This is a genomic window from Acidovorax sp. IB03 (assembly GCF_016406015.1).
Lineage (GTDB): Bacteria > Pseudomonadota > Gammaproteobacteria > Burkholderiales > Burkholderiaceae_C > Acidovorax > Acidovorax temperans.
In genome coordinates, this window is sequence record NZ_JAEFCH010000012.1 from 57672 (window position 1) to 107591 (window position 49920).

Genomic DNA, 49920 nt, shown 5'->3' on the forward strand with positions numbered 1-49920 from the left:
TGGGCCTTGCCACGCACCGGGTAGCTTTCCTTGTCGGCCGCCACCTTCACGTTGATCTGGTGGGTCTGCGTGCCCACGCGGATTTCAGCCAGCCCCAGGCGGAAGGCGGGTTTGGACAAATCGACCAGCGCTGACGGTGCTTGGTATTCCTTGCCCTCGTACCAGAAGGCGTTCCACCACTCGCCCGGCGCCTTGAAGCCCCAGGTGAAGAAGCTGTACCAAGGCACCTCACGCAGCCGACCACGCAGGGCCAGCACACTCACATACACGTTGGGGCCCCAGTCGGACTGCACTTTCAGGCTCACTGTGGGATCTTGCCCATTGAGCTGCAGCATATGGGTTTCGATGATGCCTTCGCGCTCCACCGCCACCAGCGCAGTGGCAAAGCGAAACGGCATGCGCACCTGGAACTTGGCGGTCTCGCCTACCTGGTAGCTCTTCTTCTCGGGCAGCAGGTCGATGCGGTCGTGGTCTTCGCCGCCAAACCACAGTTCGCCCTGGCGGGTAACCCACACGGACGAAGCAGCTTCGCTGGTGTTGCCGTCGCGGTCGGTGGCGGTCACCACCAGTTCCACCTCACCGGCCTCGTCCAGCTTGGCGTCGCACAGCAGCAGGCCACGGCTATCGCTCTTGCCGGTGCACACCGTGCCCAGGTCTTTGGTGGATGTCTGGTTGTCGTAGCTGTAAAAGCCGCCCACCATGCGCTTGCGCGTGGTGGTGGTGATGCGCGCAATGGCCTGCACCTGCAGCGCCGTGTTGGGCGCTGCCTGGCCGTTGTGCTGCAGCGCCAGGGCCTGGAAGCGGATCTTCTGGCTGGCCGATGCCCAGCCCTCGGTCTTGATACCCGCCACCACGCCCGCTGGCCACAGCGTGTGGGTGCTGCGCAGGGTTTGCACTTCGCCATTGGGGTCGGCGTAGGTGGCTTCCAGCAGCAGCTCACGCGGCTGGCGGGCCTGGGGAAGGTTGTCGATGGTGACCTTGCCGGTGCCGTTGCGGTCCAGCGTCAGGGGCAGCTTGTCGGCCACCACGCGCGCGTCCTGGCCAGCGCTGGCTTCTTCATCGTCGCTGTGGGCGCTGACTGCACCCTTGTGGCGCGGCGGCGTGAAGCTGAACATGTCGTAGTCGGCAAACTGCAGGTACTTGCTGCGCACCAGGGCCGACACGCGCACCGGCAAGTTCGCCGCGCCACCGCCCGCCACGTAATTGACCTGCACATCGGTAGGCACCGAGCGCACGCGCACCAGGGGCTTGCTGTCGGCCGGGGCAATGCGCCCTTCCAGCACTGGCAGGCGGAACTCTTCCACCCGGAACTGGCCGGTGGTGATCGCGCCACGCTCTGCGCCAGCGCCTTGCAGCTCCACGCTGTATTCACCCAGCTTGGCAGCGGGCGGAATGGCAAAGCTGTTCACGGCGCTCAGCCCGCCCGTGGGGGTTTTGCGCCACTGCACCGGCTGTTCAAACTGCTGGCCGCTGCCCACATGGGTGATGAGCAAGGTGCCTGGGCCTGCGGCGGGGGCGTCAAAGCCCTTGCGGTTTTCCAGGCGGTAGTAGTGCTTCATCGACACCGTCTCGCCCGCGCGCAGCAGGGTGCGGTCGAACACCGTGTGGGCCCGTGCATCGGGCTGGACCTCGCTGCTGGTGGGCACGTTAAAGCGCCAGGGCTCAATGCCCCGCTGCCAGTCGCTCCAGGTGAAGGCCATGTCTTCCACCCCGCCCTGCGCATGACGGGCACTGACGAAATAGGCCGACGAACCCTGGCCGTAGTCGTCGTTGCTGTGGCAAGACGGCGCATCGGGCGACAGCCCCTCGATCATGGCCACGCCCTGCTCGTTGGTGATGGCCCGCGCCAGTTCGCGCCCTCGGCAGTCCGACACGCGCACTTTGGCGCCCGCCACCGGTTTGCCCTTGTCCAGCGAGGTCACCCACACCGCCGCGTTTTCACGCCCCAGCTTGAAGTGCACGCCCAGGTTGGTCACCAGCGCTGAGGTGCGCACGTACATGGTGCGGCCTTCGCCATGGCGTCCATCCAGCAGCGAAGCACCCAGCTTTTGCGATGCGATCTCGACCACATGGAAGCCCGGCGGCAGCGGAATGCCCACCACCTCGAACGGGCGCAGTTCCTTGCCGGTGACCTGGGGCAAGTCCAGCGTCTTGACACCGCCCTGCCCCGCCAGCAGCGAGAGCATGCGCGTCTGCACATGGTCGCGCTCGTCGTCGATCACCTTGGGCAGCGGGCCCTTCACATCGCGCGCGGCCACGCGGCGCGGCACGTGGTAGTCGTCGTAACGCGCCACCTTGCGGAACCAGGCAATGATGTCGGCATCGGTCGATGGCTTGAGCGTGCTCACCTTGCCTGTGGGCGCTGGCGCTGCGCCCGTCTGCAGGCCTTGCACCTTGAGGCCCGCTTCCACATTGCGCAGCGTTACCGGTAACAGCGCGGGGCCGTCAGGCCCTTCGGCAAAGCGCTCGACCACGCCAAATGGCGCGGCGGCAAATTTGGCCAACGGTGGCAGGCCCGCCGTAGCCACTTTCAACGGGAAGCTCGCGGCATTGCGCAGGGTGCGGCCCGAGGCGTCCTTGAAATCCTTGGGCAGCTCCAGCGTGAAGCTGGTCTGCTCTGGCAGGGGTGCATCAAACTGCACGCCGTTGATCACGGCGTCGGCATCGCCGCCGTCCTCGCCGCCATCCACCCTGGGCTTGAAGGTCTCGTTGGCCGACTTGAGCCGGATGGCCATGGCCAGCTTGCGCGGCACCGGGGCGTTGAACGACAGCGACAGCGGGCGCAATGGCATGCAGGCCGCCTGGGCGTTTTCACGCTCGCAGCTGAACTCGGCCGCAAACGCTTCGCGCACCCGGTAGGTGAAGCGCTTTTCCACGCTGTTGGCCACCCCGCTGGGCGTGGCCACACCCTTGCCAAACACCAGTTGCAGTTGCGAGCCGGAGGTAAGCCGGCGGTTGCAGGCAAAGCTGGGGAACTGCAGCGGCTCTTTCGCGGCCCGCTTTTCCAGGCCCAGGGCCTTGAGCAGATCGGTGCGCTGGGCACCTTCAATCATGCGCACCGGCACGCGCTCGCCCACGCCTTCCAGCGCGCACCACACGTTGGCCTGCACGCTCTCGGTGGTTGCCGGGCCGTTGAGCTGCAACACAAAGAACTGCTCTTCGTCGAGTTGCTGGTAGGTGTTGGGCCGCACGCCTTGCACAAAGGGTCCGCCGCTATTGAATTGATAGCTCTTGGCGCCCGTCAACAAAGCGCCAGAGGCTGATTTGAACTCAGGCTTGACGGTGGCCGTGCAGCGCATGCCCGGGGGCAGGTCGGCCTCGAAGTCGAACACCCATTCGCGCTCGCTGGCCCAGCGGCCCGTGCCCTTGGAGGCTGCCGCATCGTTGCAACTGATGACCAGCGGCGCCGGGGCCTTGGGGTCGCCAAAGGTCACTGCCGCCGCATCGAACTTGGCCACTGCCTGGCGCACCCGCGCCACCTCGCCCTGCGGGCTGAAGCTGACGATCTGCAACGCCTGCGCCTGTGCGGCCACCAGCAACCCGCCCACCAGCGCCGTGGTGGCCCGGGCATTCCTCCAAAGTGTTTTCATTGTGTTTATCACTCTTGCCTGCAAGGGGTATGAGAGCCTGTTTACGGTCTCCCAGGGGTCCCCTGCGAAACCGTAAGCAGGCTCTGAGCGTAGCCGATGCACCCGCTCAGGCGCTACCGCGCGCCGCCTGTCCAGACCGGGAATGTGTGAGAAAGTGCAGCCGCCAAGCGCCTGTGTGCCCCACCTATACTCCCGCGCAATCTATTGGCGCTGCCTCCCATCCAAGCGAAAAACGCCCGGGCAGCGCACCCCGCGCAGGGAGGCGGGAGCAACACCATGGCCACAAGACCCACGGGCTTCGACCAGACGGCCCAGCCCGCCAAACGGCCCGCCCCGTTCTGGCACCGGCTCAACACCTTCTTCACCTTCCCGCTGCAATCCAAGCCGCTGATGTACAGCCTGATCCTGGCGCTGTCCAGCATGCTGTTCAAGGTGATCTTCTTCCTGCCGGATGCCTTGGGCATCCTGATTGTGGAGATCGGCATCTTGCTGGCGGCCTCGCGCTACGGCTTCAAGATCACCGCCCTGGGCTCGCGCGGCATCTACAACGCCGATGACTACCCGGCCGAGCTGGACCCCGACTGGAAGAACCTGCCCTGGAAATTGTTCGCCATCGTCATTGCGCAATCCATGGTGGTGGGCTGGCTGCAGAGCGTGAGCCCCACTCTGGGCACGCTGGCCTGGCTGGTCATGTGCTTTTTGCTGCCCGCCACGCAGATCGTGCTGGTGCAGACATGCAGCTTTGTCGAAACCCTGAACCCCGCCAACGCCTGGAACGCCGTGCGCACCATTGGCTGGCCGTACCTGCTGCTGTGCGTCTTCCTGTTCCTGCTGAGCCAGGGCACCTTCATAGCCCTGGGCCTGCTGCTGCCGCTCTTCAAAGGCTGGATTCTGCTGCCCATCGTCAACTGGGTGCTCATCTATTTCAGCTGGGTCATGGCCAGCCTGCTGGGCTACGCCATGTACCAGAACCACCAAGCCTTCGGCATTGACCTGCTGCCCGGCGCAGGCCTGGACGATGACAAGGCCCCCGTGGACCGCCGCACGCCACGCCAGATTGAGCAAGACGCCATCGACGCACAGGTGGCACAGCTGGTCACCGCTGGCGACATGACCGCCGCCGTGGCCCTGGCCTATGAGGAGCAGCGCATGCGCGGCGAAGAAGTGGCCGCACAGCGCCGCTACCACCGCGTGCTGGCGCTGGCCGAGGGCAAGACTGCCACGTTGCTGGACCATGCGCAGCGCTACATCCCGTTGCTGCTGCGTTCGGGCCAGAGCGGCGAAGCCCTCAAGGCCTTCCAGACCTGCCGCGCCAAAGACGCGCAGTTTGCGCTGCAGGACGCCCCCACCACCCTGGCCCTGGCCAAGGCCGCGTGGAACACGGGCGACGCGAAAGACGCCCTGGCCCTGCTGCAAGGTTTTGACCGCCGCTTCAAGGGCCACGACGCTGTGCCCGCCGCTTACGAGCTGGTGGCCCGTGTGCTGCTGCAGGGCATGAACCGCGCAGACATGGCGCTGCGTGTGCTGGCGACACTGGAATCGCGCCACCCGGATACCGAGGCGGCACGGGAGACACGGTGGTTGCTGCGGAACCATGTGCCGCAGGGGGCGGCGGGGGGTTGCATTGGGTTCTAGCGCTTATGGGGTGAGCGCTGGTAGCTATTGAATTGATAGTGGGCTGGTTCGTCGTCAGCCGTTTGGGGCTTGGTGGGCCGATGGGGCCGTATGCCTTTGCTGAGGGCGGGAGCCGGGATGTGCGCCCGGCGGCGCAGTAACTTTCTTTCGCTTCGCCGAAAGAAAGTCACCAAAGAAAGGGCGACCCCACTGTCTGCGTCCCCTGCGCTTCGCTACGGGGCAACCTGCGGTGCTCGCGTCCAGCGGGGTCTCGCTCGAACTCGCTTCGCTCAGACAATCGCGAGCCCTGATCCGCTGGCCGCTGCGCTCCTCGGCGCATACAGAGGGGATGGGCAGCCAAACAGCCATTCGGGCCATTGCTTCGCTCGGCCCTTTGTTGTGGGCGCAAGCGCCTTGCGCAGGGCACAGCGCATGCTGGGTCGAGCGCAGCGACGACCCGAATGGCTGTTGGGGTGTTCACCCCCTGCTGGCTGCGCCTGCGGCGGGGCGGTTGCGGGGTGGCATGGGCGCCCGTGCGCCCATGCTTCGTGATCTGACTCGCCGTGGCTGTCCGAGCGGCGCTGCGCAGCAGCAAAGCGAGTTCCACGGCGCACCCCGCAACCGCCCCGCCGCAGGTTTGCCCCGTAGCGCAGCGCAGGGGTCGCAGACTGGGGGTCGCCTTTCTTTTGGGTACTTTTCTTTGGCGAAGCAAAGAAAAGTGCCTCGCCCGCCGGGGCGAAATCCCGGCTCCCGCCCTTGGCAAAGGCATGCAGCCAAAAGAATGGCGACGAATCGGAATACTATCAATTCAATAGCTACCAGCGCTTGCCCCACAAGCACCAGAGCCCAATTCAATCAAAACCTACACCCCACCCAACACCTGCAACGCCGCATTCCCCGGCGCCAACTGCTGCAACTGCGGCCGGAACACAGCCGCCTGCTCCCGCCGCCCCGCATGGCACAGAGCAGCCACCAACATCCCCAGCGTCTCCCCCAGCTCCGGGTGCGCAGGCGCTGTCTTGTGCAAGGCGTTGAACAGCTTTTCCGCATCGCCCCACTGCTGCGCCCGCGCAAAGCGCCGGGACAGGCGGGCCATGTCGTCCGGCAGCAAACGCACGCCGGGCTTGGCTTTATCGAAGTAGGTGCGGTAGCTGGCGTGCTGAAACTGCAGCGTCTGCTCGTCATGGGCGCGCAGCCGGAAGATGCGGCGCGCGGCGCGGTGAAAGTCTTCGCTGTCGGGCCACAGCGATGCGGTCTTGAACCAGGCGCTGAGCACCGTTTGGTCCTGCGGGCGCAGCTTGGCGGCGGCGCGCCACTGGGGCAGCGCCTGCTCAAACTTCATGGCCTGGGCCAGGCGCTGGGCGTTGGCCACATGGGCGTCAAAACCGTCGTCGGGCACGGCAACCTGCGCCGTGGGCACTTCCAGGGGGCTGCGGCGTACCAGCATCACCAGGGCCATCAGCGAAGCCCCTGCGAGCAAGCCGCCCAAGTGGGCCATGTAGGCCACGCCTCGGCCGCTGAGCCAGTGCTGAAGCAACTCGTTCGCAATCCACGTGGGCAATAGCAGCAACGCTGGCGCCGTGACGTAGTTGAAATAGAAAAACAGCTGGTAGAAAAACCGCACACGCCGCAACCGGTACAGCACGGCATACATGCCCATCAGCGCAGACACGGCCCCCGAAGCGCCCAGGCCATAGCTGCCAGTGCCGCCATACGCCCAGGCCGACAGGGCCGAGCCCCCCAGGCCGCCCAGCAGGTAGAACGCGAGGTAGGTGGTGCGCCCCAGTGCCAGCTCGACCGAGAAGCCGAACAGGAAGAGACCTCGGTGCGCTGCGGGCCCCAGAACACGAGCATGTTCACCAAGATCAGCAGCACGGTCATCCACGGCGGGTTGCGCCAGGTGGGCCGGCTTTCGAGGGGTATGGCGTAGAACATGGGTCAGCAGGGCAAGGGCAGAAATGTCGATGGCGCCAGCCGGAAGGGCCAAACGCAATCAACGCGGTGGGCGCCAAGCGTAGCAAACACCAGCCGGCGTGCGTTGCGGTGCCCACCGGCCATTGCCTGAGCACGACGACGCGCACATGGGGCTGTGTCCTACGCGTGGCAAAGCGCTGGGATCCAACGATGGGGGCTGTCCTTTTTTCTGATATCCCAACCTTCAGGAGCGCCCATGGCACGAACCCCCACTTCGCGCGGCGCGGCACCAAAATCGCCGTCTGCACTGCCCTCTTCCACCCAGTCTGAAACCTTTCGCGGCAACGCCGGTGAGCTGCAACAGCAAGCCGGTGGCAAACACCCGGTGCTGACCACGCAGCAGGGCATTGCGGTGGCAGACAACCAGAACTCTCTGCGCTCCTCGCCACGCGGGCCCGCGCTGCTGGAAGATTTCATCCTGCGCGAGAAGATCACGCACTTTGACCACGAACGCATTCCCGAGCGCATCGTGCACGCGCGTGGCTCGGGCGCACATGGCTTTTTCGAGCTGACGCATTCGCTCAAGAAATACACCACAGCCCAGGTGCTCACCGAAGTGGGCGTGCAGACGCCTGTATTCACGCGCTTTTCCACCGTGGCGGGCGGTGCAGGCTCGGTGGACACGCCGCGCGACGTGCGCGGCTTTGCCGTGAAGTTCTACACGCCCGAGGGCAACTGGGACCTGGTGGGCAACAACATTCCGGTGTTCTTCATCCAGGACGCGATGAAGTTCCCGGACCTGGTGCACGCCGTGAAGATGGAGCCGGACCGCGCCTTCCCCCAGGCCGCCAGCGCGCACGACACCTTCTGGGACTTTGTTTCGCTGATGCCTGAGTCGATGCACATGGTGATGTGGGCCATGAGCGACCGCACCCTGCCGCGCAGCCTGCGCACCATGGAAGGCTTTGGCGTGCACAGCTTCCGCCTCATCAATGCAGCGGGCGAAAGCACGTTCGTGAAGTTCCACTGGCGGCCCAAGCTGGGCATCCAGTCCACCGTGTGGGACGAAGCCATGAAGCTGCAGGCGGCCGACAACGACTTCCACCGCCGCGACCTGTTTGAAGCGATTGAGGCCGGCGACTTCCCCGAGTGGGAGCTGTCGGTGCAGCTCTTCACTGAGGAAGACGCCGAGCGCTTCCCCTTCGACCACCTGGACCCGACCAAGCTCATCCCCGAGGAGCTGGTGCCGCTGCAACCCATCGGCCGCATGGTGCTCAACCGCTGGCCCGACAACTTCTTTGCCGAGACCGAGCAGGTGGCCTTCTGCCCCGCCAACGTGCCGCCGGGCATCGACTTCAGCAACGACCCATTGCTGCAAGGCCGCCTGTTTTCGTACCTGGACACGCAGCTCTCGCGCCTGGGCGGGCCGAACTTTGCGCAGATCCCGATCAACGCACCCAAGTGCCCGTTCCACCACATGCAGCGCGATGGCCACATGCAGATGCAGGTGCCCAAGGGCCGCGTGAACTACGAGCCCAGCAGCCTGCAGGGCGACACGCCGCGCGCTTCGCTGGCGCGGGGCTTCCGCCACTTTGCGCAGGGTGACGATGGCAGCGGCCGAGGCAAGGGCCGCATCCGCCCCGAAAGCTTTGCCGACCACTACAGCCAGGCGCGCATGTTCTACCGCAGCCAAAGCCCGCTGGAGCAGGCGCACATGGCGTCGGCGCTGGTGTTTGAGCTGTCGAAGGTGGAGACACCGCATGTGCGCGAGGCGGTGGTGGGCCAGCTGCTGCATGTGGACCCTGAACTGGCCCAGCGCGTGGCAGCCGGCCTGGGCCTGCAGGCGCTGCCCCCTGCGCCACCCGCTGCCGAGCCGGTGCAAGACCTGCCACTGTCGCCCGCGCTGCGCATCATCGACCGCATGAAGCCCACGCTGCAGGGCCGCTGCATCGGCATCCTGGTGGCCGATGGCTCGAACGGCACCACCGTAGCCAACCTGCGCAAGGCGCTGGAGAAAGCAGGCGCCACGGTCAAGATCGTTGCGCCCAAGGTGGGCGGCGCGGTGCTGAAAGACGGCACGCTGCTGCCCGCTGATGGCCAGTTGCAGGGCACGCCGTCGGTGGTGTTTGACGCCGTGGCGTCCATCCTGTCGCCCGAGATGGGCGAGCAACTGGCCAAAGAAGCCGCAGCCGTGGACTGGTTCCGCGACGCCTTCGGCCACCTCAAGGCCATTGCCGCCTGCAAGGGCACGCAGGCCATCTTGCAGGCCGGTGGCATCGAGCCCGATGCGGGCGTCGTGGCCCCCGCCGACGCCGAGGGCTTCATCGCCGCGGCGCAAACCCGCCAATGGGCCCGCGAACCCAAAGTGCGCACCCTTGCGTAACCCACCAACAACCCGTTGAAGGAGAAACCATGTCCAAAGCCCGTTACGACAGCCAGCAGCTCAACGACATGGTGCTGCAAATGATGGAAACCGAACTCGGCGGCGAGCAGGTGTACCGCACCGCACTCACCTGCGCCGTGAACCCCGATCTGAAGGAAGAATGGGAAGGCTATCTGCAAGAGACCCTGACCCACCAGGACGTGGTGCGCAGCCTGTGCGACACCCTGGGGCTGGACCCCAACACCCAGTCGCCCACGCGCCGGGTGGTCAAGCACATTGGCGAGTCGCTGGTCAAAGCCATGCAGCTGGCCAAGCAAGGGGGCAACCCCGCCGCCGCCCAGCTGGTGGCTTGTGAATGTGTGGTGCACGCAGAAACCAAAGACCACGCCAACTGGGAACTGCTGGGCAAGGTGGCCGAAGTGGCCACGGGCGATCTGGGCCGGGCCCTGAAAGCAGCCCACGAAGCGGTGGAGAAAGACGAAGACCACCACCTGTACCACACCAAGGGCTGGTGCCGCGAACTGGCCATCGAGGCCCTGGGCCTGCCGGCGGTGCTGCCGCCACCCGAAGAGGTCAAGAACGTGGAAACCGCCATTGGCGCATCACGCGCCGAGCAGCAGCGCGAAAGCATGCTCTGACCAGCATGCAGCCAGCAGACGGATAGACGCCTGCGGCAATCGCTATCAATAAAATAGCTGCCAGCGCTTTATCCATAAGCGCTGGCAGCTATTTTTGCTTCAAACCCTGAGGCGGAGGCCTTGGCCTGCCCCACCCGCACCGTGCAGGTTACTGCGCAACGAAACCGCTGTTCTTGATGATGCGCGACCAGGCCTGGGTGTAGGCGTTCTGGCGGTTGGTGAGTTGCTGCGGGGTCATGTACCCCACGGTGAGCCCCATGGTGGTGAGCTGGCTGTGTACATCCGGCTGCGCGACCACCTTGGCCAGCGCGTTGGAGAAGTCCACCACGAACTTCTGCGGCGTGCCTGCGGGGGCGTAGATGCCGTAGTACGGCAGGTCTTCAAAGCCCTTGAGGCCCAGCTCATCAAACGTGGGCACATCGGGCATGGCGGCCTGGCGGCGGGTGCCCAGTACGGCCACCACATGCACCTTGCCTGCCTTGTGGTTCTCGATGAAATCCTGCACCGAGCCCACACCCGCCGCGATCTGGTTGCCCAGCATGTCAGCCATCATGGGCGCGCTGCCGCGGTAAGGGGCCGAGACCAGGTCGATTTGGTACTTTTCGCCCACCAGCTTGACCAGGAACTCGGGCGTGGAGGCCGGGGCCGGAATGCCCACCGCCCCTTTGCCCTTGCCCTGCGCCTTCACCCAGGCCACGTAGTCGGTGAACGACCTGGCCGGGGTGCCGCCCGAGACAGCGAACGCATTCACGAACGTGGCAAAACCGCCCACCGACACAAAGTCGTGCACCGGGTCGTAACCAGGGTTCTTCACCACCTGGGGCAGGATGGAGATGGTGTGGTCGTGCGACAGGAACAGCGTGTGCCCGTCGGCCGGTGCGGCCTTGAGGGCCTGCGCCGCAATCTGCCCGCCTGCGCCGGGGCGGTTTTCCACCACCACGGGCATGTGCAGTTCGTCCTTGAGCTTTTCGGCCAGCAGGCGGGCTATGGCATCACTGCCGCCGCCGGGCGGAAAGCCCACCAGAATGCGCACGGGCTTGGCGGACTGTGCACTGGCCAGCCCCACGGTAAGGGCCGCGCCCAGCACGGCCGTGGTGCGCACGGCGCGGGCCAGCAGGCTGCGGCGCGAGGAATGGGATGTCATGGCATGGCTCCTGCAGATGTGGCAATCAAGACGGCGAGGCGCGCGGCCCTCAGGCCAGGCGTGCGCGGTGGCGTGCCAGTTGCGCACGCACCTGGGCGGGTGCAGTGCCGCCCAGCGTGTTGCGCGCGTTGAGCGAGCCGCGCAGGCTCAGGCACTCGTACACGTCTTTCTCGATGGCGGGGTGGAAGCCTTGCAGCACAGTCAGGGGCAGCTCCGACAGGTCACACGCATGGGTGGTGGCGGCCTTGACGGCATGGGCCACGGTTTCATGCGCATCGCGGAAGGGCAGGCCCTTCTTCACCAGGTAGTCGGCCAGGTCCGTGGCCGTGGCGTAGCCCTTGAGCGCGGCCTGCTCCATCGCAGGCGCGTTGACGGTGATGCCGCCTTCCTTTTTGCCGGTGGCGGGGTTCAGCTGGCCGCCGACCATCTCGGCAAAGATGCGCAGCGTGTCTTTGAGCGTGTCCACCGTGTCGAACAGCGGCTCCTTGTCTTCCTGGTTGTCCTTGTTGTAGGCCAGCGGCTGGCCCTTCATCAGGGTGATGAGGCCCATGAGGTGGCCCACCACACGGCCGGTCTTGCCGCGTGCCAGTTCAGGCACATCGGGGTTCTTCTTCTGCGGCATGATCGAGCTGCCGGTGGTGAAGCGGTCGGCGATCTTGATGAAGCCGAAGTTCTGGCTCATCCAGATGATGAGTTCTTCGCTCAGGCGGCTCACGTGCACCATGCACAGGCTGGCAGCGGCGGTGAATTCAATGGCGAAGTCGCGGTCGCTCACGGCGTCCAGGCTGTTCTGGCAGACGCCCTCCATGCCCAGCGTGCGCGCCACGCGCTCGCGGTCCAGCGGGTAGGTGGTGCCGGCCAGTGCGGCGCTGCCCAAGGGCAGCACGTTGGTGCGGCGGCGCACGTCGGCCATGCGCTCGGCATCGCGCTTGAACATTTCCACATAGGCCAGCATGTGGTGGCCAAAGCTCACGGGCTGCGCCACCTGCAGGTGGGTAAAGCCGGGCAGGATCACGTCCACGTTCTGCTCGGCCACATCGACCAGCGAGATCTGCAGTTCTTTGAGCAGGTCGCCAATCAGGTCAATCTCGCCGCGCAGCCACAGGCGCACGTCGGTGGCCACCTGGTCGTTGCGGCTGCGGCCGGTGTGCAGGCGCTTGCCAGCGTCGCCCACCAGCTGGGTCAGGCGGGCTTCGATATTCAGGTGCACGTCTTCGAGGTCCAGCTTCCATTCAAACGCGCCAGATTCGATTTCCTGTGTGATCTGCGCCATGCCGCGCTGGATGGAAGCGTGGTCCTCCGCACTGATCACGCCTTGCGCGGCCAGCATCTCGGCGTGGGCCAGGCTGCCTGCAATGTCGGCCTGCCACAGGCGCTTGTCGAAGAACACGCTGGAGGTGTAGCGCTTGACCAGGTCGCTCATGGGCTCAGAGAACAACGCAGACCAGGCCTGGGCCTTGGTGTCAAGCTGGTTGTGGGATGGCGCAGACGCGGCGTTGTTGGCTTGGCTGGAGGACATGGGAGGGCAATAATTGGATGGTTCAGACACCCGGACAGCCCGGATGCCAATGCAAAACACCGAAATTTTATCGACCCTGCCCCCCGAGCGCGGACAAACACCGTCTTCTGCGCAGGCGCAGCCATGGTCCAAGGGCTCCAAAGCCCCTGCCGGGCGGGCCCTGGTGTTCGATGCATGCCACCTGGGGGTGGTGCTGCGCGCGGTGCTGTTTGTGGAGACGGTGGTGGGCGTGGGGGCCATGTTTGGGGCCGATACGTTCTACCAATGGCTGGCCACGGTCGCTCTGCTCACGGGCGGTGCCTTGCCCGCCACGCTGGTCTGGCTGGGCACGGCCTGCAGCCTCAAGACCGTGCTACAGCGCCTGAGCACCGCCCAGCAATATGCAGCGGGCGTGGTGCTGGGGGCGCTGGCGGGCGCCTATGCCTGCGCCATGCTCAAGCTGGCCAATGTGGCGCCCCCCTCGCCCCCATGGCTCGCCAGCGCCGCCTGCGGGGCCCTGCTGTCAGCCATGCTGGTCACGGCGCTGGTGCTGCGCGCGCGTGGCCGCACCCCCGCGGCCACCACGGCACGCCTGACGGAACTGCAGTCGCGCATCCGCCCCCACTTTCTGTTCAACACCCTCAACAGCGCCATCGCCCTGGTGCGCGCCGAACCAGCCAAGGCAGAGTCTTTGCTGGAAGACCTGAGCGACCTCTTCCGGCACGCGCTGGTGGAGCAAGGCGAATCTGTGACGCTGGCCGAGGAAATCACGCTGGCACAGCGCTATCTGGCAATAGAAGAGGTGCGCTTTGGCCACCGCCTGCAGGTGCAGTGGAGCCTGGACCCGCGCACCGATGCCGCCCGCCTGCCGCCCCTGCTGCTGCAGCCGCTGGTGGAAAACGCCGTCAAGCACGGTGTGGAGCCCAGCCCGCGCGGCGGCAAGCTGAAGGTGATGACCGAGCTGCGCGGCAGCCGCGTGGTGGTGCGCATCACCAACACCCTGCCGCCCTCGCACATCAAGAACGATGCACCACGCGGCCATGGCATTGCGCTGGCCAATGTGCGTGCCCGGCTGGCACTGCTGCACGATGTGCAGGGCGAGTTCACGGCGGGGGTGCAAGACGGGCTCTACCAGGTGCGCATCACGCTGCCGGTGGAAGCCCCCATGCGCCGTGCGCTGCAAGCCCAGCGGGCTGCCAAGGGGCGCCGCAAACCATCGACCACGCCACGCACAGCCTCACCTTCCACACCGCCGAAAGCGCCATGAACATCCTGATCGTTGACGACGAACCATTGGCCCGCCAGCGCTTGCGCACCCTGCTGAGCGACTGCACCGACTGCCAGCGCACCACCGTGGGAGAAGCAGGCAACGCGGGCGAAGCGCTGGCGCTGCTGGGCCCCACCGGCGGGCGCGGCTTTGACGTGCTGCTGCTGGACATCCACATGCCCGGCCAGGACGGCCTGAGCCTGGCCCACGCCGTGCAGGCCCTGCCCCAGCCGCCTGCCGTGGTGTTCGTCACCGCCTATGCCGACCATGCGGTGAGCGCGTTTGAACTGGACGCTGTGGACTACCTCACCAAGCCCGTGCGGCGCGAACGCCTGCAGCAGGCGCTGGCCAAGGTGCAGCGCCTGCTGCGCCCCAGCACGCCTGCCCCCATTTCCACCCTGCCCGAAGGCGAAACACTGCTCATCCAGGACCGGGGCCGCACCGAGCGCATTGCGCTGCACGAGGTGGTGTATTTCAAGGCCGAGCAGAAGTACGTGACGGTGCGCACTGCCACCCGCAGCTTCATCATGGATGGTGCATTGAGCGACCTGGAGTCGCGCTATGGCGAGCGCTTCCTGCGCATCCACCGCAACGCCCTGGTGGCGCGCCGCGCGCTGCGGGCGCTGGAAAAGCACCACGACCCCGACGAGGGAGAGGGCTGGGCGGTGCGCTTGCAGGGCTCTACCGAAGTGCTGTCGGTCTCGCGCAGGCAAGTGGCTGCGGTGCGCGAAGAACTGGCGCGCTGACCACCCCGGTCAGATCAAGCGGTACACCACCGGCACGGGACATAATCGCGCGCCATGTCCAGTCGTCGAACCCTCTCCCTCCTGCGCCTTTGGGTGCTGGCGTGGTTCGTCGCCTCCATCGGGGTGTCGGTGGCATCGCCGCTCATCCACCCACAGTCCATCGAAGTGATCTGCTCTGGCGCCGGGGCCATCAAGTGGATGGTGCAGACCGACGACGGCGCGGTAGAGATGGGCTCTACCAACATGGACTGCCCCTTGTGCGCCCCCGCTACCGGCGCGCCTCCGGCCCCTGTGGCCTGGGCACCTCCTCCCCCGCACCCGCTGGCCCATGCCGTGCAGCCCGTGCAGGCGGCCCGCATTGCGGCCGCCACGGCTGCTCCGCTGCCTGCGCGCGGCCCACCGCACGCACTCTGACCTGTTCCTGATCCGCTCGCACCCGGTGCCTTCATGCCCTGGGGCTGGCGGTGCCTGTTCGTATGTGCGGCAGGGTGGGCCCGGCATCGTTTTGGCTGGCGCTGGCCTGCCGCCTTCAGAGTGATGTTTCATGCCATTCCCAGCTTTGGGCCGCACTGCGGCCGTGGGCGCCGCCGTGCGCCGTTCCGTCTTTTCGTCCATTGGCCGCGCGCAGGGCCTGCCGCCATTCGCACTGCACACCCTGGTGGCCAGCGTGGCTGCTGCACTGGCCTTCATGCCGCTGGGCACATCAGCCCAGGAGAAGGCCACCACCACACCCCAAACCGCCACCCTGCCGGTGGTGGAGGTGACCGAGGGCTCTGCCACCCCCAACGGCAAGCTCACCCTGGACACCCCCCGTGGAAACCGGCAGCCGCCTGGGCCTGACAGCGCGCGAGACGCCCGCATCGGTCACCGTGGTGGACCGCGCCACCATCGAGGCGCGCGGCGCCCAGGACACCCAGGAAATCTTGCGGGCCGTGCCCGGCGTGACCGCGCACGATGCGCCGGGCAGCGTGGGCGTGAGCTACCGTGGTTTTGGCAGCGGCTCGCTGGGCCAGTTGTTCAACGGCATCACGGTGCAGTACAGCATTGCGGCGCGCCCGGTAGATAGCTGGATCTACGACCGGGTGGAGGCCATTGGCGGGCCGTCGAGCTTCCTGTTCGGCTCGGGCGCGGTGGGCGGATCCATCAACTACATCACCAAAACGCCCGAGCGCACCGACTTCACCGAAGCGCAGGTGCGTGCTGGCTCGCACCGGCTGCGGGAAGTGTCCATCGGCATCAACCGCCGCCTGGGCTCTGCGGCCACAGCCGCGGGCGGTGGCACCGTACACTACGCGCGGCTGGACGTGAACCACCGTGACGGCGGCAGCTGGACGGAAGGCACCGAGCGCCGCGCCACGCAGCTGGCGACATCGCTGCTGTCTGACCTGGGCGGCGGCTGGAGCCACCTACTGGCCTACGAATACCAGAACGAAAACGTGCACCGCCCTTACTGGGGCACCCCCGTGCTGCAACCGGCTGTGGGCGAGCTGCGTATTGACCCAGGCACCCGCGACAAGAACTACAACAGCGCCGACGGGCTGTACGCACAGCGCGTGCAGTGGCTGCGCTCTGTGGCGCAATGGAGGGTGTCAGACGCACTGCAGCTACGCAACACCCTGTACGCCTACGATGCGCTACGCGACTACCGCAACGTCGAAACCTACGCCTTCAATGCCACCAACACGGCGGTGGCCCGCTCGGGCGTGCTGCTGCAACGGCATGACCACGAGGTGATTGGCAACCGCCTGGAAGCCAACTACCACGGCACCCTGGCCGGGCGGCGCAGCGACTGGTCTGCCGGGCTGGACTTCAGCGTGAACCGGCAAACACGCTTCCCCAACAGCCTGTCCACCACCGTGAGCACGGTGGACCCCTACAACTTCACCACCGAATATTTCTTCAACATTCCGGGCATGAAGCCCGGCTTCCAGCCTGACCGCGACAACAAGGTCACGACCACCGCCGTGTACCTGGAAAACCGAACCGCCCTGGCACCCGCACTGCAGCTGATAACCGCGCTGCGGCACGAGCGCATTGCGCTGGACCTCACCAATCGCCGCGCCATCACGGCCGCCAGCCCCGCCCACATGGCCCGCAGCTACGAGCCCACCACCGGACGCATGGGCCTGGTGTGGGACGTGGCCCCTGGCATGAACCTGTACGCGCAGTACGCCACCGCGGCCGATCCGCCAGCAGGTGTTCTGAGCACTGCCACCTTTGCCAACGTGCGCGACAACACCGAGCTGACCACAGGCCGCTCGTACGAAGTAGGCAGCAAGCTGGACTTCTGGGGCGGCAAAGGCACGGCCACCGTGGCGGCCTTCCACATCACGCGCAAGAACATCGCCACCCAAGACCCCAACAACAGCAGCCAGACACTGCTGGTGGGCGAGCAATCGTCCAAAGGCGTGGAACTGGCCGCAGGGCTGCGCCCCCATGCACGCTGGCAGCTGCAAGGCAACCTGGTGCGCACGCAGGCGCGTTACGAGAACTTTGTGCAAGGCGGCGTTTCGCTGGCCGGCAAAACACCCACCAACACACCTCAGACGGTGGCCAACCTGTGGGTGAGCTATGCCCTGACGCCGACATGGACAGCCAGCGCGGGCGTGCGCCATGTGGGCAAGGTGTATGCCAATGCCGCCAACACGCAACACTGGCCCGCCTACACGCTGCTGGACCTGGGCGTAGCCTGGAAGCTGCAGCCCGCCACCACACTGACGGCCCGCCTGCGCAATGCCACAGACCGGATCTACGCCGCCAATGTGGGCAGCGGCCAAGTCTACCTGGGCGCCCCACGCACGCTGGACGTGACACTCCACACCGCGTTCTAAAAAGGCAGAGCACCCCATGCGGCACGCCAAACGCTGGCTTTACCTGGTTCACCGTTGGCTGGGGGTGCTGCTGTGCAGCGTCTTCGCCCTCTGGTTCATCTCTGGCATCGTCATGATGTACGTGGGCTACCCCAAGCTCACACCGGCCGAGCGGCTGGAGCACCTGCCCCCGCTGCGCGGGGTGCCCATTGCGCTGCAACCTGCCCAGGCCCTGCAAGCGGCAGGCTTGCAGGGCCCACTGCAAGAGCTGCGGCTGGCGCTGGCCAGTGGCGGTCGCCCCGTGTATGTGGCCACGCCCGCCACTGAACTTGAGCCCGGCAGCAAGGCTGCACGGCGCTCCAAGACAGCGCCGGTGGTCATCGATGCCACCACGGGCGAGCTGATCCGCAACGTATCAGCCGCCCACGCGCTGGCATCGGCCCAAACCTTCGCCTCGTCGCGTGACAGCGCCTTGGCAGCAGACGCCTACCCCCAGCACCTGGGCATGGTGAGCGAAGACGCGTTCACCCATTCCAGGGCGCTGGACATGCACCGACCCTTGCACACCGTGGCCCTGGGTGACGCAGACGACACGGTGGTGTATGTCTCCAACGCCACGGGCGAGGTGGTGCGCGACGCCACCCGCACGGAACGCCTGTGGAACTACGCAGGCGCATGGATCCACTGGCTCTACCCTTTCCGGGGCAACATGTTCGACAGGTACTGGACGGACATCGTGAACTGGCTGTCCATCGCTGGCGTCGTGCTGGCGCTCACGGGCACCGTGGTGGGCGTGCTGCGCTGGCGTTTCACCGGGCCACGCTACAAAAGCGGTTCACGCTCGCCCTACCCCGGCGGCATGATGAAGTGGCACCACACCACGGGACTGCTGTTCGCAGCGGTCACCATCACCTGGGTGTTCAGCGGGCTGATGTCGATGAACCCCTGGAAGCTGTTTGACAGCGGTGCACCGCCCCTGCGCACCGCGGCCATGCACGGCGGCCCCCTGCAACTGGCCAATGGGGCACCCCTGGCCAGCGTGCAGGCCTTGCTGGCACAGGCTACGCCCAACGTGCGCGAGCTGCGCTGGGTGCGCGCGGCGGGCCACACCGTGGTGCAGGCCTGGAGCCCCGGCAGCGTGGCCACGCTGCTGGACGCAACCACCGCCGCGCACCATGCCATCGCCCCGCGGGAGCTGACCGCCGCAGCCGCACGCCTGGTGGACGCGCCCGTACAGGAAGTGCAAACGCTGAACGCGTACGACCTGCACTATTACGACCGGGCCCCGCACACCATGGGCGGTGGCGCCGACAAGCCCTTGCCCGTGTGGCGGGTGGTGTTTGCCGACCCGCATGCCACCTGGGTGCACATCGACCCACGCACGGGCACCGTGCTGGGCCGCACCGACACCCACCGCCGCACCAGCCGCTGGCTGTTTTCCATGCTGCACAGTTGGGACTGGCTGCCCCTGCTGGAGCGCCGCCCGCTGTGGGACGTGGTGCTGATCGTGCTGAGCCTGGGTGGCACGGCCCTGAGCGTGACAGGGGTGGTGGTGAGCTGGCGGCGCTTGCGGGTCAAGGCGCGGTCAGGTGCAGGACTGGCACACCCACGCACCGCGCGGGCAGCTGCAGCGAGCGCACCTACCGGCAGGGCCAGCCCGCAAGCTGGCAATGTTTGACGGCTCCGAGCGGATGAGCAGGCTGCGAGGCGGCAACGACGCCGCGCCGCAAGCTCATACGGTTTTGCATTCCCTCAGATCACCGGACAGGAAATGGCAGACCGTGCTGTATCACGGGAAGGCGAACCAACGACGTGATTCGTTGGAAGGCAAAGCCGTGTCAGTGGCGGCTGCGCAAGGTGCGGCTGAGCAGAATCACCGGCACCAGGCCCACCGCCACCAGCGCCAGCGACGGCAAGGCGGCTTCGCCCAGGCGCTCGTCGCGTGCCAGCTGGTAGGCTACCACGGCCAGGGTGTCGCTGTTGAAGGGGCGCAGCACCATGGTGGCGGGCAGCTCCTTCATCACGTCCACAAACACCAGCAGCGCGGCGGCAGCGGTAGAGCGGCGCAGCAGCGGCCAATGCACCCGCGCCATCAGCCCCAGGCTGCCCATGCCCAGCATGCGGGCGGAATCATCCAGGCTGGCCGGAATGCGCGCATAGCCGCTTTGCACCGACTGCAGCGCCACCGCACAAAAGCGCACCAGGTAGGCCCACACAATGCCCACCGCCGTGGCCGTCACCAGCGCGCCAATGCCCCACTGCGGCACGGCGGCCTGCAGCCAGCCCACGGGCAGCAGCAGCCCCACCACAATCACCGCGCCCGGCACTGCATAGCCCAGGCTGGCCAGTTGCACCACGCCGCGTGTCACGCCATCGGGGCGACGGCGCACGGCAAAGGCCAGCGTCAACGCCACGGCCACGGCCAGGGCAGAAGTGATGCCGCCCAGTCGCACGCTGTGCCAGGCCCATTCCACAAAACGGCCCCAGGGCAGCACCGACCAATCTGCCGCCAGCGGCCGCAGCATGAAAGCAATCGGTGCCACAAAACCCATCAGCACCGGCAGGCCGCACACCAGCCATGCCGCCACGCGCAAGCCACCGCGCAGCACCAGCGGTTGCGCCTCTGACGAGCCCGCACGCCCCACCCCACCGGCGGCAAAGCGCATGCGCTTTTGGGCGCGGTGCTCCAGGTGCAACAGGGCCAGCACCACCACCAGCAGCATGGTGGCCAGCTGGGCCGCCGCCAGGCGGTTGTCCATGGACAACCAGGCTTTGTAGATGCCGGTGGTGAAGGTCTGAATGCCAAAGTAGCTGGCCACGCCGAAGTCGGCCAGGGTCTCCATCAGCACCAGCGCCACGCCTGCAGCCACGGCCGGGCGGGCCAGGGGCAAGGCCACCGCCCGGATGCGGCGCGGCAGCGGGGCACCCAGCAACCGCGCTGCCTCCATGAGCTGTGCCGCACGCTCACCCAAAGCTGTGCGGGCCAGCAGGTACACATAGGGGTAGAGCGAGAAGATGAACACCCACACCGCCCCACCCAGGCTGCGCACTTCGGGCAGCAGGCGGCCTTCCAGGCCAAACATGTTGCGCAAGCCCACCTGAAGGGGGCCGCTGAACTGCAAAAAGTCGGTGTACGCATAGGCCGTGACATACGCGGGCATGGCCAGCGGCAGCAGCAACAGCCATTCAAACGTGCGCCGCCCCGGAAAATCAAACAGCGTAACCGCCGCCGCAGCAGCGGTGCCCACCAGGGCCGCGCCCAAGGCCACCATCACACTCAGCCACAGGGTGGTACCCACATAGCCCGGCAGCACCGTGGCCGCCATCTCGCGCAAGATGCTGCCCGCCTGGGCGTCTCCCTGCCCCCAGGGGAGCCAGGACGCCAGCACCGCCAATACCGGCAAGGCAAGCACGCCCGCCAACAAAATCAGGGCCAGGGAACGGAGAGCAAAGGGGCTGCGGCGCAAGACGGGCAATCTATGGAGGCGGATGGAACACAGCGCCAGGGGGCCACCCGCCAGGGCGGCACGGCCCTTGCGCGCCGCGGCGGCTGGGATGCAAATGCGAATTTTAAGCATTCGCCACCTAGAATGGCGGGATGTTCCTAGAGGTCTCCCAACTCGATGTGCGCTACGCGGGCCGCGCACAAGCCGCCGTTCATGGTGTTTCGCTGGGCTTGCATGCGGGCGACATCGGCGTGCTCATCGGCCCTTCTGGCTGCGGCAAGACCACTTTGCTGCGTGCCGTAGCGGGGCTGGAGCCTGTTTCCAGCGGTGAAATCCGCCTGACCAAAAGCGTGGTGAGCAGCGCCACGCTGAGCGTGCCGCCCGAGCAGCGCCGCATTGGCATGGTGTTTCAGGATTACGCGCTGTTCCCGCACCTGTCGGTGGGGCGTAATGTGGCGTTTGGCATTCACCAGCTGCCGCGCGCCGAACAAGCTGCCCGCGTGGCCGAAGTGCTGCAACTGGTGGGCCTGGAAGGCAGCGAGAACCGCTACCCCCACGAACTCTCGGGCGGCCAGCAGCAGCGCGTGGCCCTGGCGCGCGCCCTGGCGCCGCGCCCGCAGCTCATGCTGCTGGACGAGCCCTTTTCCAACCTGGACGTAGACCTGCGCGAACGGCTGGCGCACGAGGTGCGCGGCATTCTGAAAGCCGCAGGGGCCACCGCCCTGTTCGTGACGCACGACCAGTTCGAGGCCTTTGCCATTGGCGATGTGATCGGCGTGATGAACGAGGGCCACCTGCACCAGTGGGACGACGCGTACACCCTGTACCACCGCCCGGCCACCCGCTTCGTGGCCGACTTCATCGGCCATGGCGTGTTTGCCCCAGCCACGCTGGTGCAGCGCGGCACCAACGTGGTGGCCCAAACCCCCCTGGGCGACCTGACCGACCTGGCCGAATGCCCCCTGCCCAGCAGCTACCCCGGCGGTGAATGCGACGTGCTGCTGCGGGCCGACGACATCGTTCACGACGACCACGCACCGGTGCAGGCGCAGATCGTGCGCAAGGCGTTTCGCGGATCAGAATTTCTGTACACCCTGCGACTGCGCAGCGGCCTTCAGGTCATGGCCCACGTGCCCAGCCACCACGACCATGCGGTGGGCGAGTGGATTGGCATTCGCGCCCAGGTGGACCATGTGGTGACCTTCGCTCGCGGCGCATGAAGCCACCGGACAATTTGCATCAAATCAGCCTCTAGCGCCCGCTGAAAAAGCGGTGGCAGCTATATTTTTCATAGCAATTTGACAAGGTTGCAGCAGGTGGCGATAGTCCAGCCGCAATGCAAACAAATTGTCACACTTTGCAGGCCCAATGGCGTTGGGTGATATTGCCCAATGCCACCGCCTGCGCGCAGGTGCCAGTGCAGCCCCGTCAGTGAGGGGCCCGGCGAACGCAGGTGGGTTCCACCGACTTGCCATGATCGCTACCGCTCCTGCACCCCGCACCACCAACATCCTTGGTCGCCGCCTGCTGGCCACTTTCGTGACCGTACTTTTGCTCACGCTGGCCGGCTCTGCCATTGGCGTATGGTCCTTGCGTAGCGTGGACGCAGCCACCCGCCAGGCCATTGAAAACAACGTGGCCACCGAACGCCTGGTGGCCGATGCGTACCGGCTGCAAGCCATCAACGCCGAACGCTACAAGGCCATGGCCTTGAGTTCCGAGCCTGAAGTGGGCGAGATTCTGTCGGCCGACATTGAGCGCACCCAAACCCACTACCGCGAGCTGATGGACCAGCTGGCCACGCGCCTGCAAACGCCTGCGGAGCAAGCCCTGCTCACCGGCACACACGACAAGGCGCAAGACTTTCAGGCCGCCGTCAAAGAACTGGTGACGGCGCGGGACTTTGGCCTGACCGAACGCATCCGCAAGGTGTTCACGGAACGCTTTGAGCCCAGTGCCGCCGCCCTGCTCGGGTCGTTGCAGCAGCTGGCGCAATCGCAGCGCGATGCGATTGACGCAGCGGGCGCCCAGATTGCGCAAAGCAGCCAACGCGCCCAGGTGGCGCTGACCCTGTTTTGCGCCACAGCCCTGCTGCTGGGCAGCGTGCTGACCTGGTGGCTGGTGCGCAGCATTTCGCGCCCCATCGGCGCGGCCAACGCCACGGCCCAGCGCGTGTCCAGCCTGGACCTGCGCGAGAACATCGAAGGGCACAACCGGGATGAGGCAGGCCAGTTGCTGCTGTCCCTGAACACCATGCAGCAAGCCCTGCGCACCTTGGTGATGCAGGTGCGCCAGTCCGCCCAGAGCGTGCGCCTGGCAGCCCACGAGATTGCGCAGGGCAATGCCGACCTGTCCGAGCGCACGGAAGGCACGGCATCCAGCCTGCAGCAAACGGCCGCTGCGCTGGAGCAGGTAACGCAACGCCTGCACCAATCCACCGAAACGGCAGCCCGCGCCGAGCACATGGCCAGCCAGGCATCGGCCGTGGCCACCGAGGGCGGCAACGCGATGGCCCAGGTGGTGCACACCATGCAGAACATCCAGCAGTCGTCCCGCAAGGTGGAGGAAGTGACCGGGGTGATCGACAGCATTGCTTTCCAGACCAACATCCTGGCGCTGAACGCCGCGGTGGAAGCCGCCCGCGCGGGCGAGCAAGGCCGGGGTTTTGCCGTGGTGGCGGCCGAAGTGCGCCAGCTGGCCATGCGCGCGGGCGAAGCCGCCCGCGAGATCAAGGGGCTGATCGCGACCTCGGCCCAGAACGTGGAGACCGGGACCGCCCTGGTCAATGGCGCGGGCCACACCATGGGCCAGATCGTGGAGTCGATTCGCAACGTCGCCAGCATGATCAGCGACATCAGCACCACCACGCTCTCGCAGACCCGCGACATCAACGACATCAACACGGCCGTGGCGCGCCTGGACCAGATGACGCAGCAAAACTCGGCCCTGGTGGAAGAATCTGCCGCCGCCTCGGAGGGCCTGCGCCACCAGGCCAACGAGCTCACGCACCTGATCAGCCAGTTTGTGTTGCCCCCACAGCACGAGGCGCTGCCGGTGCCGGGCCCTGTCCGCATGCCAGCACTGCCAAGCGCCTGAAGAGCTGAGGCGGTGAGCCAGGAGCTATCGCCGCGCCTGATTTGCCAAGCCCACCACGGCGGAGCAGCAGCAGCGGCGTTGCTCAGCCCTGCTGCTGGCGCAATTGGTCCACCACAGCCTGCAGGTGGATGGCCCATTCGCGGCGGTCACGGCCTTGGGAGGTTTCGGGCTCGCCGTACGTCACCACCGCCTCAATGGCCGGGGCGCTCAGGGTGCGCCAGATGGAGCCCAGCAGGGTCTCGTCACCGATGTAGCTGGGCGCAAAGCTGGTGGCACCAGTGGCCTTGTCAACAAACCGCAGCCCCACGGGTACGACCGGCGCATCGGCCGCCACAGCGGCTTGCAGCAGGTTGGCATGGAAGGGCAGCATGGCACGACCATCGCCCGTGGTGCCCTCCGGAAACACCGCCAGCACCTCGTTGCGCTGCAGGGCTTCTTGCATGGTGCGCACCATGCGCATGGCGTCGCGGCGCGAGGTGCGTTCGATGTACAGCGTGCCGCCAGCAGTGGCCAGCGTGCCAATCAAGGGCCAGCCCTGCACGTCCGATTTGGAGATGAAGCAGCAATGCCGCGCCGCGTGCATCACCGGAATGTCGAGCCACGAAATGTGGTTGGCCACCAGCATGACCGGGCCGCGCACCGGCGGTGTGCCCTGCACCCGCAACGAGATACCGGCACACGCGAGCAGCTGCTGCGACCACGCCTGCACGCGGATGTATTGCTGCTCTTGCGACATGCGCGGAAAACGCAGCGTGACCACCCACAGGCCATGCAGCACATGGCCCAGCAGGCGCGCACAGCGCCACAGCGCGCGTGGCAACTTCACAAGAACCCCGGCGCGTCGCGCAGCGCAACGCAAGAGCCTTGCTCGGGCGGCCTGGAACCCTTCAAGCGCATTCAGGCCCGCTCAAACGCCACATGCCCACCCACCAGGGTGGCGCGCACGCAGCCGGGCAGTTCGTAGCCCGAAAACGGTGTGTGCTTGCCCTGGCTGCGCAGGGCGTCGGCCTGCACCGTCCAGGCGGCCTGGGGGTCGAACACGCACAGGTCGGCCACGCCGCCTTCGACCAACTGGCCCACGCTGGCTTGCAGCGTGCCCAGGGCCGTGCCCAGCACGCGCGCGGGTTCAGCAGTGATGGCAGCCAGGGCGCGCTGCAGCGGCACACCCTGGTCTTGCGACCACTTGAGCGCCAGCGACAGCAGCAGCTCCAGCCCGGTGGCGCCGGGCTCGGCCTCGGCAAACGGCAGGGTCTTGGCGTCTTCGTCCACAGGGTTGTGGTCTGACACCAGTACGTCGATGGTGCCATCGGCCAGCGCGGCGCTGAGCGCATCGCGGTCGCGCTGTTGGCGCAGCGGGGGCGAGAGGCGGGCACGGCTGTCGAAGAAGCCGATGTCCACGTCGGTGAGGTGCAGCGAGTTGATGCTCACGTCGGCCGTGACCTTGAGGCCATCGGCCTTGGCGCGGCGCACCAGCTCCACGCCCGCAGCGCTGCTGATGCGGCACAGGTGCACGCGGGTGCCCGTGGTTTTGAGCAGTTCAAAAATGGTATGCAGCGCAATGGTCTCGGCCGCCACGGGCACGCCCGACAGGCCCAGGCGCGTGGCCAGCGGGCCGCTGGCGGCCACGCCCTTGCCCAGGTGCATCTCTTGCGGGCGCAACCACACGGTGTAGCCATAGGTGGCGGCGTACTGCAGGGCGCGCTGCAGCACCTGGGTGCTGGCCAGCGGCACCTCGGCCTGGCCAAAGCCCACGCAGCCGGACTCGGTCAGCTCGGCCATCTCGGTCAGCACCTCGCCGGCCAAACCGCGGGTCAAAGCGCCCAGCGGAAACAGGCGCGACTGGTGCAGCTTCTCGGCGCGGAACTTGAGCATCTCCACGAGACCCGGCTCGTCAAGCACGGGGTCGGTATCGGGCGGGCAGACCAGGCTGGTCACGCCACCGGCCACGGCGGCGGCCATCTCGGATTCGAGCATGCCTTCGTGTTCATGGCCGGGCTCGCGCAGGCGCGCCGCCAAGTCCACCAGGCCGGGCAAGACGATGCAGCCCGAGGCATCAATGGTGCGAGTGGGGGCAAAGTCTGCCGGGGCGCGGCCCAGGCCCACAATGCGCCCGGCCGCCACGGCCACGTCGCAGATCTGGTCAAGGCCCGAAGCGGGGTCGATCACACGGCCGTTCTGGATCAGGATTTTCATGATTTCAAGCCAAATTGGCCACTAACGCTTACCGGATAAGCGCAAGCAGCTATTAAATACATAGCATCTACATCGCTCAACATTGTGCCCGCCTATTTGCACCACAGCCGACCAAATGCCAGTGCCACCGTGGAACCGGCTTCGCCGGGCCAGGGGTGGCGTCCCCCTTGGGGGATGACGCGAAGCGGCACAGGGGGCATTGCGTTGCGGGGGTTAGGCTTCATTTCCAGCAACGATGGACATCACCGCCATGCGCACCGCGATGCCGAAAGTCACCTGCGGCAAGATCACGCTTTGCTTGCCATCGACCACAGCGGAGTCGATCTCCACGCCGCGGTTGATGGGGCCGGGGTGCATCACGATGGCATCGGGCTTGGCCAGCTGCAGCTTTTCCTGCGTGAGGCCAAAGCTCTTGAAGTATTCCTGGCTGGACGGCAACAGAGCCCCGCTCATGCGCTCGTTCTGCAGGCGCAGCATGATGACCACGTCGGCGTCTTTGATGCCCTCTTCCAGCGTGTGGCACACGCGCACGCCCATCTGCGCCATGTCGCCCGGCACCAGCGTGCGTGGGCCCACCACACGCACTTCGGCCGCGCCGAGGGTGGTGAGGGCATGGATGTCCGAGCGCGCCACGCGGGAGTGCAGCACGTCGCCCACGATGGCCACGGTGAGGTTGCTGAAATCCTTCTTGTAGTGGCGGATGGTGTACATGTCCAGCAGCCCCTGCGTGGGGTGGGCATGGCGGCCATCGCCCGCGTTGATCACGTGCACATGGGGAGCCACGTGCTGTGCAATCAGGTACGGTGCACCCGATTCGCTGTGCCGCACCACGAACAGGTCTGCCGCCATGGCCGACAGGTTGGCGATGGTGTCGAGCAGCGACTCGCCCTTGCTGGCCGAGCTGCGCGCGATGTCGAGGTTGATCACGTCGGCAGACAGGCGCTTGGCCGCGATCTCGAACGTGGTGCGCGTGCGCGTGCTGTTCTCGAAGAACAGGTTGAACACGCTCTTGCCGCGCAGCAGCGGCACCTTCTTCACTTCGCGGTCGTTCACGCTCACGAAGTTGGCAGCGGTGTCGAGGATGTGCGTGACGATGTCCCGCGGCAGGCCTTCGATGGAGAGCAGGTGGATCAGCTCGCCGTTCTTGTTGAGTTGGGGGTTGCGCTTGTGCAGCACGGTCAGGCCTCCTGGACTTGGAACTGGAAAGTGCCCTGCTCATTGCGCGCCAGGGCCAGCGATTGGCTGCCCGGCAGCGCCACACGGGCGGCAGCAAAGTCTGCCTGCACGGGCAACTGGCGACCACCCCGGTCCACCAGTACAGCCAGCCGTACGCTGGCAGGGCGGCCGTAGTCGAACAATTCGTTGAGCACGGCGCGGATGGTGCGGCCGGTGAAGAGCACGTCGTCGAGCACCAGCACATCGGCGCCGTTTACATCAAAGGGCAGCGCCGTTTGCGCCCCGGCGGCCAGCCCGCGCTGGGCAAAGTCATCGCGGTGCATCACCGATGACAGCACCCCGGCGGGGCCTTCCAGGCCCAGGTCTTTTTGCAGGCGCTCGGCCAGCCAGGCACCGCCCGAGGCAATGCCCGCCAGGCGCGTGGTGGGGGTCAGCATGCTGCGCACGCCGCGCAGCAATTCGCGGTACAGGGCCTCGGCGTCGAGCACGAGGCTGCCGGCCTGGCCGGCAGGAGAAGTCGTCATGGGAGGTTCCTCAAAAACTGTTCCAGGATGATGCAGGCCGAGGCGGCGTCGGCATCCTTGGCGCCACTGGCAAAACCGGATCCGCCGCGCGACCGCTCGGCATGGGCTTCGGTGGTGCTGTAGCGCTCGTCCACCTCAAACACCTGCAGACGAAAGCGCCCGCGCAATTGGCGGCCAAATTTCAGGGCACGCTGCGTGTTCTCGTGGCTTGCACCGTCGGGGTGGTAGGGCACGCCGATGACCAGCGCGTCGGGCTGCCATTCCTTGATGCGCTGGGCCACCTGGGCGAAGCGGGCGTCACCCTCGGCCTTGATGGTGGCCTGCGGGCTGGCCGTGCGCAGCATGCGGTTGCCCGAGGCCACCCCCGTGCGCTTGAGGCCAAAATCAAAAGCAAGAAAAGTCTGAAACTGCGCGGGAACGGCGGGCTGGACGGAAGCGGTAGGCTGAGCGGGAAGCCCGGTCATGCGTGCCCCGCCTCAGGAGAGAGCATCCAGGCCTGCAAGCCCAGCAAGCCCAGCGCACGGTCGTAACGCTCGGGCACGGGCGTGTCGAAAATCACGGACAAATCGGCGCCCACGGTGAGCCAGGCGTTTTCAGCCAGCTCAGACTCCAGCTGGCCTTCGCCCCACGATGAATACCCCAGCGTGACCAGCACCCGGCGAGGCCCGGCGCCCGTGGAAAGGGCTTCCAGCACGTCCTTGGAGGTGGTCATGGCCAGGCCACCAGGAATCGCCATGCTCGAGGCATAGGCGGACTCATCGGCTTTTTCGGTGCCTGCGAGCATGGGCTCATGCAGCACAAAACCGCGTTCGGTTTGCACCGGGCCGCCCTGAAACACGGGTTCCTGGGTCAGATCCTCGCGGCGCAAGGACAAATCGACCTTGTCGAACAGGCCTTTGAGGGTGATATCGGAGGGCTTGTTGATGATGAGACCCAGAGCACCGCGTTCGCTGTGCTCGCACAGGTACACCACACTGCGCGCGAAAGACTCATCTTCAAGACCGGGCATGGCGATCAAAAAATGATGCGTCAGGTTGATGGGCGCAGAATCAGAAGACATTGTCCAATTTTAACGGTGAACATGGAGCCCTCTTACGCCACCGGCCTTGTCTGGTTCCGGCGCGACCTGCGCGCACTGGACCATGCCGCCCTGTACCACGCACTGACCCAATGCCAGCAAGTGCATTGCGTTTTTGTCTTCGACACTGACATCCTCGCCTCGCTGCCCCGGGCCGACCGGCGCGTGGAGTTCATCCGCGAATCGCTGGTAGAGCTGGATACTCATCTGCGTGAGTTGAGTGGCCACGCGCAGGGAGGCCTCATCGTGCTGCACGCGGCAGCCGTCGATGCCGTGCCCCAGCTGGCCCAGGCGCTGGGTGCGAATGCCGTCTTCACCAACCACGACGACGAGCCCCAGGCCTTGCAACGCGACAACGCTGTGCGCACCCAGCTGGCGCGAAACGGTGTGGCGATGCACACCTACAAAGACCATACGGTGCTGGAGCGGGACGAGGTGCTTACCCAATCGGGCACGCCCTACAGCGTGTTTACGCCGTACAAAAATGCATGGCTGCGCAAAATCAATGCCTTCTTCCTGAAAAGCTACCCGGTAGAGCGCCACGCACACCGACTGGCGCCGCGGCCGCCAGAACACACGCGCCCCGTGCCCACGCTGGGTGCGATCGGCTTTGAACAAAGCACTCTGGGTCAGCTGAAATTGCCCACGGGAAGCCGGGGTGCGCAGCAATTGTTTGATGATTTTCTGCAGCGCATTGAGCGTTACGAAGAAACGCGCAACTTTCCAGCCGTGAAAGGGCCGAGCTACCTCAGCGTGCACCTGCGCTTTGGCACCATCTCGCCCCGGCTGCTGGCGCGCACCGCGCACGCCCTGGCACAGCAGGGCAACCCAGGCGCTGCCACTTGGCTGAATGAGCTGATCTGGCGCGATTTCTACTTCCAGATTCTCTACCACCACCCCCATGTGGCAGAGCGCAGCTTCAAACCCGCTTATGACGCCATCGCGTGGGAGCAGGGTGACACGGCACAAGCGCTGTTCAAGGCCTGGTGCGACGGGCAAACAGGCTATCCCCTGGTCGATGCTGCCATGGCACAGCTCAACCAGACGGGCTACATGCACAACCGCTTGCGCATGGTGGTGGCCAGCTTTCTGGTGAAGGATCTGGGCGTTGATTGGCGCTGGGGCGAGCAGTATTTTGCGCAGCAACTCAACGACTTTGATCTCGCCGCCAACAACGGCGGCTGGCAATGGGCCAGCTCGAGCGGCTGCGACGCACAGCCCTATTTCCGCATCTTCAACCCGGTCAGCCAAAGCGAGAAGTTTGACCCGGAGGGCAAGTTCATACGCCGCTACCTGCCGCAGCTCGCTGGGCTGAGCAAAGCCGCGCTGCACGCCCCTTGGGCGGCCAGGCCGCTGGAATTGCAGGCAGCAGGTGTTACCTTGGGCCACACCTACCCTCTTCCCATCGTGCAACACGATGAGGCACGCAAAAAAACGCTGGAGCGCTACGCGGTGGTGAAGGCAGCAGCGCCCTAACACGCCACCCGGTGAGGCCGCAGCGCGCGCCCCGTGGCGCGCTATCGCCCCTTGCACCCGGTATCTGCCACCCATGAAAAAAGCGCCCTGAGGGGCGCTCTTGTTTGGGCTATCAAGACTGCACTTGGCAGCCTTGACTTCACACCTCTGCGGTAGCGGCCGCCAGGCGTGCGTAGTGCTGGATCAGGCTCAGCAGCTCCTCGTCCGAGTAGGGCTTGCCCAGGTAGTGGTTCACACCCAGTTCCATCGCATGCTCGCGGTGCTTTTCAGCGATACGCGAGGTGATCATGATGATTGGCAGATCGCGCAACGCACTGTCAGCACGTATGTTGCGGGCCAGATCAAAGCCATCCATGCGTGGCATTTCGATGTCGGAGAGAACCACAGTGGGCCGCTCTTCCTGCAAACGCTCCAGCGCCTGCAGGCCATCGGCAGCCAACGACACCCGGTAACCTTCGCGCTGCAGCAAACGCTGCGTCACACGGCGCACCGTGATGGAATCGTCCACCACCAGAATCAACGGCACCTGGCTCGGCCCGGCCATCATCGACGAGGTGGGTGCCTTCGGTGAACCGGGGCTGTCGGTCTCCACCAGCATGGACACCCCTGCACTGGCCGCACGCACCTGATCGCCATACACCGTAGCCAAGGCCACAGGGTTGTAGATCAAGACCACTGCACCCGAAGCCAGCACCGACATACCTGCCAGGCCTGGCAAACGGGACAGTTGTGGCCCCAGGTTCTTCACCACCACTTCCTGGTTGCCCAGCACTTCATCCACGTGCATGGCCACACGCTGCGAAGCGCTTCGGAAGATCACCACCGGGCGGGTCTTACCCGCAGGCTCATTGCTGCGGGCGGAAGACTGCAGCAGCGCTCCCGACCAGAAGAAAGGCACTTTCTCCAGACCATCGTCAAAATAACCGGTGCGGTAAGCCTCTTCCAGGTCCTGGACCGAGGTGCGACGCACGATTTCCACCAGATTGGCGGGCACACCCACGGCCAACTCACCGGCGCGCAACATCACCACCTGCGTCACAGCAGTGGTCAGTGGCAGCACCATCCGGAAGGCCGTGCCTTGCCCGGTGTGGGTAGACGTTTCGATGCGGCCACCCAAGGCATTGATTTCGGAACGAACCACGTCCATGCCGATACCCCGGCCAGACAAACCAGTCACTTCGGTCGCGGTACTGAAGCCCGGCATGAAGATCAGGTTGGCTGCGACGTCGTCGCTGAGCTCGTCATCTGCTTGCAGCAGACCTTGCGCAACGGCTTTTTCACGAATTCGGGCAAGGTTCAGACCTGCTCCGTCATCGCGGAACTCCACCGACACGTCGTTGCCTTCGTGCCGCAGATCCACCGTGATGGTTCCGGTGGCTGGCTTGCCAGCGGCGACCCGCACGTCAGGTTCTTCAATACCGTGGGCAACGCAGTTACGCAGCAAGTGCTCGAAGGCAGGTGTCATGCGGTCCAGCACCCCACGGTCCATTTCAATGGAGCCTCCGGTGATGTCCAGCTTGATCTGCTTGCCGGTTTCCTTGGACGATTGGCGGACCACCGCGTACAAGCGCTCCGCAATGCCTTCGAACTCCACCATGCGGGTACGCAGCAGATCGCGCTGCAGCTCCCGCGCCTGGCGGCCTTGGGCAATCAGATCGTCTTCCGCACCTTCCATGGCGCGCTGCAAGTTGCGCTGCACCGTCGCCACGTCGTTCACCGACTCGGCCATCATGCGGGTCAACTCTTGCACGCGCGTGAAGCGGTCAAATTCCAGCGGGTCGAAACCTGCGGCAGAGTCCTTGGCCAGTGCCATGCGCGATTGCATCTGCGACTCGGCCTGTACTTCGATGTCACGCAACTGCTGACGCAGGCGATCCAAGTTGCCGGACAGGTCATTGAGCGAGCTGCGGAACTGTCCAAGCCGTACATCCAGACGCGAACGGCTGATCATCACCTCACCCGCCTGGTTGACCAAGCGATCGAGCAACTGCGCACGCACACGCACCGACTGGTTGGCCGCAACACGCAGCGGAGCCAGTTGCGACGCAGCAGGCAAACGCACAGCTGGTACGGCGGGGCCAGCACTTGAACCGCCTTGAGACGACACGGATTCAGTCGCAGCGACTGGTTCCACGAAACCTTGAACCGCTTCTGCCTCTACACCTGCGCTGGGGTCTTGACCGGCATGGGCACTGAGAGTCTGGAAGTTTGCTTCCAGATTGTCGAAGCTCGCAAGCAAAGGCTCCACTTGGTCGACGGTGACCGTCTCCACGTCGATCTGCTCAATGGCAGACTCGAGGCGGTGCGCCATTTCACCCAGGCGCATGGCGCCTGCCAACCGCGAGCTGCCTTTGAGGGTGTGCAAGGCACGCAAGACTTCGCTGCGGGCACCCAGATTGTCCGGACGAGCTGCCCACTGGCGCAGTGCGCCACCCAGTTGGGGCAGCAATTCGGCAGCCTCTTCCTCGAAAATCGGGAACAGGTCGGGATCAATGACGTCCACAACGTCAATGTCGTCGTCCACGTCAGTACCCACCAGGGATGCCGCATCGCGCTTGACCACCGATAGCGCGGGCGCAACGGCACGAGCCACTGGGGCGGCCACTGCTGGCTCCTGCGGAACAACAGGCGTGGCCACTTCTTCTGGCTGCTCTGCCTCCGCAAAAGACTCCGCAGCCTCCAGCCCCTGAGGCTCAGGCCCAGAATCCTCCATCAAATCGTCGTAGGCAGGCGACAACGTGCTGCTGACTTCTGTTTCCAGAATCTGGCGCAAAGCATCCAGCACTTCAGGGCTGGGCTCTTTCAGGAAGCCTGCGGCGAACTGGTGAAGCAAGCGGCGAATGTCGTCAGCCGCTGCCATGAACACCGACACCTGCTCCTCGTTGCCCTGCGGTGCCAACTGAACATGCTGCAGTGCGTGTTCGAGCACTCGTGCCATGTCGGACAGGGCGGTGAATCCCACCGTAGCAGAGCTTCCCGCCAACGAATGGGCCAGCGCGACTGCGGTGTCAGGCAGAGGCTCATGCAACTCCAGAGCCCATTCCTGCAGACAGGTGACCAAACGACGCGACCACTCGTCCGCCTCATTCAGGTACACGTTGTACAACGGCAAGCCAATGCGCAAGGTTTCAATGACCTTGACCGCCTCTTCGCTCACCGGCTCTTCTTCGACTGGAGATTCCGACGTCTCTGGGAGAGTCGCCTCAACTTCCAACGCGTCGGTGCTGACAGACGGCGCTTCAACCGCGGGTTCAGTCAGGGCAACAGGCTCATAGACCGAGAGCGGCACCTCTTCAGGCTCGCTCTCCATCGCTGGTGCTTCTTGTGCAGACTCAACGGTAGCGCTGAAGTCCAAAGCGGGCACCTCATCCAACGCTGGCAGTTCTTCGAACACAGCATGCTCTTCAGGCTGTGGTGTCTCTTCCACCACCGCAGCAGCAGGCACGTCTGCATCCAGGAACGAAAGATCCGGCAAACTCAGATCGACGGGGCTGTCCGCTCCCGGTTCCGCAGCCGCGTCCAGCACAGGCAGGGTTTCTGCAGGGGCCACCGATGGCTCGAACTCTCTGAGAGCCGAGGTGAACTCCGCAAAATCGATCTCTTCTGTAACGGCGCCGCCCATGGACTCAGGGGACGAGGCGTCCGCCACAACACTAGATTCAGCCTCCCCTTCGGGAATTTCCGTGGATTGGAAGTCCTCGTGCAGCACCACCTCCTCAGAGATGTCGATTGCTTCGGCCAGTTCGATCGGAGCCTGAGCGGCTGAATCCACATGCGCTTCCGCGGTGGGCTCTGTAGCTTCTGCTTCTGGAGCTTGCTGACCACCAGGCACCACCAACGGAACCACTGCCCCGTGCAAGCGCAAAGCATCGGCAGATTCACGGAATGCCTGGGATTGCCATCCGCTGGCTTGGCCTGCGGCAATATCACTGGCCCAGCGATCAAATGCTTGCAGCGCATCGGACGAGAGCTGCAACAGCGGCGGCTGCATGGGCTTTTGCTCTGCCAGCCAGGCATTGAGCAGTTGCTCCATGGCCCAAGCGGCTTCGCCAAAGTCGTTCAGCCCCACCATGCGCGAACTGCCCTTGAGCGTGTGGAACGCGCGACGCAAGGTAGTCTGTTCGCTGAGATTGCCAGGCTCCTCAGTCAAGGCGGCGATGGCTGTGGTGCCGTTGACCACCACCTCCCGCGCCTCTTCCAGGAACACTTCCAGCAACTCATCTTCGACAGCAAGTTGCTCTTTGACAGCGAACTCGATGGGCGCAGGTGCAGGTGATGCCGCGGGCGACGCTGCCTCGGCGAAATCAAAAGAGATCTCGGGAGCCAACTGATCTTCTGGGACCGGCTGTGCATCGGCGCTGTCCGAGGACATGCCGGGGAATGGCGAGAAATCTGTCGGCACGCCGTCAGGCTCTTCCACCTGGAAGTGTGGCACGATCTCAGGCAGCGGCTGTGCAGCTCGCTCTTCCAGCTTGGCTGGAGCTTCTTCCTGGGCGTCGGAGGCCCGCGAGCGCCCCTTGGCAGTGAGAATGCGCAGCTCACCTGCATCTTCGTCATAAACGAAGAGCTTGCGCGCCATGGCACGCTGGTAGTTGAGCATGTCAATCAGGAAGCCCAACGCCCCCAGATTGCTGCCCAGCTTTTCGAATGCGCCGGGCTTGTCTGCGTCAGAAATCTCATTGATGAGCAGACGCTCCACCGTGTCGCGCATGCGCAGCACCGCCAGAGATGCCTGATCCAATCCCAGCACAGACAGTACCCCACGCATTTGCGCCAAGAAGCCGGGTACGGCCACCAGCAGCGAGGTTTCTTGCGGGCTACGGAAAAACTGATCCATCGCCTTTTCGGCCTCAGCGAGGGTGGCGCGCAACTCATCCACCACGCTGCCCATCGTCTGGTTGTCGCTGACACGGCGGTACAGCTCTTCCATCCAGGCTTCCAGAGGCTCAGGCTCTGCACCCGATCCCACCGCATCCAACCGCTCGGCCAAACGGGCCGCCCGCTGGATCATCTGGTCATCTGTGGCATCCAGCTCTTCAAAGGCTGCTTGCAGATACAGCACCGATGTCGCCACTTCCATGGCCAACGCGGCCGATGGTGGCTCGCCAGTGCGGGTGATGGCGTCGAGGGTTTTGGTCAGTGCGACCGCCAAGCTCTCGCTGCCCGGATTGAGCTTGCGCAGCGAGTCGCAAACCAAGCTGAATTGATCTGCAGCCGGTTTGATCTTGTTGCGATCTCCTCCCGCCAAGGCTGACCATGTCTCCGTAGCCGCTGCAATGCGCTTGCGGGCTTGTGCCAACAGTGCAGGGTCGAAACGACCAAAACGCACCGTTTCGTAATCCACAGGCTTGAAACGGTCCAGCGCGAATGCGTCCCGCACAGCTTGCAGAGCGGGCGTGCGCGCACCATCCACGTTCTGCGCCTGAGAGCAGAAAAACAAGAGATCTTGAACCAGCCGATCTGCAACCGTTTTGTCACCCTTGGCAAGGGTGGCATACTGCATCAGCACACGAGAGGCAACGCGTTTGACGTAAACATCTGGCGGCAGCAGGCCTTCCATGCAGGCTTCAAAGAAGCCTGCACAAATCTTCCAGAAAGCACGTACCTGGCGGTCCTGCTGGGCTGCCACGAACCCCAGGCAGGTGTCACGCATACTGCGCGCCGCCTTGCGGTCACCGGTCTTCACAATCTTGAGCACAGCAGCATCAAGACGAGCTCGGGCATCTGCGCCATAGAGCAGAGGCGATGCAGTCACCTCCAGATCAGGTTCCTTGAAACGCCGCTCCACAGGCCACAGGTCTGCAGGGTGAACTCGATCCGCCCCCGCAAGCGTCTGGACATCGCGGTACTGGGGAAACAAGGCCACAGGCGAAACCGGCTTGCCTGCCAGCACGCCTTCCAGATATTCGATCAGAGCAAAGCTGGCACGTTCAATGATGGCGGCTGAGTCGTCTTGGCACAGTTCGGGACGCTGCACAAATTTCTGTACCGCAGACTCCATGGCCCGCAGCACGAGAGCTGGAGGGGCCATGCCCACCATTTCCAGCGCACCGCTGGCCTGGTGCAACTGTTGCCTTGCTATGCGCAACGATCCGGCATCCAGAGATGCCAGATCGGATTCCTGAGCCTGTTCAGCCTCGCGCAAAAAACGGCGCATCGATTTGACTGCGCCACCCAGCGATTTGCGTAACTCGTCAAGCACCCAGGCCAGAGGACCCAGATCCTGGTCTCCAGGGGTCCAGTCTGCGGCCGGTGCATTGTTGACATCAATAGATGACATGGATTCGTCCCCGGCTGCAAAGAGCCAGCTGGTTGATGACTAGCGTCAGGCGATCTTGAAACGCGCCACCGATTGACGCAGTTCCTCGGCCATTTGCGACAGTTCACGAACCTGTTGCGCTGTGGTGCGGGTACCCTCACCCGTTTGCTCAGTCACCGCGAAAATGTGCTGGATGTTGTCGGCCACTTCGTTGGCCAACACAGCTTCACGCGATGTCGAAGACGAAATCTGCTCAATCAGTTCAGCAAGGCGGCGCGACACGCGGTCAATTTCAGTCAGGGCGGTACCGGCGCTGTCAGACAGGCGAGCCCCTTCCACCACACCCTGCGTGGAACGCTCCATAGCGGCCACAGCATCTTGGGTGTCTGTCTGAATGGCTTTCACCAGTGCCGAGATCTGACGCGTGGCATCGGCAGAGCGTTCAGCCAGTCGCTGCACTTCTTCCGCCACCACCGAGAAGCCGCGACCGGCTTCACCGGCAGACGCGGCCTGAATGGCAGCATTCAGAGCCAGCACGTTCGTCTGTTCGGTAATGTCGGAAATCAGCTCCGTGATTTCACCGATCTCCTGCGACGATTCGCCCAGACGCTTGATTCGCTTGGAGGTGTCCTGGATCTGGTCACGGATGGAATTCATACCGCCAATGGCGTTCTGCACGGCCTGCAGACCCGAGTCAGCAGCTTGCAGCGATTGGCGCGCCACCGTGGCCGACTCCTGGGCTTGGGTGGACACCTCGTTAATGCGGGTCGCCATGTCCAGAACGGAGCGGCCAGTTTCACGAATCTCGCGCAGCTGCTCGGTAGAAGCAGCCAGCAGTTCAGTGGAGGTAGCATCCACCTGGGCCGTCGTCTGCGCCACGCGAGTCGCCGTGTTCTGCACGCTACCCACCAGTTGGCGCAACTCTTCCACCGTGTAGTTCACCGAGTCAGCAATGGCGCCGGTAATGTCTTCGGTCACCGTCGCTTCCTGCGTCAAGTCACCTTCAGCAACCGATTGCAGCTCGTTCATCAAACGCAAAATGGCGGCCTGGTTGGCGTCATTGACGCGCTTGGCTTCTTGCTCTTGACGCTTGGCGTCTTTTTGCTGCGCTTCAGCAGTCTTTTGGCGGTTACGGCTGTCCAGCAGCTGAACACGCGACAGGAAGAAGCCGCAAATCAACAGGAAGGCACTGGCCAGAACCAGAGCAGCCAACTGACCGGCGCCCACACCCGTTTGGGCGGACAGCTTGGTCTGGAGGGTTTCCAACTGGCGACGCAGTGGTTCGCTGTCGGCAATGATCGCGGACTGCGCTTCACGGGCAGACACCAAGCCTTGCAGATTGCCCAGAATGGCACTGGCTTGGGTACGTGTCTGCTCATACAACTTTACAAGGCCTTCAAGCTGCTCACGCGTCTGGGCGTCCTTGGTCGCAGCCAGACGCAACTCAGGGCTGCCGTCCAACATGCCCTGTGCGATTTCCTTGAACGAATTCAAGTCCTTGCCCAGCAAGAACACCGCTTCGGGGCTCACGCCTTCCATGGTCTGGAATTCGTTGGCCGATTTACCGATACGCTGGGTCAACATCACCAGCTGGCCTGCGGCAGATATCTCGGAAGCGGGGGCGTTTTGCTGCAGCTTCAGGGACGAAACCGTTTCAGCAATTTCCAGCAAGTCAGAAGACTGGCGGTTAATGGTACGCAGAGCGTCACCCACCTGGGTCAGAATCTTCTGCTGCGCCATCACCACGCCTGCATTGCGCTCAGCGCGCTCCATCATCGGAATGACCGAGTCCAGCTCAGGCTTGTAAGGCTCGCCCAGGGCAGGCACGCCCAGCTCGGCATCTCCGCTACTCAGGGCGCGGATGTTGCGCGCCAACACGCCCGAGCTTTCCACCACGTCCGGGAACGCCTGTGGGCTACCCACCAGCGCTTGCGACACCGATTTCGCCAAACGCTGCGACTGCATCAACGATTGGCCCGTAGCGGCCAGTTGCTGAGCAGATTGATCTGCCTGACGCAGCACCCACGCGGCAATCACACCCAAAGCCACCACGCCCACAGCCAGCAGGGCCAGCAGGCGGCGCTGGTGCGCAGCAGCTGTGGCACTGCCCAGCACAGGCAAAGTGATCAGTTCACTGTCCACACCAACGGTGTCGTCCGAACCCGGGGCATAGGAATCGACATCACCCTGCACACTGTTCATGGGCTCGACTTGGTAGGGGTCGCGCGATGCGCCTGCATCTGGAGACTCGGCAGACAGCAAATCGCTGTTGCCCTCGGCACCTGCCTCAGCTTCTGCTGGAGCGGGTTTCCGATTGAACAGTTTTCCAAATTGATTAGCGAAAGACATGGTGCAGCCTTACAGAAAAACTCAAGCACTGATGCTCAGAAATGCGGGATGTTGGGACAAGATCTGCAAGTTCAGTTCTTGCCAGCGGACGCCTGCTGCGTCGATGTAGACGGTGCCGTAAAACGCGGGGGCTTCCTTTGCAGGATTTTCTGCCGCGACAAACGCCTCCGTCCCCCGCAATCCCGCCAAACGGTCCACCAACAAAGCGGCGTTCACTTCCAACGCCGTGTTGAGAGCCAACAAGCTCGACTCGGCGAGCATTTGCTCCGTGCGTTGCACCGGCGAGCCCAAAAGCCCAGCCAGGTCCACCACCCCTACCAAACCACCGCGCAAATTGGCAACACCCAAAAACCATGCCTGGGTGTATGGCACGGGTTGCACGGCAACCCATGGAAAAATTTCGCCCGACTGCGCCAACGGCAACAGATAAGACTGGCCCGCAGCTTCTACCGCGAGCCATGACGAAACGGACAAGCCCTCAACCCTTGCCGCCTGCAATCGGCCAGCAAGACGCACTTGGAGCTCTCTGAGAGCTTCACGATTGGCCATGAACGCGCAGCAGCCTCAGTTGAGGGCGTCGATCTTGGACTGCAATTCAGCGGGATCGACCGGCTTGGTGATGTAGCCGCGCGCACCTTGGCGCATGCCCCAGACACGATCAGTCTCCTGATTTTTGCTGGTGCACATGATGATGGGCACATCGGCATACAGGGGATCGCGGCTGATGGCACGGGTCAGCTGAAAGCCGTTTTGGCCAGGCATCACAACGTCCATCAAAATCAGATCTGGCTTTTCTTCGGCCAACCGGCGAAACGCTTCTTCAGCATTCTCAGCCGTGCGCACTTGCATGCCTTTTTTCTGAAGCAGGTCTGTCAAAAACATCAACTCAGTCTTCGAGTCGTCGACGACCAGTACTTTCTGGATGGGCATTACATCGCTCCTAGTTGGGAATTGCCGAACTGCTGCACAGCCTGCAGCAGCTGGTCTTTGGTAAAGGGTTTGGTGAGGTATTCCTGGCAGCCGACCATGCGACCACGCGCTTTGTCAAAGACACCGTCTTTGGACGAAAGCATTACCACCGGAGTGTCTGCAAAACGTGCATTGCGCTTGATGATGGCGCAGGTCTGGTAGCCATCCAGCTTGGGCATCAGGATGTCACAGAAGATCAGCTGAGGCTGATAGTCGTTCACCTTTGCCAGTGCATCGAAGCCGTCGTCAGCCAACAAGACTTCGTGCCCCCCCTGCTTCAGAAAAATCTCGGCGCTTCGGCGGATGGTGTTGCTGTCATCCACGACTAGCACCTTGAAAGATGCGCCTGTTGTAGTCAATTTATTGTCGCTCCCGATGGAAAGTGTAAATGTCGCAGCAGGAGCCGCGCGTCAAATCTGCACCATCTCAAAATCTTCTTTGCGGGCTCCGCATTCCGGGCATGTCCAGTTCATAGGAACCTGGTCCCATGGCGTGTTGGGCGCGATGCCGTGTTCAGGCGAACCTGAGGCTTCGTCGTAGATCCAACCGCATATCAAACACATCCACGTCTTAGAGTCGGTCACAGCTTAATAGGCCTTCACATAGAATGCAACGATTGTATCTAGTCATCTCTGCGAGCTGCTGCTTCTATGCCACCATTGGCGCAGGAACTGGATCATGACCATGCACACCCCCCTCCCCCCCAACACCGATGAACTGGACAGTGATCCATCGGATGAATCCAGCCCCGCCTGCATTCTGGTTTTCAACGCCAGCGACCCCAGCGGCGCTGGCGGGCTGACAGGCGACATCGCCACCATTGCCTCCGTGGGCGGCCACGCCATCGCTGTGGTGACGGGCGCCTACGCGCGAGATACAGCGCAGATCTTCGATCACTTCTGCCTGGACGACGAGGCCGTGGCAGAGCAGGCCCGCGCTGTTCTGGAGGACCTGCCAGTGCAAGCCATCAAGGTGGGCTTTGTGGGCAGCACCGAGAACATCAGCACCATTGCCGAGATCGCTACCGACTACGACGATGTGCCCGTCATCGCCTACATGCCCAACCTTTCCTGGTGGCGTGAAGAGCTGATTGACGAGTACCTGGATGCCTTCCGCGAGCTGCTGCTGCCACAGACTTCGGTGTTGGTAGGAAACCACAGCACGCTGTGGCGCTGGCTTTTGCCCGACTGGAGCAGCGACCGCAGCCCCACCGCCCGCGACATTGCCCGCGCGGCTTCCGAGATGGGCGTGCCCTATACCTTGGTCACCGGCATTCCACTGCCCGAGCAGTTTGTCGAAAACGTGCTCGCCTCGCCAACCACCATCCTAGGCAGCGGCAAGTTCGAGCTGTTTGACGCCACCTTCTCCGGCGCGGGCGACACCCTGTCGGCCGCGCTCACGGCCCTGGTGGGCAGCGGCAACGACCTGGGCGAAGCCACCAGCGAAGCTTTGAACTACCTGGACCGCTGCCTGGACGCAGGCTTTCGCCCTGGCATGGGCCACATCATTCCCGATCGCATGTTCTGGGCCCAGCCCGAGGACGATGAGTCCGAAGACAGCGAAGTAGATTCCCTTGACGACACACAAGCCATTGAAGGCTTTGTAATGCCACCCCATGACACCAAGCACTGATCTCAATATTCCCCTGTTTGAACGCGCCAAGGCGCTGATCCCTGGCGGCGTGAACTCGCCCGTGCGGGCCTTCAAGGCCGTGGGCGGCACGCCCCGCTTCGTCAAGCGCGCGCAAGGCGCCTACTTCTGGGATGCCAACGACCAGCGCTTCATTGACTACATCGGCTCCTGGGGCCCGATGATCCTGGGCCACGGCCACCCCGCCGTGCTCGAAGCCGTGCAAAAGGCCGCACTCGAAGGCTTCAGCTTCGGCGCGCCCACCGAGCGCGAGGTGGAGCTGGCTGAAGAAATCCTGAGCCTGGTGCCATCGATGGAGATGATCCGCCTCGTCAGCTCGGGCACCGAAGCGGGCATGAGCGCCATTCGCCTGGCGCGCGGCGCCACCGGCCGCAGCAAGTTCATCAAGTTCGAGGGCTGCTACCACGGCCATGCCGATTCGCTGCTGGTTAAAGCCGGCTCGGGCCTGGCCACCTTTGGCAATGCCACCAGCGCAGGCGTGCCGCCCGAAGTGGTGCAGCACACCCTGGTGCTCGAATACAACAACGTCGCGCAACTGGAAGAAGCCTTTGCACTGCACGGCAAGGAGCTGGCCTGCGTGATGATTGAACCCATCGCGGGCAACATGAACTTTGTGCGCGCCAGCGTGCCCTTCATGAAGCGCTGCCGTGAGCTGTGCACCGAATACGGCGCGCTGCTGGTGCTCGATGAGGTGATGACCGGCTTCCGCGTAGCGCTCGGCAGCGCGCAAAGCGTGTACGCCAAGAGCATCCCCGGCTTCAAGCCCGACATCACCGTGCTGGGCAAGGTGATTGGCGGTGGCATGCCACTGGCAGCCTTTGGCGGCCCGCGCGCCATCATGGAGCACCTGGCCCCGCTGGGCGGCGTGTACCAGGCGGGCACCCTGTCGGGCAACCCAGTGGCCACGGCCTGCGGCTTGACCACGCTGCGCGAGATCAAGAAGCCAGGCTTCTTCGATGCGCTGTCGGCCTCCACCCGCTCACTGGTCGATGGGCTGGCCCAGGCCGCCAAGGACGAAGGCGTGCCCTTCAGCGCGGACTGCGAAGGCGGCATGTTCGGCTTCTTCCTCCTGCCCGAGCTGCCCCAGAACTACCCCGCCGTGCTCAAGACCGACAGCGCCCGCTTCAACCAGCTGTTCCACGGCCTGCTTGACCGCGGCGTGTACATCGCCCCGGCACTGTATGAAGCCGGCTTTGTCAGTGGCGCCCACACGGCCGACGACATCGCGGCCACCGTGGCGGCAGCACGCGAAGTGTTCAAAACACTATCAAAATAATAGCTACTGGCGCTTGATAGACAAGCGCTGCAGGCTTTTTTCTTTGAATCTGTAGCAGAGGCGACACCGCCTCTGCACGCTTCACACCACCGTCATCTGGCAAAGGCAGTCTTGGGTGCTTTACCTACTGCCTGAGCCATGACCGACAAACTCTCCTCCTCCCCCCACCCCATCCGCGACGCGGCCGAGGCCAACCCCAGCCGCCGCCGGTTTGTGCGCCACATGGGCCTGGCAGCCGCCGCCCTGGGCACGCTGCCCCTCGCGGCCTGCGGCGGTGGTGACGACGCCCCTGCAGTGCAGTTCGCCCACGGCATCGCCAGTGGCGACCCGCTGGCCGACCGCGTGATGCTGTGGACCCGCGTCACGCCCCCGGTCGGCCACACGGGTGATATTCCGGTGGAATGGGAAGTGGCCACCGACAGCGCCTTCACCACCCTCGTGGCCCAGGGCCAAGCCACGGCACTGGCCAGCAAAGACTTCACCGTCAAGGTCGATGCCACGGGGCTGAAAGCCGCCACCGCCTACCACTACCGCTTCCGCGCCTACGCAGCCACATCCCCCACCGGCCGCACCCGCACCTTGCCCACGGGCAGCGTGGCGCAGGTCAAGCTGGCGGTGTTTTCGTGCGCCAATTACCCCGCCGGTTACTTCAACGTGTACGCCCATGCCGCCAAGCGCGGCGACCTGGACGCCACCGTGCACCTGGGCGACTACATCTACGAATACGGCCAGGGCGGCTACGCATCGGCCAACGCCGGGGCACTGGGCCGTCTGTCCACGCCCGCCAAGGAGATCCTCAGCCTGGCCGACTACCGCCAGCGTCACGCCCAGTACAAGAGCGACGCCGACCTGCAGGCCCTGCACGCCGCCGCCCCCATGATCGCCGTGTGGGACGACCACGAAATCGCCAACGACACCTGGCGCGACGGTGCAGACAACCACCAAGCCGCCACCGAAGGCAGCTTCAGCACCCGCAAGGCAGCGGCCCTGCAGGCGTACCACGAGTGGATGCCCACCCGCAACGCGCAGCCTGATCTGATCTACCGCAGCTTTGCGTTCGGCAACCTCGTGGCCTTGCACATGCTCGACACCCGCGTAGTCGCGCGCGACGAGCAGTTGGACTACACCAAGTTCTTCACCGCCACCGGCTTTGACGCAGCCAGCTTCACCGCCGCCGTGGGCAATACCAGCCGCCAGTTGCTGGGCAACACGCAAACGCAGTGGCTGCAGCAGCAAATGGCCGCATCCACCGCCACCTGGCAAGTGCTGGGCCAGCAGGTGCTGATGGGGCGCATGAACATTCCTGCGCCGATCCTGATGGAAACCATCCAGCCCGGCTCGGGCGTTACGGTAAGCCAATACGCCGCACTGGTGGCCCGCGCGCGCACCAACCCGGCCAGCCTCACGCCCGCCGAGCAAGCCATCCTGGCGCAGCCCTCCATCCCCTACAACCTGGACGCCTGGGACGGCTACCAGGCCGCGCGCGAAACCGTGCTGGCCACCTCGCGCAGCCTGGGCAAAAACCTGGTGGTGCTGTCTGGCGACACGCACAACGCCTGGGCCAACGAACTGCAAGACCGCAACGGTAACGCCGTGGGTGTGGAGTTCGCCACCTCGTCCGTCACCTCGCCCGGCTTTGAGGAATACCTGCCCAACGAAAACCCCGCCACGCTGGCGGGCGCCCTGCAGCAGTTGATTTCGCCGCTGAAGTACTGCGACACCTCGCGCCGTGGCTACATGGTGCTCACCGCTACGGCCAGCGAATGCCGCGCCGACTGGGTGTACGTCAACACCATCACCAGCCGCAACTACACCGCCAGCACCGACAAGTCGCTCAAGGTAGTGGCTGGCGCCGCAGGCGTGGGGCGCATCGTCGCGGCCTAAGGCAGTGCCGCGACAGGCCGCATAAGCCTGCGTGAGCGAGGCCGCGAGGGGCTAAAGCAGCCCACGCACCTCGCGCGCGGCTTCCTGCAGCAGCGGCAGCATGTCGCGCTGCAGGGCTTGCGCCTGCATCTGCTGGGGTGATGCGACCACGTTGAGCGCCGCCACCGTGTGCCCCTGCAAGTTGCGCAAAGGCACAGCCAGGGCATGCACGCCCAGTTCGTGCTCTTCCACCGCCAGGCAAAAATCATCGCGTCGCACCTGGGCCACCACCTTGCGCAAGGCGCTGCGCTGCGTCACGGTGTGGGGCGTGAGCCGTTGCAGCATGCAGCCCTGCAGCCACTGCGTGAATTCGGCCGTGGGCAGCGCGGCCAACAGCACCCGCCCGGTAGATGTGGGGTGCGCTGGCAGCCGCGCCCCCAGGTGCAGGCCATAGGCCATGGTGCGGGACGGCGCGCCATACACCCCGCTGCGCGCCACGATCACCACTTCATCCCCGTCCAGCACCACGGCAGAGAACGACTGCTGCGTCTGCGCCGCCAGCCGGTTCAGCGTGGGCTGCAACACGCGCGGCAGCCGGGCCGATGCCAGGTAGCTGCCCGAAAACCGCAACACCTTGGGCGCCAACCAGAAGTAGCTGCCATCCGTCTCCAGATAGCCCAGATGCGCCAGCGTGAGCAGGTGCCGCCGCGCTGCGGCCCTTGTCAGGCCCGTGCGCTGCGCAGCCAGCGTGGCATTGAGCCGCTGGCGCTCGGTGTCAAAGCTCTCCAGCACCGCCATGCCTTTGACCATGCCTTCGATCAGGTCCGCTTTGGCAATCGGAAAAGTGGCCATGGAGGGAATTCCTTTGCATGGAGCAGCACCCCACATGGCGCTGCGTTCGTGGATCAGCCAGCCTGACGCACATCAAGTTCTGCGCGATGATCGCACAGATAGCCTGAAGATCGCACGCTATCGCACGGTGCGCCTCGCTGCTGGCGAGCCTCGCACCTACGCTCCACCTCACTGTTTATTGACGCCCATCAACGTTCCATCACGAGGTAGAGAGACATGCGAACCCAAGTTGCCATCGTTGGTGCAGGCCCCTCGGGCCTGCTGCTCGGCGCACTGCTGCACAAGTCTGGTATTGATGCCGTCATCATCGAGCAGCGCAGCCCCAGCTACGTGCTCAGCCGTATCCGCGCAGGCGTGCTAGAACAAGTCACCATAGACCTGCTGGACCAGGCGGGCGTGAGCGCCCGCGCCCATGCCGAAGGCCTGCCGCACGAGGGCTTTGAGCTGCTGTTCAAAGGCCAGCGCCACCGCATCGACATGCATGCCCTCACGGGCGGCAGCCGCGTCATGGTCTACGGCCAGACCGAGGTGACGCAAGACCTGATGGACGCCCGCGCCGCTGCGGGCCTGACTACCGTGTACGAAGCCGCCAACGTGCAAGTGCATGACTTTGACGGCACCACGCCCCGCGCCACGTATGAGAAGGACGGCCAGACGCACACCCTCACCTGCGACTTCATCGCGGGCTGCGACGGCTTCCACGGCGTGTGCCGCGCCAGCGTGCCCGAGGCCGCCATCCGCACCTACGAGCGCGTCTACCCCTTTGGCTGGCTGGGCCTGCTGGCCGATGTGAAGCCCGTGGCGCACGAGCTGATCTACGCCCACACCGACCGGGGCTTTGCGCTGTGCAGCATGCGCAGCAACACCCGCAGCCGCTACTACCTGCAAGTGCCGCTGACCGACAAGGTGGAGAACTGGAGCGACGACGCCTTCTGGGCCGAACTGCGCAACCGCCTGGACCCCGAAGCCCGCGAGCACCTGACCACCGGCCCCTCGCTCGAAAAGAGCATCGCCCCCCTGCGCAGCTTTGTGGCCGAGCCCATGCGCTTTGGCAGCCTGTTCCTGGCGGGCGATGCCGCCCACATCGTGCCCCCCACCGGCGCCAAGGGCCTGAACCTGGCTGCGAGCGACGTGGGCTATCTGTGGAATGCGCTGGCCGACTTCTACAACGACAAATCCCGCGCAGGCATCGACACCTACTCCGACCGCTGCCTGCGCCGCGTGTGGCGCGCTGAGCGCTTCTCGTGGTGGTTCACATCGCTGATGCACCACTTCCCAGAGACCGGCGCCTTTGGCCGGAAGATGCAGGAGGCGGAGCTGGATTACCTGGTGAATTCGGAGGCTGCATCCCGCTCGCTGGCAGAGAATTATGTGGGGCTGCCGATGAATTTTGGTGCTTGATATCGCACCAATACGCTATCAAAATAATAGCTCGCCGCGCCTAATCTCAGGGCAATCGCATCTAAAAGTGCGCCTTAAACCCGGCGAAACTGCAGCGCTTGAGTCACTTGCCAAACGCTGTTGAGATGAGCCTGTTGCAACACCTGCAAAACATCCCCGATCCCCGCGTGCATCGCACGCGCCGACACGAACTGCAATCGATCTTGGTAGTGGCGCTGTGCGCCACCATTGCAGGCGCAGACAACTGCGTAGAGATGGCCGAGTTCGGCCAGCAACACCAAGACTGGTTTGAGCGCTTGGTGCCGCTGCCCTCGGGCATTGCCTCGCACGATACCTTTGCACGGGTGTTTCGCCTGCTCGATGCCAAAGAGTTGGAGCGGGCCTGCCAACAATGGCTCGCCCAGGTAGCAGGCAGGGTACACGGCACGGTGGCCATTGACGGTAAAAGCGTGCGCGGCAGCAGCAAAGCAGATGCTCACAGGCCACTGCACATGGTCAGCGCCTGGGCGGCAGACATGGGACTGCTGCTGGGCCAGTGCAAGGTCGATGGCAAGAGCAACGAGATCACGGCCATTCCCGAGCTGCTGCGCTTGCTGCACCTCAAAGGCTGCATCGTCACCATTGACGCCATCGGCTGCCAAAAGAGCATCGCCCAGCAGCTTCACGAGCATGGCGCGGACTATGTGCTGAGTCTCAAGGGCAACCAGAGACACATGCACGCCGTGGTGCGAAAACACTTTGAAGTGCAGGATAGCCAGGAGCGGTTCGAGGAGAACACCTATACCGAGAGCTGCAGCGGGCACGGGCGCCAGGAACTACGCAGCTACCGGCTCAGCCCTGTGCCTGGGGCGTTACAGCGAGCAGCAGCCCACTGGCCGGGGCTGGCCAGCGTGGTGCAGGTCGTGCGCAGGCGCCAGCAAGCGGGAAGCGAGGCCAGCGAAGAAGTCAGCTATTACCTGAGCAGCTTGCCTGCGCACACGCCCGCGAAGGTGCTGGCGCACAGCATCCGAGCGCACTGGAGCGTGGAGAACCAGTTGCACTGGAGTTTGGATGTAGCGATGCGCGAGGATGCGGCGCAGTCATACAAGGATCAAAGTCCGCACAACCAAACGGTGCTCAGACGCATGGCGCTGCAGGTGCTCAAGAATGACACCTCGGTGAAGATTGGCCTGCAGGCCAAGCGCAAGCGGGCGGGGTGGAGTCTGGGCTATCTGGAACTCCTCTTGGGCATCTCCGTTTAGATGCGATTGCCCTGCGCCTAATCTGTAAGCGCTAGACGCTATTTTTATTGAAAACTATACCTTCAAAGAAGCGCGTGATGAACCCTGGGTGCTCAGCCATGACACCGCAATCGCCGTTAATGTGAGAACCTACTGCACGAATGGGCGCACAAGAGTTCCTTAGCAGCGACCATGAAAAAAGCCAGCTTGCGCTGGCTCTTTTGGATGATCGGTCAAAGATCAATAGCTGTTGCGACGGGCATCACCGTAGCCACCGCCGTAACCACCACTGCGGGGAGGACGAGCCTCCATTGGGCGAGCAATGTTGACGGTCAGATCACGACCGCCCATGTTCTTGCCATGCATTGCCTGGATCGCCGCTTCGGCTTCCGAGCCGCTCGACATCTCGACAAAGCCAAAGCCCTTCGAGCGACCTGTGTCGCGTTCCATCATGACCTTGGCCGACTGGACTTGGCCGAAGGGAGAAAACTGTTGGTGCAGATCGTCGTCACGAACCGAGTAAGACAGATTGCCGATATAAAGTTTGTTGCTCATTTTGAGCCTTTCAAAAAAGCGCCCTGCAAAATTGGGGCGCAGGTTAAAACAGGTGTGAGAGAAATCAGTGCTTGCGTTTGAACGCAGGCGCTCCCGCAGCGCGAGGCTGACGGTTTTCAATGTGGCGGAAGGTGATCCGGCCTTTGGTGAGGTCGTAAGGGGACATCTCCAGCGTGACGTTGTCGCCCGCCAGAATCCGGATTCGGTGCTTGCGCATCTTGCCGCCGGTGTAGGCAATCAATTTGTGCCCGTTGTCCAAGGTCACTCGGTAGCGAGTGTCAGGCAGCATTTCATCTACCTTGCCGTTCATTTCGATGAGTTCTTCCTTGGCCATAGAGCCTCCTTGAAGTTGCGGTTTACGCCAGTGAGGCGGGGTTGACCAGCCAGTTGCGGCCTTGCGCGGCGGCATACATCAGGGCGCAGTCCTGCGTCTTGAACTCGGGCTTGAAGGTGTAGACACGGTCATGTGTCTGGCTGCCTTGCCCACTCTTGATGGAGAGCAAGGCGGTGTGTTGATCGCTACCGTGAGAACGGCTAAGCGGTGTGATCCGGAATTTGCCGACGGCGAACGGATGGGTGCTTGCAAATGACATTAAAAACAATGGTGCGCGGGCGCGTGTAGCCCGGATTCATGCCGTCGCGATGTGCAACGAAGCATGGGCAAATACGACTGCGTAAAAGTCGTAAAAGTGAAGCTTGCCTAGGGGCTGTTGAGAATCAAGCACAACGGCTCGGAGGGCTGTGATGCAATAGGCGCATGAGCATTCGATGGGTACTGACAGACGAGCAATGGGCCAAGATGGAGCCTCAATGCCTTGGCAAGCCAAGTGATCCTGGACGCAGCGGCACAGACAACCGCCGCTTCGTTGAGGCAGTGCTGTGGATTGCCCGCACAGGCAGCCCCTGGCGAGACCTGCCGCCAGAGTTCGGCAA

The 49920-nt window shown here is 64.4% G+C and carries 36 protein-coding genes and 2 pseudogenes (1 of these 38 cut by a window edge); 17 read left to right on the plus strand and 21 right to left on the minus strand.

Annotated elements, in window-relative coordinates; genetic code table 11:
- Nucleotides 1–3590, minus strand: the 5' portion of a protein-coding gene (locus tag IHV84_RS09210; RefSeq protein ID WP_198846648.1) for an alpha-2-macroglobulin. It extends 2428 nt beyond the left edge of the window; 3590 of the gene's 6018 nt are visible here — the first part of the coding sequence; the start codon lies at nucleotides 3588–3590; the stop codon falls past the left edge of the window.
- Nucleotides 3591–3866: 276 nt separating this feature from the next.
- On the opposite strand from IHV84_RS09210, the gene IHV84_RS09215 reads away from it, so the two are divergent.
- Nucleotides 3867–5225 carry a tol-pal system YbgF family protein gene (locus IHV84_RS09215; protein ID WP_198846649.1) on the plus strand — a complete coding sequence of 453 codons (1359 nt, stop codon included), beginning with the start codon at nucleotides 3867–3869 and terminating at the stop codon, nucleotides 5223–5225.
- A gap of 841 nt (nucleotides 5226–6066) precedes the next feature.
- On the opposite strand, the pseudogene IHV84_RS20670 reads toward IHV84_RS09215, so the two are convergent.
- Nucleotides 6067–7139 (minus strand): annotated as a pseudogene (locus IHV84_RS20670) (rhomboid family intramembrane serine protease).
- Between the two features lie 235 nt (nucleotides 7140–7374).
- On the opposite strand from IHV84_RS20670, the gene IHV84_RS09225 reads away from it, so the two are divergent.
- Both IHV84_RS09225 and IHV84_RS09230 read left to right on the plus strand, forming a co-directional pair.
- On the plus strand, nucleotides 7375–9501 hold the full coding sequence (locus tag IHV84_RS09225) for a catalase (protein WP_066787234.1): 2127 nt from the start codon (nucleotides 7375–7377) through the stop codon (nucleotides 9499–9501).
- A 29-nt stretch (nucleotides 9502–9530) separates the two neighbouring features.
- On the plus strand, nucleotides 9531–10139 hold the full coding sequence (locus IHV84_RS09230; protein ID WP_066693941.1) for a hypothetical protein: 609 nt from the start codon (nucleotides 9531–9533) through the stop codon (nucleotides 10137–10139).
- Nucleotides 10140–10287: 148 nt separating this feature from the next.
- Here IHV84_RS09230 and IHV84_RS09235 read toward each other — a convergent pair whose 3' ends face one another.
- Both IHV84_RS09235 and argH read right to left on the minus strand, forming a co-directional pair.
- Entirely contained in the window at nucleotides 10288–11283 is a 996-nt protein-coding gene (locus IHV84_RS09235; protein WP_066693943.1) for a Bug family tripartite tricarboxylate transporter substrate binding protein, read from the minus strand.
- 49 nt (nucleotides 11284–11332) lie between these two features.
- Entirely contained in the window at nucleotides 11333–12802 is a 1470-nt protein-coding gene (gene argH, locus IHV84_RS09240; RefSeq protein WP_142083530.1) for an argininosuccinate lyase, read from the minus strand.
- A gap of 49 nt (nucleotides 12803–12851) precedes the next feature.
- Between argH and IHV84_RS09245 the strand changes: the two genes are divergently transcribed.
- The 5 genes and pseudogenes from IHV84_RS09245 to IHV84_RS09265 all read left to right on the plus strand — a co-directional run bounded on the left by IHV84_RS09245 (nucleotide 12852) and on the right by IHV84_RS09265 (nucleotide 19282).
- Nucleotides 12852–14048, plus strand: a complete 1197-nt coding sequence (locus IHV84_RS09245) for a sensor histidine kinase (protein WP_198846650.1) — start codon at nucleotides 12852–12854, stop codon at nucleotides 14046–14048.
- Nucleotides 14045–14794, plus strand: a complete 750-nt coding sequence (locus IHV84_RS09250) for a LytTR family DNA-binding domain-containing protein (protein WP_198846651.1) — start codon at nucleotides 14045–14047, stop codon at nucleotides 14792–14794. Before IHV84_RS09245 ends, IHV84_RS09250 begins: the two co-directional genes overlap by 4 nt.
- A 54-nt stretch (nucleotides 14795–14848) precedes the next feature.
- Entirely contained in the window at nucleotides 14849–15208 is a 360-nt protein-coding gene (locus IHV84_RS09255) for a DUF2946 family protein (RefSeq protein ID WP_198846652.1), read from the plus strand.
- A 274-nt stretch (nucleotides 15209–15482) separates the two neighbouring features.
- Nucleotides 15483–17625 (plus strand): annotated as a pseudogene (locus IHV84_RS09260) (TonB-dependent receptor).
- A gap of 16 nt (nucleotides 17626–17641) precedes the next feature.
- Nucleotides 17642–19282: a PepSY-associated TM helix domain-containing protein gene (locus IHV84_RS09265; RefSeq protein WP_198846653.1), complete on the plus strand. Its 1641-nt coding sequence runs from the start codon at nucleotides 17642–17644 to the stop codon at nucleotides 19280–19282.
- Nucleotides 19283–19442: 160 nt separating this feature from the next.
- On the opposite strand, the gene IHV84_RS09270 is transcribed toward IHV84_RS09265, so the two are convergent.
- On the minus strand, nucleotides 19443–21071 hold the full coding sequence (locus IHV84_RS09270) for an iron ABC transporter permease (protein WP_066788787.1): 1629 nt from the start codon (nucleotides 21069–21071) through the stop codon (nucleotides 19443–19445).
- A gap of 131 nt (nucleotides 21072–21202) precedes the next feature.
- On the opposite strand from IHV84_RS09270, the gene IHV84_RS09275 reads away from it, so the two are divergent.
- Together IHV84_RS09275 and IHV84_RS09280 are read left to right on the plus strand one after the other, a co-directional pair.
- The gene (locus IHV84_RS09275; RefSeq protein ID WP_198846654.1) at nucleotides 21203–22270 is read left to right on the plus strand and encodes an ABC transporter ATP-binding protein; all 1068 of its coding nucleotides are present in this window, start codon (nucleotides 21203–21205) and stop codon (nucleotides 22268–22270) included.
- A gap of 253 nt (nucleotides 22271–22523) precedes the next feature.
- On the plus strand, nucleotides 22524–24146 hold the full coding sequence (locus IHV84_RS09280; RefSeq protein ID WP_198846655.1) for a methyl-accepting chemotaxis protein: 1623 nt from the start codon (nucleotides 22524–22526) through the stop codon (nucleotides 24144–24146).
- A gap of 82 nt (nucleotides 24147–24228) precedes the next feature.
- Here IHV84_RS09280 and IHV84_RS09285 read toward each other — a convergent pair whose 3' ends face one another.
- The 6 genes from IHV84_RS09285 to IHV84_RS09310 all read right to left on the minus strand — a co-directional run bounded on the left by IHV84_RS09285 (nucleotide 24229) and on the right by IHV84_RS09310 (nucleotide 29099).
- Nucleotides 24229–24972: a 1-acyl-sn-glycerol-3-phosphate acyltransferase gene (locus tag IHV84_RS09285; RefSeq protein ID WP_066788778.1), complete on the minus strand. Its 744-nt coding sequence runs from the start codon at nucleotides 24970–24972 to the stop codon at nucleotides 24229–24231.
- A 71-nt stretch (nucleotides 24973–25043) separates the two neighbouring features.
- Complete coding sequence (locus IHV84_RS09290) at nucleotides 25044–26339, minus strand: dihydroorotase (protein ID WP_044398804.1); 1296 nt, start codon at nucleotides 26337–26339, stop codon at nucleotides 25044–25046.
- Between the two features lie 213 nt (nucleotides 26340–26552).
- Nucleotides 26553–27515 (minus strand): aspartate carbamoyltransferase catalytic subunit, encoded by a 963-nt coding sequence (locus tag IHV84_RS09295; protein WP_044398807.1) that lies wholly within the window; start codon nucleotides 27513–27515, stop codon nucleotides 26553–26555.
- 2 nt (nucleotides 27516–27517) lie between these two features.
- Entirely contained in the window at nucleotides 27518–28039 is a 522-nt protein-coding gene (gene pyrR / locus IHV84_RS09300; protein WP_198846656.1) for a bifunctional pyr operon transcriptional regulator/uracil phosphoribosyltransferase PyrR, read from the minus strand.
- A complete protein-coding gene (gene ruvX / locus IHV84_RS09305; protein ID WP_198846657.1) occupies nucleotides 28036–28503 on the minus strand; it encodes a Holliday junction resolvase RuvX in 468 nt (155 codons plus the stop codon). The genes pyrR and ruvX overlap by 4 nt, the downstream gene beginning before the upstream one ends.
- A complete protein-coding gene (locus IHV84_RS09310; protein ID WP_044398812.1) occupies nucleotides 28500–29099 on the minus strand; it encodes a YqgE/AlgH family protein in 600 nt (199 codons plus the stop codon). The genes ruvX and IHV84_RS09310 overlap by 4 nt, the downstream gene beginning before the upstream one ends.
- Before the next feature lie 21 nt (nucleotides 29100–29120).
- Here IHV84_RS09310 and IHV84_RS09315 point away from each other — a divergent pair, with 21 nt between their 5' ends.
- Nucleotides 29121–30593: a deoxyribodipyrimidine photo-lyase gene (locus tag IHV84_RS09315; protein ID WP_198846658.1), complete on the plus strand. Its 1473-nt coding sequence runs from the start codon at nucleotides 29121–29123 to the stop codon at nucleotides 30591–30593.
- Nucleotides 30594–30732: 139 nt separating this feature from the next.
- On the opposite strand, the gene IHV84_RS09320 is transcribed toward IHV84_RS09315, so the two are convergent.
- Genes IHV84_RS09320 through IHV84_RS09345 form a run of 6 tightly spaced genes read right to left on the minus strand, consistent with a single transcriptional unit; the run spans nucleotide 30733 to nucleotide 40754 of the window.
- Nucleotides 30733–36873 carry an Hpt domain-containing protein gene (locus tag IHV84_RS09320; RefSeq protein ID WP_198846659.1) on the minus strand — a complete coding sequence of 2047 codons (6141 nt, stop codon included), beginning with the start codon at nucleotides 36871–36873 and terminating at the stop codon, nucleotides 30733–30735.
- Between the two features lie 45 nt (nucleotides 36874–36918).
- Nucleotides 36919–39201 (minus strand): methyl-accepting chemotaxis protein, encoded by a 2283-nt coding sequence (locus tag IHV84_RS09325; RefSeq protein ID WP_198846660.1) that lies wholly within the window; start codon nucleotides 39199–39201, stop codon nucleotides 36919–36921.
- Nucleotides 39202–39222: 21 nt separating this feature from the next.
- The gene (locus IHV84_RS09330) at nucleotides 39223–39750 is read right to left on the minus strand and encodes a chemotaxis protein CheW (protein ID WP_066694658.1); all 528 of its coding nucleotides are present in this window, start codon (nucleotides 39748–39750) and stop codon (nucleotides 39223–39225) included.
- A 15-nt stretch (nucleotides 39751–39765) separates the two neighbouring features.
- Nucleotides 39766–40131 carry a PleD family two-component system response regulator gene (locus tag IHV84_RS09335; RefSeq protein WP_044398821.1) on the minus strand — a complete coding sequence of 122 codons (366 nt, stop codon included), beginning with the start codon at nucleotides 40129–40131 and terminating at the stop codon, nucleotides 39766–39768.
- The gene (locus tag IHV84_RS09340) at nucleotides 40131–40529 is read right to left on the minus strand and encodes a PleD family two-component system response regulator (protein WP_044398823.1); all 399 of its coding nucleotides are present in this window, start codon (nucleotides 40527–40529) and stop codon (nucleotides 40131–40133) included. The genes IHV84_RS09335 and IHV84_RS09340 overlap by 1 nt, the downstream gene beginning before the upstream one ends.
- Before the next feature lie 51 nt (nucleotides 40530–40580).
- Nucleotides 40581–40754: a rubredoxin gene (locus IHV84_RS09345; protein ID WP_082758712.1), complete on the minus strand. Its 174-nt coding sequence runs from the start codon at nucleotides 40752–40754 to the stop codon at nucleotides 40581–40583.
- A gap of 94 nt (nucleotides 40755–40848) precedes the next feature.
- Here IHV84_RS09345 and IHV84_RS09350 point away from each other — a divergent pair, with 94 nt between their 5' ends.
- From IHV84_RS09350 to IHV84_RS09360, 3 genes are all read left to right on the plus strand, one after another.
- Nucleotides 40849–41802: a bifunctional hydroxymethylpyrimidine kinase/phosphomethylpyrimidine kinase gene (locus tag IHV84_RS09350; protein WP_198846661.1), complete on the plus strand. Its 954-nt coding sequence runs from the start codon at nucleotides 40849–40851 to the stop codon at nucleotides 41800–41802.
- Entirely contained in the window at nucleotides 41786–43096 is a 1311-nt protein-coding gene (gene hemL / locus IHV84_RS09355; protein ID WP_198846662.1) for a glutamate-1-semialdehyde 2,1-aminomutase, read from the plus strand. Before IHV84_RS09350 ends, hemL begins: the two co-directional genes overlap by 17 nt.
- A gap of 138 nt (nucleotides 43097–43234) precedes the next feature.
- On the plus strand, nucleotides 43235–44980 hold the full coding sequence (locus tag IHV84_RS09360; RefSeq protein ID WP_198846663.1) for an alkaline phosphatase: 1746 nt from the start codon (nucleotides 43235–43237) through the stop codon (nucleotides 44978–44980).
- Between the two features lie 51 nt (nucleotides 44981–45031).
- On the opposite strand, the gene IHV84_RS09365 is transcribed toward IHV84_RS09360, so the two are convergent.
- Nucleotides 45032–45811 (minus strand): IclR family transcriptional regulator C-terminal domain-containing protein, encoded by a 780-nt coding sequence (locus tag IHV84_RS09365; protein ID WP_198846664.1) that lies wholly within the window; start codon nucleotides 45809–45811, stop codon nucleotides 45032–45034.
- Between the two features lie 216 nt (nucleotides 45812–46027).
- Between IHV84_RS09365 and pobA the strand changes: the two genes are divergently transcribed.
- Together pobA and IHV84_RS09375 are read left to right on the plus strand one after the other, a co-directional pair.
- Nucleotides 46028–47212: a 4-hydroxybenzoate 3-monooxygenase gene (gene pobA, locus IHV84_RS09370; RefSeq protein WP_198846665.1), complete on the plus strand. Its 1185-nt coding sequence runs from the start codon at nucleotides 46028–46030 to the stop codon at nucleotides 47210–47212.
- 125 nt (nucleotides 47213–47337) lie between these two features.
- Nucleotides 47338–48453, plus strand: a complete 1116-nt coding sequence (locus tag IHV84_RS09375; protein WP_198846666.1) for an ISAs1 family transposase — start codon at nucleotides 47338–47340, stop codon at nucleotides 48451–48453.
- 219 nt (nucleotides 48454–48672) lie between these two features.
- Here IHV84_RS09375 and IHV84_RS09380 read toward each other — a convergent pair whose 3' ends face one another.
- The 3 genes from IHV84_RS09380 to IHV84_RS20390 all read right to left on the minus strand — a co-directional run bounded on the left by IHV84_RS09380 (nucleotide 48673) and on the right by IHV84_RS20390 (nucleotide 49490).
- Nucleotides 48673–48987 carry an RNA-binding protein gene (locus IHV84_RS09380; RefSeq protein WP_066699068.1) on the minus strand — a complete coding sequence of 105 codons (315 nt, stop codon included), beginning with the start codon at nucleotides 48985–48987 and terminating at the stop codon, nucleotides 48673–48675.
- A gap of 64 nt (nucleotides 48988–49051) precedes the next feature.
- Nucleotides 49052–49321, minus strand: a complete 270-nt coding sequence (infA, locus tag IHV84_RS09385; RefSeq protein ID WP_066699070.1) for a translation initiation factor IF-1 — start codon at nucleotides 49319–49321, stop codon at nucleotides 49052–49054.
- A gap of 22 nt (nucleotides 49322–49343) precedes the next feature.
- Nucleotides 49344–49490 (minus strand): hypothetical protein, encoded by a 147-nt coding sequence (locus IHV84_RS20390; RefSeq protein WP_233099922.1) that lies wholly within the window; start codon nucleotides 49488–49490, stop codon nucleotides 49344–49346.
- 254 nt (nucleotides 49491–49744) lie between these two features.
- On the opposite strand from IHV84_RS20390, the gene IHV84_RS09395 reads away from it, so the two are divergent.
- A partial coding sequence (locus IHV84_RS09395; protein WP_198846668.1) for a transposase occupies nucleotides 49745–49920 on the plus strand: 176 nt, incomplete at its 3' end.

Bases quoted from the DNA above. Each gene is read 5' to 3' on its own strand.
- IHV84_RS09215 (WP_198846649.1), top strand. From the start codon at position 3,867: ATGGCCACAAGACCCACGGGCTTCGACCAGACGGCCCAGCCCGCCAAA.
- IHV84_RS09225 (WP_066787234.1), top strand. From the start codon at position 7,375: ATGGCACGAACCCCCACTTCGCGCGGCGCGGCACCAAAATCGCCGTCT.
- IHV84_RS09230 (WP_066693941.1), top strand. From the start codon at position 9,531: ATGTCCAAAGCCCGTTACGACAGCCAGCAGCTCAACGACATGGTGCTG.
- IHV84_RS09235 (WP_066693943.1), bottom strand. From the start codon at position 11,283: ATGACATCCCATTCCTCGCGCCGCAGCCTGCTGGCCCGCGCCGTGCGC.
- argH (WP_142083530.1), bottom strand. From the start codon at position 12,802: ATGTCCTCCAGCCAAGCCAACAACGCCGCGTCTGCGCCATCCCACAAC.
- IHV84_RS09245 (WP_198846650.1), top strand. From the start codon at position 12,852: ATGCAAAACACCGAAATTTTATCGACCCTGCCCCCCGAGCGCGGACAA.
- IHV84_RS09250 (WP_198846651.1), top strand. From the start codon at position 14,045: ATGAACATCCTGATCGTTGACGACGAACCATTGGCCCGCCAGCGCTTG.
- IHV84_RS09255 (WP_198846652.1), top strand. From the start codon at position 14,849: ATGTCCAGTCGTCGAACCCTCTCCCTCCTGCGCCTTTGGGTGCTGGCG.
- IHV84_RS09265 (WP_198846653.1), top strand. From the start codon at position 17,642: ATGCGGCACGCCAAACGCTGGCTTTACCTGGTTCACCGTTGGCTGGGG.
- IHV84_RS09275 (WP_198846654.1), top strand. From the start codon at position 21,203: ATGTTCCTAGAGGTCTCCCAACTCGATGTGCGCTACGCGGGCCGCGCA.
- IHV84_RS09280 (WP_198846655.1), top strand. From the start codon at position 22,524: ATGATCGCTACCGCTCCTGCACCCCGCACCACCAACATCCTTGGTCGC.
- IHV84_RS09290 (WP_044398804.1), bottom strand. From the start codon at position 26,339: ATGAAAATCCTGATCCAGAACGGCCGTGTGATCGACCCCGCTTCGGGC.
- pyrR (WP_198846656.1), bottom strand. From the start codon at position 28,039: ATGACGACTTCTCCTGCCGGCCAGGCCGGCAGCCTCGTGCTCGACGCC.
- ruvX (WP_198846657.1), bottom strand. From the start codon at position 28,503: ATGACCGGGCTTCCCGCTCAGCCTACCGCTTCCGTCCAGCCCGCCGTT.
- IHV84_RS09310 (WP_044398812.1), bottom strand. From the start codon at position 29,099: ATGTCTTCTGATTCTGCGCCCATCAACCTGACGCATCATTTTTTGATC.
- IHV84_RS09315 (WP_198846658.1), top strand. From the start codon at position 29,121: ATGGAGCCCTCTTACGCCACCGGCCTTGTCTGGTTCCGGCGCGACCTG.
- IHV84_RS09320 (WP_198846659.1), bottom strand. From the start codon at position 36,873: ATGTCATCTATTGATGTCAACAATGCACCGGCCGCAGACTGGACCCCT.
- IHV84_RS09325 (WP_198846660.1), bottom strand. From the start codon at position 39,201: ATGTCTTTCGCTAATCAATTTGGAAAACTGTTCAATCGGAAACCCGCT.
- IHV84_RS09330 (WP_066694658.1), bottom strand. From the start codon at position 39,750: ATGGCCAATCGTGAAGCTCTCAGAGAGCTCCAAGTGCGTCTTGCTGGC.
- IHV84_RS09335 (WP_044398821.1), bottom strand. From the start codon at position 40,131: ATGCCCATCCAGAAAGTACTGGTCGTCGACGACTCGAAGACTGAGTTG.
- IHV84_RS09350 (WP_198846661.1), top strand. From the start codon at position 40,849: ATGACCATGCACACCCCCCTCCCCCCCAACACCGATGAACTGGACAGT.
- hemL (WP_198846662.1), top strand. From the start codon at position 41,786: ATGACACCAAGCACTGATCTCAATATTCCCCTGTTTGAACGCGCCAAG.
- IHV84_RS09360 (WP_198846663.1), top strand. From the start codon at position 43,235: ATGACCGACAAACTCTCCTCCTCCCCCCACCCCATCCGCGACGCGGCC.
- IHV84_RS09365 (WP_198846664.1), bottom strand. From the start codon at position 45,811: ATGGCCACTTTTCCGATTGCCAAAGCGGACCTGATCGAAGGCATGGTC.
- pobA (WP_198846665.1), top strand. From the start codon at position 46,028: ATGCGAACCCAAGTTGCCATCGTTGGTGCAGGCCCCTCGGGCCTGCTG.
- IHV84_RS09375 (WP_198846666.1), top strand. From the start codon at position 47,338: ATGAGCCTGTTGCAACACCTGCAAAACATCCCCGATCCCCGCGTGCAT.
- IHV84_RS09380 (WP_066699068.1), bottom strand. From the start codon at position 48,987: ATGAGCAACAAACTTTATATCGGCAATCTGTCTTACTCGGTTCGTGAC.
- infA (WP_066699070.1), bottom strand. From the start codon at position 49,321: ATGGCCAAGGAAGAACTCATCGAAATGAACGGCAAGGTAGATGAAATG.